At 53.3% G+C, this 52,536-nt stretch carries 42 protein-coding genes and 1 pseudogene; 30 read left to right on the top strand and 13 right to left on the bottom strand.

The features are described from left to right. Positions 1–32 precede the first annotated feature (32 nt). Positions 33–707: a TylF/MycF/NovP-related O-methyltransferase gene (locus tag HVA01_RS01740; protein WP_146872800.1), complete on the top strand. Its 675-nt coding sequence runs from the start codon at positions 33–35 to the stop codon at positions 705–707. Positions 708–1,138: 431 nt separating this feature from the next. Here HVA01_RS01740 and HVA01_RS17800 read toward each other — a convergent pair whose 3' ends face one another. The 4 genes from HVA01_RS17800 to HVA01_RS01755 form a co-directional block, all read right to left on the bottom strand. Then, positions 1,139–1,282 (bottom strand): IS3 family transposase, encoded by a 144-nt coding sequence (locus HVA01_RS17800; protein ID WP_371860117.1) that lies wholly within the window; start codon positions 1,280–1,282, stop codon positions 1,139–1,141. A gap of 127 nt (positions 1,283–1,409) precedes the next feature. Further along, positions 1,410–2,102 carry an acylneuraminate cytidylyltransferase family protein gene (locus HVA01_RS01745; protein ID WP_146872801.1) on the bottom strand — a complete coding sequence of 231 codons (693 nt, stop codon included), beginning with the start codon at positions 2,100–2,102 and terminating at the stop codon, positions 1,410–1,412. Continuing rightward, positions 2,095–3,228: a UDP-N-acetylglucosamine 2-epimerase gene (neuC, locus tag HVA01_RS01750; RefSeq protein WP_146872802.1), complete on the bottom strand. Its 1,134-nt coding sequence runs from the start codon at positions 3,226–3,228 to the stop codon at positions 2,095–2,097. The genes HVA01_RS01745 and neuC overlap by 8 nt, the downstream gene beginning before the upstream one ends. Then, on the bottom strand, positions 3,229–4,272 hold the full coding sequence (locus tag HVA01_RS01755) for an N-acetylneuraminate synthase family protein (protein WP_146872803.1): 1,044 nt from the start codon (positions 4,270–4,272) through the stop codon (positions 3,229–3,231). 1,319 nt (positions 4,273–5,591) lie between these two features. Between HVA01_RS01755 and HVA01_RS01760 the strand changes: the two are divergent. Continuing rightward, positions 5,592–6,991: pseudogene (locus HVA01_RS01760) on the top strand (IS1380 family transposase). A 524-nt stretch (positions 6,992–7,515) separates the two neighbouring features. Here HVA01_RS01760 and HVA01_RS01765 read toward each other — a convergent pair. Continuing rightward, complete coding sequence (locus HVA01_RS01765; protein ID WP_174787747.1) at positions 7,516–7,776, bottom strand: hypothetical protein; 261 nt, start codon at positions 7,774–7,776, stop codon at positions 7,516–7,518. Further along, positions 7,773–8,642 (bottom strand): Rpn family recombination-promoting nuclease/putative transposase, encoded by an 870-nt coding sequence (locus tag HVA01_RS01770; protein WP_146872804.1) that lies wholly within the window; start codon positions 8,640–8,642, stop codon positions 7,773–7,775. The genes HVA01_RS01765 and HVA01_RS01770 overlap by 4 nt, the downstream gene beginning before the upstream one ends. Before the next feature lie 250 nt (positions 8,643–8,892). Here HVA01_RS01770 and HVA01_RS01775 point away from each other — a divergent pair, with 250 nt between their 5' ends. From HVA01_RS01775 to HVA01_RS01785, 3 genes are all read left to right on the top strand, one after another. Continuing rightward, positions 8,893–9,663 carry an amino acid ABC transporter substrate-binding protein gene (locus tag HVA01_RS01775; RefSeq protein ID WP_146872805.1) on the top strand — a complete coding sequence of 257 codons (771 nt, stop codon included), beginning with the start codon at positions 8,893–8,895 and terminating at the stop codon, positions 9,661–9,663. A gap of 95 nt (positions 9,664–9,758) precedes the next feature. Next, positions 9,759–10,427 carry an amino acid ABC transporter permease gene (locus HVA01_RS01780; protein WP_146872806.1) on the top strand — a complete coding sequence of 223 codons (669 nt, stop codon included), beginning with the start codon at positions 9,759–9,761 and terminating at the stop codon, positions 10,425–10,427. After that, positions 10,424–11,179: an amino acid ABC transporter ATP-binding protein gene (locus tag HVA01_RS01785; RefSeq protein ID WP_146872807.1), complete on the top strand. Its 756-nt coding sequence runs from the start codon at positions 10,424–10,426 to the stop codon at positions 11,177–11,179. Before HVA01_RS01780 ends, HVA01_RS01785 begins: the two co-directional genes overlap by 4 nt. 158 nt (positions 11,180–11,337) lie before the next feature. On the opposite strand, the gene HVA01_RS01790 is transcribed toward HVA01_RS01785, so the two are convergent. After that, positions 11,338–13,305: a sensor domain-containing diguanylate cyclase gene (locus HVA01_RS01790; protein ID WP_146872808.1), complete on the bottom strand. Its 1,968-nt coding sequence runs from the start codon at positions 13,303–13,305 to the stop codon at positions 11,338–11,340. Between the two features lie 407 nt (positions 13,306–13,712). On the opposite strand from HVA01_RS01790, the gene rpsT reads away from it, so the two are divergent. The 16 genes from rpsT to HVA01_RS01870 all read left to right on the top strand — a co-directional run bounded on the left by rpsT (position 13,713) and on the right by HVA01_RS01870 (position 31,637). Continuing rightward, entirely contained in the window at positions 13,713–13,979 is a 267-nt protein-coding gene (gene rpsT, locus HVA01_RS01795; RefSeq protein WP_146872809.1) for a 30S ribosomal protein S20, read from the top strand. A 161-nt stretch (positions 13,980–14,140) separates the two neighbouring features. After that, a complete protein-coding gene (gene murJ, locus HVA01_RS01800; protein WP_170243453.1) occupies positions 14,141–15,724 on the top strand; it encodes a murein biosynthesis integral membrane protein MurJ in 1,584 nt (527 codons plus the stop codon). 67 nt (positions 15,725–15,791) lie between these two features. Continuing rightward, on the top strand, positions 15,792–16,859 hold the full coding sequence (gene ribF, locus HVA01_RS01805; RefSeq protein ID WP_146872810.1) for a bifunctional riboflavin kinase/FAD synthetase: 1,068 nt from the start codon (positions 15,792–15,794) through the stop codon (positions 16,857–16,859). Further along, entirely contained in the window at positions 16,843–19,704 is a 2,862-nt protein-coding gene (gene ileS, locus HVA01_RS01810) for an isoleucine--tRNA ligase (protein WP_146872811.1), read from the top strand. Before ribF ends, ileS begins: the two co-directional genes overlap by 17 nt. After that, positions 19,697–20,221, top strand: coding sequence for a signal peptidase II (gene lspA, locus HVA01_RS01815; protein ID WP_246129382.1), 525 nt, complete (start codon positions 19,697–19,699; stop codon positions 20,219–20,221). Before ileS ends, lspA begins: the two co-directional genes overlap by 8 nt. A gap of 19 nt (positions 20,222–20,240) precedes the next feature. Then, the gene (gene fkpB, locus HVA01_RS01820) at positions 20,241–20,687 is read left to right on the top strand and encodes an FKBP-type peptidyl-prolyl cis-trans isomerase (RefSeq protein ID WP_146872812.1); all 447 of its coding nucleotides are present in this window, start codon (positions 20,241–20,243) and stop codon (positions 20,685–20,687) included. 68 nt (positions 20,688–20,755) lie between these two features. Then, positions 20,756–21,781: a 4-hydroxy-3-methylbut-2-enyl diphosphate reductase gene (gene ispH / locus HVA01_RS01825; protein ID WP_246129385.1), complete on the top strand. Its 1,026-nt coding sequence runs from the start codon at positions 20,756–20,758 to the stop codon at positions 21,779–21,781. A gap of 81 nt (positions 21,782–21,862) precedes the next feature. Beyond that, complete coding sequence (locus HVA01_RS01830; RefSeq protein ID WP_281288457.1) at positions 21,863–22,279, top strand: type IV pilin protein; 417 nt, start codon at positions 21,863–21,865, stop codon at positions 22,277–22,279. After that, the gene (locus HVA01_RS01835) at positions 22,248–22,769 is read left to right on the top strand and encodes a GspH/FimT family pseudopilin (protein ID WP_146872814.1); all 522 of its coding nucleotides are present in this window, start codon (positions 22,248–22,250) and stop codon (positions 22,767–22,769) included. Before HVA01_RS01830 ends, HVA01_RS01835 begins: the two co-directional genes overlap by 32 nt. Beyond that, positions 22,769–23,209: a type IV pilus modification protein PilV gene (gene pilV / locus HVA01_RS01840; RefSeq protein ID WP_146872815.1), complete on the top strand. Its 441-nt coding sequence runs from the start codon at positions 22,769–22,771 to the stop codon at positions 23,207–23,209. Before HVA01_RS01835 ends, pilV begins: the two co-directional genes overlap by 1 nt. Continuing rightward, positions 23,206–23,679 carry a PilW family protein gene (locus HVA01_RS01845; protein WP_146872816.1) on the top strand — a complete coding sequence of 158 codons (474 nt, stop codon included), beginning with the start codon at positions 23,206–23,208 and terminating at the stop codon, positions 23,677–23,679. The genes pilV and HVA01_RS01845 overlap by 4 nt, the downstream gene beginning before the upstream one ends. A gap of 11 nt (positions 23,680–23,690) precedes the next feature. Continuing rightward, a complete protein-coding gene (locus HVA01_RS01850; protein WP_146872817.1) occupies positions 23,691–26,114 on the top strand; it encodes a hypothetical protein in 2,424 nt (807 codons plus the stop codon). 67 nt (positions 26,115–26,181) lie between these two features. Beyond that, positions 26,182–27,204 (top strand): tryptophan--tRNA ligase, encoded by a 1,023-nt coding sequence (locus HVA01_RS01855; protein ID WP_146872818.1) that lies wholly within the window; start codon positions 26,182–26,184, stop codon positions 27,202–27,204. Positions 27,205–27,412: 208 nt separating this feature from the next. Further along, complete coding sequence (locus HVA01_RS01860; RefSeq protein ID WP_146872819.1) at positions 27,413–28,426, top strand: AI-2E family transporter; 1,014 nt, start codon at positions 27,413–27,415, stop codon at positions 28,424–28,426. Positions 28,427–28,568: 142 nt separating this feature from the next. Then, a complete protein-coding gene (locus tag HVA01_RS01865; protein WP_146872820.1) occupies positions 28,569–29,780 on the top strand; it encodes a YeeE/YedE family protein in 1,212 nt (403 codons plus the stop codon). A gap of 177 nt (positions 29,781–29,957) precedes the next feature. Continuing rightward, positions 29,958–31,637, top strand: coding sequence for an NAD-dependent malic enzyme (locus HVA01_RS01870; protein WP_146872821.1), 1,680 nt, complete (start codon positions 29,958–29,960; stop codon positions 31,635–31,637). A gap of 65 nt (positions 31,638–31,702) precedes the next feature. Here the strand turns inward: HVA01_RS01870 and acnA are convergent, their stop codons facing one another. Then, a complete protein-coding gene (acnA, locus tag HVA01_RS01875) occupies positions 31,703–34,435 on the bottom strand; it encodes an aconitate hydratase AcnA (protein WP_146872822.1) in 2,733 nt (910 codons plus the stop codon). Between the two features lie 254 nt (positions 34,436–34,689). Here acnA and trxB point away from each other — a divergent pair, with 254 nt between their 5' ends. Then, complete coding sequence (trxB, locus tag HVA01_RS01880) at positions 34,690–35,643, top strand: thioredoxin-disulfide reductase (RefSeq protein WP_146872823.1); 954 nt, start codon at positions 34,690–34,692, stop codon at positions 35,641–35,643. A 21-nt stretch (positions 35,644–35,664) separates the two neighbouring features. On the opposite strand, the gene HVA01_RS01885 is transcribed toward trxB, so the two are convergent. Beyond that, positions 35,665–36,198, bottom strand: coding sequence for a GspH/FimT family pseudopilin (locus HVA01_RS01885; RefSeq protein ID WP_146872824.1), 534 nt, complete (start codon positions 36,196–36,198; stop codon positions 35,665–35,667). Between the two features lie 135 nt (positions 36,199–36,333). Between HVA01_RS01885 and thiO the strand changes: the two genes are divergently transcribed. Next, positions 36,334–37,437 carry a glycine oxidase ThiO gene (gene thiO, locus HVA01_RS01890; RefSeq protein WP_146872825.1) on the top strand — a complete coding sequence of 368 codons (1,104 nt, stop codon included), beginning with the start codon at positions 36,334–36,336 and terminating at the stop codon, positions 37,435–37,437. On the opposite strand, the gene HVA01_RS01895 is transcribed toward thiO, so the two are convergent. After that, complete coding sequence (locus HVA01_RS01895; RefSeq protein ID WP_146872826.1) at positions 37,434–37,706, bottom strand: PP0621 family protein; 273 nt, start codon at positions 37,704–37,706, stop codon at positions 37,434–37,436. The genes thiO and HVA01_RS01895 overlap by 4 nt on opposite strands. A 138-nt stretch (positions 37,707–37,844) precedes the next feature. Between HVA01_RS01895 and HVA01_RS01900 the strand changes: the two genes are divergently transcribed. Beyond that, entirely contained in the window at positions 37,845–39,479 is a 1,635-nt protein-coding gene (locus HVA01_RS01900; RefSeq protein WP_146872827.1) for an NAD+ synthase, read from the top strand. Positions 39,480–39,494: 15 nt separating this feature from the next. On the opposite strand, the gene HVA01_RS01905 is transcribed toward HVA01_RS01900, so the two are convergent. From HVA01_RS01905 to HVA01_RS01915, 3 genes are all read right to left on the bottom strand, one after another. Beyond that, positions 39,495–41,231, bottom strand: a complete 1,737-nt coding sequence (locus HVA01_RS01905; RefSeq protein WP_146872828.1) for a putative bifunctional diguanylate cyclase/phosphodiesterase — start codon at positions 41,229–41,231, stop codon at positions 39,495–39,497. Between the two features lie 88 nt (positions 41,232–41,319). Beyond that, positions 41,320–43,026 carry a methyl-accepting chemotaxis protein gene (locus HVA01_RS01910; protein ID WP_146872829.1) on the bottom strand — a complete coding sequence of 569 codons (1,707 nt, stop codon included), beginning with the start codon at positions 43,024–43,026 and terminating at the stop codon, positions 41,320–41,322. A 236-nt stretch (positions 43,027–43,262) separates the two neighbouring features. Continuing rightward, positions 43,263–44,078, bottom strand: coding sequence for an outer membrane protein assembly factor BamD (locus HVA01_RS01915; RefSeq protein WP_146872830.1), 816 nt, complete (start codon positions 44,076–44,078; stop codon positions 43,263–43,265). Between the two features lie 186 nt (positions 44,079–44,264). Here HVA01_RS01915 and rluD point away from each other — a divergent pair, with 186 nt between their 5' ends. The 6 genes from rluD to pssA all read left to right on the top strand — a co-directional run bounded on the left by rluD (position 44,265) and on the right by pssA (position 52,527). Then, positions 44,265–45,224 carry a 23S rRNA pseudouridine(1911/1915/1917) synthase RluD gene (gene rluD, locus HVA01_RS01920; RefSeq protein ID WP_146872831.1) on the top strand — a complete coding sequence of 320 codons (960 nt, stop codon included), beginning with the start codon at positions 44,265–44,267 and terminating at the stop codon, positions 45,222–45,224. After that, on the top strand, positions 45,221–45,988 hold the full coding sequence (gene pgeF, locus HVA01_RS01925; RefSeq protein WP_146872832.1) for a peptidoglycan editing factor PgeF: 768 nt from the start codon (positions 45,221–45,223) through the stop codon (positions 45,986–45,988). Before rluD ends, pgeF begins: the two co-directional genes overlap by 4 nt. 145 nt (positions 45,989–46,133) lie before the next feature. Beyond that, a complete protein-coding gene (clpB, locus tag HVA01_RS01930) occupies positions 46,134–48,713 on the top strand; it encodes an ATP-dependent chaperone ClpB (RefSeq protein WP_146872833.1) in 2,580 nt (859 codons plus the stop codon). A gap of 518 nt (positions 48,714–49,231) precedes the next feature. Continuing rightward, positions 49,232–50,956 (top strand): acetolactate synthase 3 large subunit, encoded by a 1,725-nt coding sequence (locus HVA01_RS01935; protein WP_146872834.1) that lies wholly within the window; start codon positions 49,232–49,234, stop codon positions 50,954–50,956. Continuing rightward, a complete protein-coding gene (ilvN, locus tag HVA01_RS01940) occupies positions 50,956–51,447 on the top strand; it encodes an acetolactate synthase small subunit (RefSeq protein ID WP_146872835.1) in 492 nt (163 codons plus the stop codon). The genes HVA01_RS01935 and ilvN overlap by 1 nt, the downstream gene beginning before the upstream one ends. A gap of 201 nt (positions 51,448–51,648) precedes the next feature. Then, entirely contained in the window at positions 51,649–52,527 is an 879-nt protein-coding gene (pssA, locus tag HVA01_RS01945; protein ID WP_146872836.1) for a CDP-diacylglycerol--serine O-phosphatidyltransferase, read from the top strand. Positions 52,528–52,536 lie beyond the last annotated feature (9 nt).

Here is a 52,536-nt window from a genome sequence, read left to right on the forward strand (position 1 = left end):
CATAGGTTCACTTGCTGAAGGAAGTGATGAAAATGAAAGATGTAATTCGAAAGTTAAATCGTTCTGATGTATGGGACTATGAAAATGGCTTTTACTGGTTCTCACCAAAGTCTCGATTAAACAAGATGCTTGCTCATTATGAGCTATACAAGACAATAGCCTACACTCCTGGGCATATATTCGAATTGGGGGTGTACAAAGGCGCATCTTTAGTCCGTTTCGCAACTTTTAGAGATGCGCTCGAAAATGATTTTTCAAGAAAAATTGTAGGATTCGATGCGTTTGGTGCTTTCCCAACTAGTAATCTCGAAGTTGAAGAAGATTTGCATTTCATTGAAAAATTTGAAGGTGCAGGAGGGCACGGACTTAGCGATGATGAAGTTGCTGATGTCTTGTCTTCGAAAGGTTTTGAAAACTTTAATTTAGTTAAAGGGAATATTTTTGATACCTTGCCAAAATATCTCTCTGATAATCCTGAAACAAGAATTGCACTGTTGCATCTTGATATGGATGTAAAAGAGCCAACCGATTTTGCCTTAGAACTACTGTACGACAGAATGGTTCCAGGTGGTATTATTGTGTTTGATGACTACAATTCAGTCGCGGGTGAAACAATTTCCGTTGATGATTTTGTTTCAAAGCATAGGCTGAAACTCGAAAAACTACCTTTCTATAATGTGCCTGCTTTCGTTAGAAAGCCAGTTTAGAAGTCGATGAATGAGCGAGTGGTACGGCAGTCAAGAGAAACCAAACAATGGCTTTCGTAAGTCGCTTCCACAACACTTAGACAGAGCTAATCCACGTCGTCAACTAACGAAAGAAGAAACTACGAAACTATCAAAGCTAGAAACTATTGCCTAGAAGTTTAAGTTTGGATAAAACGGGCAAAACCTTCAGCTACAAATTTTTCTTAGTGAAGATGAGTGCTCACAAATCGACGTAGAGTAGCAAGAGCAGCTCGAGTTAACCTGAATCCGTGATAGCGGCGCCGATACTTTTCCTATCACCATCAGCGAGCATTTTTTGGTCACCGATACCGTCTCAATCGACCAACACATGCCTACTAGGGCCGACTCTTGTTGTGTCGGTCGGTGTAGACGGCCTGTTTTGATCTTACCCAGCAGCAGTGGACACTAGTTTAAGCGATTATTCGCGCTTCAAATACCTCTGGGCTGATCATCCCAATAGCACTGTGCCGCTGCTGCTTGCTGTAGTTCAGTTCGATGTATTCAAACATTTGGGGTCTCATCGCATTCCGCGTTTTAAATGGCTCCTCGTGAATAGCTTTTAACTTGTGACCGCCTTTTCAACTTCATAAGCGCTAAAACTAAAATACAATAATTTACTCAAACCGATATGGCTAGCATTATCGCCTACATTACCTGCGAAGTAAGCTAGATGAAGAGTCTTTATTTAATTATGCCTTTTTCAACAAATGACTCTGCAATTTTCCAGTCCAAGTTTTCATCTAAATCTAGAGAGTATTTTGGATCCATGATAAAAGCTTCCTCAATGCCGGTATTAAAACTTCTCTCTTTTTTTAAAAAATCAATACATGTAAAGTATAAAGCACCATTACATTCATAAACAGGCGGCATATCTTGTCTTCTAGTTTGCTTCCTTTTACTTAGCAGTGGGATCAGTTTATTGTCTTCTAAGCTATAGAAAAAAGCAGGATGCTTTTTAACGCGGGAGACAGAAACAGAGGAAAGAGAGTTATTATCAATACTTTTTTTAATAATAGAGTCAATATGCAGGTTTGTCCGGAACGGTGAGGTTGGCTGTAAAAGCAGCAAGTAATCGTAATCACCCTCAATCAAGTTTAATGCATGAATTATGACGTCCATGCTGCTACTAGTATCTGAAGCAAGAGCAACTGGCCGTTTAAAAGGGGTCTCGCAACCAGCTTTCTGAGCTGTGGTAATGATTTCATCACTATCAGAAGATAGAATTAATCTGTCTATATACCGGCTCTTTAATCCGCTCTCTATCGTCCAGTTAATTAATGGCTTACCAGCTAAAGGCTTTATATTCTTACCTGGAATTCCTTTTGAGCCCCCGCGTGCAGTTATGAGGGCAAGAATTTTTTTTCCATTATACATTTTTATTTAAATCCTTAAATTGCTTTTGATTAGCTATTTTCCAAGCCTCACTCTCTAAAGCTTCCATAAATTTTTCTGCACTATTGCCATCCCCATAATATGTACAGAGTTCGTAACGAGTATGCTCGTGAAAATCACTAATTTTATTTAAAATTTGTGAGGTATCAAAATCAATATCAAATATCGATTCATGATAAAATCTATTCCGCTGCCTAGTGCCAATATTGATTGTAGGGACACCATAAATTGGCGCTTCATGTACGCCAGCGCTAGAGTTTCCTATTAAGAAGCGAGCATCTTTAAGAAAACGTAAGAAATACTCAAATCGTAAAGATGGGAAAAGACGAATATTTTTATGTCCTTCTAGCTTTTTATATGCCTTAAAAATAAATTCAGAACCATGATCGTTATTAGGATAAACCGCTATATAGTTTTGATTGCTTTCGAGCAAAGTCTTAACAAAAATATTAGCATGCTCTTCCTGTTTTTCATATTCAGTAGTAACAGGGTGAAGTATCGCCACACCATAGCTTTCAAAGGGTATTTGGTACCGCTCTCTTGCTAACTCAAGGCTAGGTAAATTAGTTGAAAGCATTACGTCAACGTCGGGAGAACCTATTCTAAATATAGTTGAAGGATCCTCTCCCAGCTGTTGCAGTCTTTTTTCAGCCACTTCACTAGCCACAAAGTGAATATGAGAAAGCTTAGAAATAGCGTGACGCATCAGTTCGTCTATGGTCCCAGAAATTTCACCGCCTTCAATGTGGGCGACCAGCGTGTTACGCAAAGCGCCTGTTGTAGCTCCAGCCAGAGCTTCAACTCGGTCGCCATGTACCACGATCATATCGACTGGGTGTTCATGCAAATATCGACTTAGGCCAACAATTGTGTTTGCGAGGACTATTTCCATGTCCTCGCCTTCGATCTGATTCATATAGGTAAATACATTTTCAAAACCAGAACGGTAGATTTCCTTTACCGTATATCCGTATTTGGCCAGCAAATGAATGCCGGTAGCAAAAATTGTGTATTCGAAGTCATTATGTTTATCTACGGAACTAATAAGCGTTTTAAGCTTACCAAAATCAGCCCTAGTGCCAGTTAGGAAGAGTATTTTTTTTTTCATTTACTTAAAATCCATCCAGTTCAAGTGCTCATCCATTTCAATATCACGTGTTGCGCATTTTCCTAAAACATCGTTGAAATATTCAGCTTTTAATTCGCCCACACCCGGTCGCTTTACCCATAAATTATCCATTGTAAAGACTTCACCTACATTGACAGGCTTAATAGTCACCAGCGTTGAGAAAGCAAAATCTCTTGTAACTTGCTCTTCAATTAGAAGATCATTTTTGCTGCCGCCGCGCTCTCTTTTAAGCACTTTTGAGCTTTCAATTAATTCAGATAATTGTTTAGGGTCCATTGAGCAAACAATATCGGGGCCAGGCCGATCCATTGAGTCGGTGAAATGTCGCTCCAATATAGAAGCCCCCAAAGCAACTGCACCTAAGCATGCCAAATTATCAGTAGTATGATCAGACAGACCAAACACCGCATCAGGAAACTTATCGGCCAATTCGGTCATGGCTCCAAGCCTGACTAGTTCTGGAGGTGTCGGATACAAATTTGTAGTATGTAATAATGCAAAAGGTATTTCGTTCCCTCTAAAAATATTAACTGCTTTTTCAACACTCTCAATATCATTCATGCCAGTGCTAATTATGACTGGCTTTCCGAAGGAGGATATATATTCTAGCAAAGGATAGTTGTTACACTCACCAGATCCAATTTTAAAAGCTGGAACATTGAATTTAATTAATCTGTCGACAGCGGCTCGTGAAAAGGGGGTGCTAATGAAAATCGCACCTTTATCTTGAACATACTGCATTAACTCATGCTCATCTTTCTCATCTAATGAGCAGCGTTCCATGATATCATATATAGAAATATCGGCATTACCAGGAATAGAACTTTTAGCCATCTTACTCATCTCATCTTCAACGATATGAGTTTGATGCTTAATTACCTCTGCGCCAGCCGTAATGGCAGCATCGACCATGTCTTTGGCAACCGAAAGTGATCCTTCATGATTAATACCTATTTCAGCAATTACAAGCGGATCGTAATCATATCCCACTACTCTTCCAGCAATTTGGAAACATGGATGCATTTTAAACTCCTTGAATTTAAAGAATAAATTTAAAGACTATTAATGTAATCTTTAAATTGCATGTCAAAATATCTTATATGGCTTCACTTCTTTGAAAGTCTCAATCGTTGTGCAAGGGTTTTTCAAAAAAATAAAATAAAATTAAATAAAGGATCTTGGCGAATCATGGTTGACTCAAAAGCTTGATTTACAGTTGCATGATAGCCATCATTTTTCTTAGTGCTGAGCCAAAGAGTTGCATAAAAACATCAATTTTATCAATGCTATGTAAATAAAATCAACTATTATTTTCTGTGCTGCATTAGGAGTTCCTTTAAATAAGGATTATTGCGACAACATGAAAAAGAAATCGTCAAAGTGAATTTTTAAGATGCAGATTTTACAAAATCTATCTACTTTTCCCCCAGCAATAACCCAGTCTAAGCTATTTATTGAGCATGCAACATCAAGATCGAACTCTTTTTTCACTGCCCATCAGTATATAAGGAGGCAAAAGTCTTTTCACCGAAATGCTCTACGTCAAGTATTTCTCTATAGTTAAACTTGATCACGACATTATAACTATCAGTTTTATTTCCTTTTTTTAAGTCATTGTTAGCAGGGAAAGCGTTAGCGATAGACTTTACAGATATGGTTTTATAACTAAGGCCAATATAATTTTTATTTCTCGAAATTCCTCGATATTATTTACATCTAGCAATAATTTATCAGCTGAAGGGGGAGTATCCTATTGGTTGATCACCACCAAGATCACAATCAACAGAGGAATGATACGCCATGTCCAAGTCTAATCTGCACGCTCTATAGCAACCAGAGGTAGCCACCAACGACCTATTGCACTAGCTAATCCTTCAGAGTGCCCGTAATCTAAATGCCAAGGAGGTCGAGTCAGAGCTTCAGCTTGCCTTATTCATGACGCAGGCCTGAAAACAAAGATGACAAATGGTGCTGTCTAAGCAAATTAGCATGTTACGCCAAGAGCCTGGGCCTAGAGATCCATTCGCTATTAGTGAAAGATTACCTTCCTGGTCACCAACCTGCAACGGCTCTGTTCATGTGTAATTAAACGGCGATGCCACCACTAGTAATGCTGGTGGATTACTACTCCGCGAAGAGCTTGATATCAGCGACGTTATCAGCGCGCTTGAATATCAGCTAGTTGACCCGCGTGATCCTTTGCGCGCACGTCACTCGCTGGCCAGCCAACTCTGTACCCTGCCTTATTCATGACGTGGGCCTGAAAACAAAAATAGCGAATGGTATTCTCTTTTAAAATCAGAACGTTCCGACAAGAACCTGATGCAAGAGGACCATCCGCTATGGGTGAAAGACTACCTTCCTGGTCACCGACCTGCAACGGCTCTGTTCATGTGCAATTAAGCGGCGATGCCACCACCAGCGACGCCGGGGGGTGATACTTCGTGAAGCGCTCGATAATAGTGGAGTGATTGGCGCGCTTGAAGACCACTTGATTGACCCGCGTGATCCGTTGCGCGTACGCCACTCACTGGCCAGCCAACTCCGTACCGTCGTGCTGCAGCGGGCCATGGGATGGGGCGACTTAAACGATACTGACGTACTGGGTCACGACCCACTCTGGCGGCTGGCCTGTAGCGATGCACGAAGCTTAGTGCCGCTGGAGGAAGCACGCCCTTCGCAAGCCACGCTATCTCGCTTAATCACCTGCTTGAGTCAGCCAGACAACCTCGACACGGTGCACGAAGGCTTATTGCGGTTGGCGATCTGGCGCTTTAACAGCTTGCCAGATGTCACCCCTTATACGGCGAATACGCCGATGACCCTCGATATCGATGGGCTGCCCATCGAGGTCTTTGGGCACCAGGGTGGCAGTGTCTACAACGGCTATGCCGGTGCCCGGATTTACTCAACGCTTATCGCCTCTATCGCCGAAACCGGTGACATGGTGGGCGGCTTACTTCGAGAAGGGAATGCCGGCCCGGCGGAAAACGCAGATACCTGGATCCCTCACCTCGTTCAGCGTTTGATGGAAGGCACCCATCGCGACGTGGATCAGTTTCGCGTACGCCTGGATGCGGGCTTTACCGATGGCGAAACGCTACGCGCGCTCGACTCAAAGGATATCGCCTATCTGGGGCGGCTAAAAAGCAATAAAACGTTACTGACACTGGCGGCACCCTATCTCAAACGGCCGCCCGGGCGACCACCGGAGACGCCGCGGGAGTGGTGCCATGACCTGGACTACCAGGCCGGTAGCTGGGAGCCACCTCGCCGTGTGGTATTGATCGTCCAGGAAAAAACCGATGACCTGCTGCCTCATGCCTTCTTCCTGGTAACAAACCTCAGTCGCTATGATTACCCGCCGGAGAAAGTCCTGGCCCTTTATCGCAAACGCGGCAAAGCAGAGGCCCACATGGGCGAACTCAAGTCGGCTCTTGATCTCCATTTATCCTCAACAGACCGGGGGCACTTAACGGTGCAGGACGTCATGGCCCGGAATCAGGTTAACCTGCTGTTGAGCCTCACTGCTTACCAGGTATTGTACAGTGTCCGTTGCGTGATGGAGCGACATGCCGGGCATGGCTGGAGCCTGATGAAACTGCGAGAACAGGTGTTGAAAGTCGCGGCGATGTTCACAGTAAAAGCCCGCCAGATCCGGGTGCGGCTTGGTGTGGCGGCCAATAAGTGGTGGCCCCGCTTACTTCCCGGTATCCGACGACTGCAGCCACTTCCCGACTGATACCCCATGAGTGGGTTCAACGGTGTAAGCATTACCATCGACGACAGGGTGGGGGCGGATCGTGGGTAAGTGGCGGTTGTTGATGCCAAAACGTGATAAAAAACGGGCATTAAAAGATGATTTTGCATTGTTATGACGTCAAGAAGACGTCAGATAGCCACAAAGCCCTCCTCACGTAGTCATCAGGCGCTAAATAGTGGCGCTACTGCCGATGTGATGAATAAGGGGGGGTTAATGTTAGCTCAGGCCAATCAGAACCCGCAAAGTGTTCTTTCGCTGCTGGATTAATTAACTTGCCGCTGAGTTTATTAATTCGGAGGGCGCGAGGGTCTGTTGCCGTTTCGCTAACGGCCGCGCTGGTGACCGTATTGAGGTTAGCTGGCTTAACAATACAATGCCTGACAATTACCAAGCGCTGCTGGATATTCTGGATAACGCCATCAAACAGCAATGCGAGCATACACAGGAGATGTTGAGTAGCTGGCAGTGTTGCACTGTTTTGAAACAGTGCGTGCCTGAGGCGATCAATGCTTTATTTCTTTACGCAATGCTTTAATGTCATTTTCCGTTAGCTCTGATGCAGCAGCGATCTGAGTATCCGTTAACAGGTTCATTTCGATCAGCTTCCGGGCAACGTCTTCGCGGCCTTCTTCAAGGCCTTCTCGCTTAGCTTCGTTAGCAAATGAAACCTCATCATGCAGTGCTCGCTCCCGCACAAGGGCGAGGAGTCGAGTTTTCTCATCAGCGCTGAGCGGTTTGATGCGGCTCATGTTTTTAGTAGTCAATGCTTTATTTCCTCACGCAATGCCCTGATGTCTTCTTCCGTCAGCTCTGATGCAGCGGCGATCTGAGCATCCGGTAATAGATTCATCTCGATCAGCTTCCGGGCAACATCTTTGCGGCCTTTTCCTATTCCCTGCTCCATCCCTTGCTTAATCCCTTCTCGCTTAGCTTCGTTGATAAACGAAACTTCATCGCGTAGTGCCCGTTCTCGTACAAAGGCGAGGCGTCGGGTTTCTTCGTCTGCGCTGAGCTGCTTGATCCGGCTCATGGCCTTTTTGACAGGTTCGTGGGCAATGTTGGCCATGGTTAATTCCTCCTGCCAATGTTTAAAAAAGGTGATCCAGTCAAGCAGTGGGCCGGGTGGCAAACCCAAGCGGTCTGCTTTGTTTAGTTCGATCAGGTTCATCTGCAGAATGTTCCCGAGCGAGACGTTGGGTTGTTGCTCATCGCGCATTTCAAAACGCCAAATCGCTTGCTGGCGCTCGTCCTCGGTGGCCGTGAACAAGTCGAAATCCAGCAGGTGCAGCCCTACTGAAGCCCGTAATTCTTGGTAATCCTCGCCCATGTTGAGCTGTGAGCCAAGCATGCGGGTAAGATAAAACAAACCGCGTTTGTGCCAAGCGCCATAGCGGCGCACCTGTATCTCTACATTATAGCAGTGGCCTTCGCTATCACGCGCTAACACATCAAGAATAATGTATTTGCCGGTTAGTTCGTTAGCTTCAATGTTGGGGTTGAGGATGTCTACTGAGGCTATGTCAGGCAGGTCTGGGCGCAGGTCGTTGATCAGATTAACCAGAAGATCAGGCGCTTCTGCGAAAAGCCGTTTAAAAACGTAATCGTTGGTAGGGTCGAGTAGATCGGCCATGTTTTTCCCTAATTTAGACAATTAAAGTTTATTAAGAAAGTTTAGCAGATTGGCTAGAAGTCGTCTTTCACCGGCTCATAAAGGGCAAATGATAGAATCAAAGCTGTGTCCGCTATCAAGCAGCCATAAGATTTAGCATGCTTATTCGATAAAAGAATAAAAATTAATTTGCATATTCTTTATTTGCTATTGAAGCAGGAGTAAAATGATAGCCATTGTCGTTTGAAGCTACCCAAAAGGAATCAATAGCATGCCACTGCCACGTCCGCTTAATATTTCCCTCGCCGCGCTTGCGCTAAGCGTCGCCAGCGGGTTGTTCGCCACCTCTGCCCAAGCCGATACGCTGCGGGTGGGTATGTCCGGCGGTTATTTTCCCTTTACGTTTGTGGAGCAGGACGAGCTAAAGGGTTTTGAAGTCGATGTCATGAACGCTGTGGGTGAACTGACCGGGGAGGATATCGAGTTTGTTACCGCGAGCTTTTCAGGTTTAGCGGGCATGCTGGAGTCTGGTCGTATCGATACCATTGCTAACCAGATTACGATCACCCCAGAGCGTGAAGCCAAGTATGCCTTCACGGAGCCCTATGTGTACGACGGGGCGCAGGTCGTGGTGCGGGCAGGTAATGAGTCTATTCAGGGCGTTGAGGATTTATCCGGCAAAAGCGTTGCGGTCAACCTGGGTTCGAACTACGAGCAGCTTCTGCAAGCGTTACCCAATGCCGATGAAATCGATATTCGCACCTATGAGTCCAATATCGAGCAGGATGTGGCCTTGGGCCGCGTCGAAGCCTTCGTGATGGACCGCGTGAGTGCTACGCAGGTCATTAAAGAGAAAGGCCTACCATTAGAGCTGGCTGGTCAGCCGTTCTCAACCATTGAGAACGCGCTGCCGTTTCGTGATGACGAGGCGGGCCGCGAACAGCGCGACCGCGTTGACGCAGCCCTGGCAGAGCTTCGCGAAAGCGGTGAACTGCGCGAGATATCTGAAAAGTGGTTTGATACCGATATCACTCAGCCGTAACTTCTAGCGCAATTCGTTTCACGCGGCCGTGGCATTGCCACGGCCGTTTTACTTATGAGCGATTTGGCTAATTTTAATGACGACGTTGGATTGCCATGCTTAACCTTGACTATATGTGGGGGCTGTTGCCGGTTCTGCTGCGCTATTTGCCGCTCACCCTTCAAATGGCGACGATCGCCATGTGCTTTGCGCTGATACTGGCGTGCCTGCTGGCGGTGGTTCGCGTCTCAAAAGTGCCGTTCTTCAACGGTGTGGCGCTGTTGTTTATCTCGTTTTTCCGCGGTACGCCGCTGCTGGTTCAGCTGTTTCTTTTCTACTATGGTCTGCCGCAGCTGATTAGCGCGTTGATCTCGATTACCGGCGTCACCGCCGCGGTGCTGGGGTTAACACTCCACTTTTCTGCCTATATGGCCGAGTCCATACGTGCGGCGATTGTGGGGATTGACCGCAGCCAGACCGAAGCTGCGCTCTCCATCGGCATGACCCAGTCACAGCTGATGCGACGCATTATCTTGCCCCAGGCAACTCGGGTGGCGACACCGACGCTGATGAACTATTTCATCGATATGATTAAGGCGACCTCGTTGGCCTTTACATTGGGCGTTACCGAGCTGATGGGCGCTACGCAAAAAGAAGCTGCCGGCAGCTTTCTCTATTTAGAAGCGTTCTTGCTGGTGGCATTGATTTATTGGGCGGTGGTGGAAGTGCTCTCCTGGGGCCAGCGTCGATTGGAAATTTACCTGAATAAGGCCTATCAACGATGATTTCGCTGCAAGGCATCACCAAACGTTTTGGCGACCATACGGTATTTCACGATATCGATTTGAGTCTTTCCCAAGGCGAGATCATTGTGATTATTGGGCCTTCTGGAACGGGTAAGTCAACGCTACTGCGCTGTATTAACTTCCTTGAAAAGCCAGATGCAGGCCGTTTGCAGGTGGGCGACCTGAGTGTTGATACCCAGCGCGCCAGTCGGGCAGATATCTTGGCGCTGCGTCGGCGCACCGCGTTCGTGTTTCAGAACTATGGTTTGTTCGCCAACAAAACCGCGCTGGAGAATATCAGCGAGGGCATGATCGTGGTGGATAAGCTGCCCAAAGCTAAGGCCCATGCGCGGGCCAGAGAAATTCTGCAGCGCATTGGCCTAGCGGAAAAAGCGGATGCTTACCCGGCTTCACTTTCCGGCGGCCAGCAGCAGCGGGTAGGCATTGGCCGGGCGATGGCCGCGAATGCGGATGTCATTCTGTTTGATGAACCGACTTCATCCCTTGACCCTCAATGGGTAGAAGAGGTGTTGAGCCTGATGAAGCAGCTAGCGGTAGAGCGCCAAACGATGATCGTGGTCACCCACGAGATGCAGTTCGCGCGGGAAGTGGCGGACCGTGTGGTATTCATGGACGAAGGTGGCATCGTCGAACAAGCCCCACCGGAGGAGCTATTCACCGCACCCAAAGATGAGCGAACGCGTCACTTCTTGCGCAAAATTCTAGCGCCCATGGGGCAGCCAGTGCCGTAGTGGTGGTGCTTGGTTTTAGATAGGACAAGCCACACTTGTACCCGGCCATGTTATGAATGAGAAGTAGGCGGGTTTCCTCACGCAAAATTTTAATATCAACCTCGGCTAGCCCTGCTGCTGCGCCAAATCGTCGGGTTCGAGGTCTAAACGCTGGCTGGCTAAGCCTGTGAGTTAACCACTACTTGATTGCGGCCATTTTCTTTGGCTTGGTAAAGCCCCAAATCAGCACGTTTTAGCGCGGGCTCAAGAGAGCTTTCGTTGGGTAAGATAACGGCAACGCCTAACGAGGCCGTCAATCGTAGCACTTGTTCTGTATTGCCGTTTTGCACTTGAATTCGGGTATTTTCAATTGTGTCGCGTATCCGCTCGGCTACCTGTAGGGCTTGTTCGAGCGACGTATTGGGTAGCAAAATAGCAAACTCTTCCCCGCCCACCCGGCATAACAAGTCTTCATGGCGGAGCAGGCCGCCCACTCGCTGTGTGAAACGTTGCAGCACCTCATCGCCAACATCGTGACCATAATCGTCGTTGAAGCGTTTGAAGTGATCAATATCGATCGCAATCAAGGCGATTGGGTGATTTTGCCGCCGTGCGCGGGAGATCTCGATAGTGGCTTGCGCCTGTAAGTAGCGCCGGTTGAAAACCCCGGTTAACGGGTCGGTCATCGCCTGAGTGCGTAGCTGTTCTTCTAGCTGTTTGCGTTCAGTGAGGTCAAAAACGGTGGCCCGGGAATGCACAAAGCGCCCGTCGCGTTGGTAGGCAGAGGCTTGAATCATCACGTCGCGACGTTCGCCGGTTCGGGTGAGCAGGCTGCACTCAGCGCTGCCTGGCTGACCGTTCTGCACGCGCTCGAAGGCGTTTTCAAACTGTTCGCGAGTGTCGGGTGTGATGAAGTCTCGATAGTCCACTTGGCCAATGACTTCCTCGGCGGTATAACCTAGCCAAGCGAGTTCGGTACGGTTCATTTTGATCACGCGGCCTTGGCTATCCAAGGAGTGATAGCCACAGGGCGCGTTTTCATAGAGATCGCTTGCCTCAACGGCGCGCCGCTGAGCGGCCCGTCGTAATTGACGCTGGCGCTGACTGCTAAAGACCCAAAAGATCCCAAAGGCCACCGAGACGCTGTAAATAAGTACCAGAAACAAAATCACGGTGGTTTCTTCTTGAAGCAGCGTGTGCCAAGAAGGTTTGGGTAGCGTCACCCCGAGTGTCCAGGGGTAGTCGGCGGGGTCGCTGGCAATATTACCAGCAAGACTGCGATAGCGCTGGGTACGTATATCTTCCGTTTTAAACCGGAGTATGTGGTCGTCTATGGTAGTGCGGCCTTCATTTTGCTGCTGCATCGCCTGCCAATATTGGGGCGCAGAGGCACTGAAGTCGCCGCCAAAGGGTAGCAAACTCAGCTGTGAGGGCGAATCGTTGAGCAGCCAGCGGCCTTGGGCATTCACCAACAGTACATCGGCGTCTTGGTCGAGCGTCATGGCTTGATGCAAGGCGTTGGTAAGATAGTCCCAGTTGAGGCTTAGCATGACAACGCCAAGGCGTTTGCCTGTGGCATTAAAAATCGGGGTGGAGACGTTAACCACCGGAATTACATTTTGGCCGAGCAGCTCATACTGCAAGTTACGACCCGGCGGGGAAATATAAAGTTCGCGAGGCAGCAGCCGAACCGCTTCTTTGAAGTAATCGGTATTGGCGTGTTGGTTGCCGGTCACACGCGGCCCTGTGTTTACGCTGTGGGGAGCCCGCAGTATTTCGTGCCCGTTGTTATCCATCAGCACCAGTTTGCTATAGCGGGGATGGTGGCTGATAAGCGTGTTTAAGAAGGTCGACAGCTGAGATAAATCGCTAAGCGAATACGCCTGTTTATTCGGCGCCACGCTGTTTTGTGCCGATAGGAAACGCTGTAGCGTGGGCATTTCAGAGGTGGCCAATGCGTAATTAAGGCTATCATTGATATCGCGGACGAGCGCTTCTTGACCAACTTTCAGCAACGCATCCGCCTCTGCATGCAGGCTGTCGAAGCGCGTTTCCATGTGGATATGGAGTATAGGCACCAGCATCGATGACACCAATGCCAACGGTATGCTGACGGCTAACAGTAGCTTTGCGTGAAGGCGTCGCATCGGTAATAGAAGGATTCCTGTTAGGGTTTATTGTTCAAGACGGTTTTGCTACTGCGCATCATGTTGTCCGCTGTATCAACGCTAGAGCGATAGTACGCTTCAAACGGTTCCGCGTGAATGGCTGCTTGGCGGCGCTGTAATCTTTACCTTACTGGTTGTTGCCAACAGGGATTGACATCCGCTGGCAAGCACGCTTGGCGCGTGATAGACTACGCCATCCTCTCAGACAAGACCCGTTAGCGGGCAGCTTATTTTAAACTGCCTGTTATATGTTTTGGTGGGTTGAAACGCTCTCCAAATAAATTGGTTGTTGCGGAAACGTCGTGCTGTGACAGCGCAGCCGACGAATACATATTTAATTTCGTTGCCGTTTTTTCGGCGACCTTTATTCTCCAAGGAGATACTCTGTGGCGAACAGCAAGCAAGCTCGCAAGCGCGCCCGTCAGGCCGAGAACCGTCGCGTCCTGAAATCCGGCCAGCGCAGCATGGTCCGCACCTACATCAAGCGTGTAGTGAAAGCGATCGGCACCGGCGACCACGCCAAGGCAATGGAAGAGTTTAAGGCTATGCAGCCGGTCGTTGACCGTATTGCAGACAAAGACGTGCTGTCTAAGAAGAAAGCAGCTCGCCTGAAGAGCCGTTTGAACAAGCGTATTAAGGCACTGGCGGCGTAAGCCGGCAGGCGCCCTAAAAAACCGGCTGCGGCCGGTTTTTTTGTGTCTGGATGATTTTCTGGATAGTAGTTTTGGATAGTAGTTTTGGATAGTAGTTCTAGATGTTTTTTTGGGTGGGGTTTTCTGGATGAGTTTTTCTGGATGCGTTTTCTGGATAGTTTATGACGGCGAGTAAAACACCCAATACTGCCTCCGGTACCCGTATTGCTCCCAGCGGCCTGATGCGCTCCGGCCTTGTGGTCAGTGCCATGACCATGCTGTCGCGGGTGATGGGGCTGGCGCGAGATGTGGTGGTGGCCACCTTTTTGGGGGCAGGCAGCGGCGCCGATGCATTTTTTGTCGCGTTTAAAATCCCCAATTTTCTGCGCCGTCTGTTTGCCGAAGGTGCCTTCAATCAGGCCTTTGTGCCGGTGCTTTCGGAGTATTCCACCCAGCGCAGCCGGGAGGAAATTCGCGAGCTGTTGAATGCTACCGCTGGCAGCTTAACCGCGGTACTGGCGTTGATCACCGCCTTGGCCATGCTCTGCGCGCCGTGGCTGGTGTGGGTGTTTGCGCCTGGTTTTGGACGTGACCCTGAAAAGCTGGCGCTGACTGCTGATATGTTGCGCTTAACTTTTCCCTATTTATTGCTGATTTCGCTCACCGCGTTTTCTGGCAGCGTGCTGAATACCTGGAGCCGTTTTGCGGTCCCCGCTTTTACGCCGGTGCTGCTTAACCTTTCGCTGATTGGCGCGGCGCTGTTGTTAATGCCGCTGATGGAAGAGCCTGCCATGGCGCTGGCCTGGGGCGTGCTAATCGCCGGGGCGGCCCAGCTGGTTTTTCAGGTGCCGTTTTTATTGCGTTTGGGGCTGATGCCCACGCCCTGGCCCAACTTTGCCCACGAGGGCGTGCGGCGCATTCTGAAACTCATGGGGCCGGCGCTGTTCGGGGTCTCGGTATCGCAGATTAATCTGTTACTGGATACCGTTTTGGCGTCATTGTTGGCGGCAGGCAGCGTGTCGTGGCTTTACTACTCGGACCGTTTGGTGGAGCTGCCGCTGGGGGTTTTTGGGGTGGCGATTGGCACGGTGATTTTGCCCGCGCTGTCTAAGCGCCATGCGGAGCAGTCCAAAGAGCACTTTGCGGCGATGCTCGATTGGGCCATTCGCCTTGTATTGCTGTTAGGCTTACCCGCGGCACTCGCGCTGGCGGTGCTTGCCGAGCCGCTGTTGATCACGCTGTTTCATTACGGCGCGATGACCGACAACGATATCCAAATGGCGGCGATGAGCCTGCGAGCTTATGCTTTTGGCTTGGTGGCCTTTATGCTGATTAAAGTATTGGCACCGGGGTTTTTCGCCCGTCAAGACACCAAAACCCCGGTCAAGGTGGGCATTATCGCCATGATCGCCAATATGGTGTTTAACCTGCTGTTGATTTGGCCGCTGGCTCATGCGGGTTTAGCGCTAGCGACGGCACTTTCGGCGTTCTTAAATGCGGGCCTGCTGGGTTACCTACTGCATAAGCGGGGCGTGCTGGTGATCCAGCCCGGCTGGCAGCGCTTTTCTGTGCAGTTGGTGGGGGGGAGTGCCTTAATGTGCGCAGCACTTTATATGGTTGCCCCCGAGTGGCAGGCCTGGCTCACCTTTGGCCTTTGGCAGCGGGTAAGCTGGGTTGCCGGGCTAGTGGTGTTAGGCGGTGCGCTTTACTTTGCGTGGCTGGCAGCCCTGGGTTTGCGCTTCCGTCATTTTAAAATGCAATCGTAGCCCTGACCCTAGCGGGCGGGTTCGTTATAATCAGGGGCTTTATCGTCCTTCCAACGGCTGAGGTGCCATGCGCGTCATTCGAGGTCTGCACAACTTGAAAGCGGCTCATCGTGGCTGCGTTGCCACTATCGGCAACTTCGATGGGGTGCACCGCGGCCATCAAGCCATTCTGCAGCAGTGCCGTGAACACGCGGCGCGCTGGAGTGTACCGCTAACAGTGGTGGTGTTTGAGCCCCAACCGCGGGAGTTTTTCGCCGGTGACCAGGCGCCGCCGCGGTTAACCCGGCTGCGCGAAAAGGTGCGGCTACTGCGCGATTTCGGCGCGGAACAAGTGTTATGCCTGCCGTTCAACGATTCACTGCGCAGCCTTACCGGGCGTGAATTTATCGACCAGGTGTTGATTGAAGGGCTGGGCGTTAAGCACTTGGTCGTGGGCGACGACTTCCGCTTTGGCTGCGATCGCCGCGGCGATTTCGCGCTGCTGGCGGAGGTCGGGGGCGCACAGGAGTTTGGCGTTGAACATACCCGCACCTTCACCGTGGATAATGAGCGGGTGTCCAGTTCGCGGGTACGTACTTTGCTTGCCAGCGGTAACTTTTCCGCCGCCGCGCGTTTGCTGGGGCGCCCTTATTCGTTGCACGGCCGCGTGGTGCGCGACCAGCAGCTGGGGCGCACCATTGGCGTACCGACGGCTAACTTGCCATTGATGCCCCAGCCACTAACGCTGCGCGGCGTGTTCGCGGTGGTGGCGGAACTTGAAAATGGCGAGCGCCACCCGGCGGTGGCCAATGTCGGCTTTCGCCCTACGGTGGGGGCAAAACGGCCAACGCTAGAAGTACACCTGCTGGACTTCAAGGGCGACCTGTATGGCCAGCGGATGACGGTATACCCCTGCACACGCCTGCGGGGCGAGGTTAAGTTTGACGACCTTGACGCGCTGAAAACGCAAATTGAACATGACCAAGCCCGCGCTCGCCAGTATTTTGCGGCGATGGTGGGTAAGCATGACTATTCGCTTCCGCTAGCCTCTGCCCCGCTTGGGCGTGAGGACATGTCTTCAAATGCGGCGTCTTCAAATACGATTCCTTCTGATTCTCCCTCGGCGGGAAACCCCGCTGATGCTAACGACGGCTGACCGGACTATGGATTACAAGCACACGCTGAATTTGCCTGAAACTGATTTTCCCATGCGCGGCATGCTGCCGAAGCAAGAGCCGGGGCGCGTTTCAAAATGGCAGGATATGAACATTTACCAGCGCCTGCGTGAAGCACGCGCGGGCGCGCCGTTGTTTGTGCTGCACGATGGCCCTCCCTACGCCAACGGCAGTATTCATATTGGTCACGCCGTTAATAAAATCCTCAAAGATATTATCGTCAAGTCGAAAAACTTAGCCGGTTTCGATGCCCCCTATGTGCCGGGCTGGGACTGCCACGGTTTGCCCATTGAGCACAAAGTAGAAACCACCCACGGCAAGCACCTGGCGCCAGCACATGCCCGCGAGCTGTGCCGTGAATACGCCGGCGCGCAAATCGAAACCCAGCTGGCTGACTTTGTGCGCTTGGGCATCATCGGCGATTGGGATCACCCTTACCGCAGCATGGACTTCGCCAACGAAGCGGGTGAGATTCGTGCCCTGGCGGAGATGGTCGAAGCGGGCTATGTATTTAAAGGCTTGAAGCCGGTCAACTGGTGCTTTGATTGTGGCTCGGCGCTGGCGGAGGCCGAAGTCGAGTACGCCGATAAAAAGTCCGACGCCATCGACGTCGCTTTCCCGGTGGAAGACGCCGATAAACTGGCCGCGGCCTTTGGCCTAAGCGAGCTTGCCAAGCCTGCTGCCGTGGTCATCTGGACCACCACGCCTTGGACCATTCCGGCCAACCAGGCACTAAATGTTCACCCCGAGTTCACCTATGCGCTGGTAGATACCGGTGAGCGCCTGTTACTGCTGGCTGAAGAGCTGGTGGAAAGCTGCCTTGAGCGCTATGAGCTAACCGGTGAGGTGATCGCCACCGCAAAAGGCGAAACGCTGGATTTAATCAACTTCCGCCACCCGTTCTACGATCGCTTGTCGCCGGTCTATCTAGCCGATTACGTCGAGTCTGAAGTGGGCAGTACCGGTATTGTGCACTCGGCACCCTCTTACGGTATGGACGACTTTATCACCTGCCGTGAGCATGGCATGGAGTTCGACGACATGCTCAACCCTGTGCAGGGCAATGGCGTTTACGCCGATGACCTGCCGTTTTTCGGCGGCCAGATGATCTGGAAAGCCAACCCGCATATTGTTGAGAAACTTGGCGAAGTGGGCGCGCTGATGGCGCACAAAGTCATTACCCACAGCTATATGCACTGCTGGCGGCACAAAACCCCGGTAATCTACCGTGCCACCGCGCAGTGGTTTGTGGGCATGGATATTAAAGGTAACGACGGTAAAACCTTGCGCGAGCGTGCTCTGGAAGGCATCCAAGCAACGGCGTTTACCCCCGCTTGGGGCCAGGCGCGCCTGCATAGCATGATCGCCAATCGCCCGGACTGGTGTATCTCACGCCAGCGCAACTGGGGCGTGCCGATCCCGTTCTTCTTACACAAACAAACCGGCGAGCTGCACCCAGGCACCGTTGGGCTGATGGAAGAGGCCGCCAAACGCGTTGAGCAAGAAGGCATCGACGCCTGGTTCAAGCTCGAACCAGCAGAGCTACTGGGTGCAGAAGCGGCGGATTACGATAAGGTCACCGATACGCTGGATGTCTGGTTTGATTCCGGCACCACGCACCGCCACGTACTGCGCGGCTCGCACCCCCATGGCCACGAAACCGGCCCGCGGGCTGATCTGTACTTAGAAGGCTCTGACCAGCACCGCGGCTGGTTCCACTCGTCGCTGCTGACCGGCTCGGCGATTGACGGCCATCCGCCGTATCGCCAACTGCTGACCCACGGCTTTACCGTTGATTCCCAGGGCCGCAAGCAGTCCAAGTCGCTGGGCAACGTGGTCGCGCCGCAAGAAGTGATGGATAAACTGGGCGGCGACATTCTGCGTTTGTGGGTTGCCTCCACCGATTATTCCGGTGAAATGGCGGTCTCTGACGAGATTTTGAAGCGCACCTCCGATGTGTATCGGCGGATTCGTAACACCGCCCGCTTCCTGCTCTCGAACCTTAACGGCTTCGACCCGGAACGTAATAAAGTCGCCTTTGGCGATATGCTGGCGCTGGATCAGTGGGTGGTGGACCGCGCCTTTCAGTTGCAGGCGCGGATCGAAACCGCCTATGAAGAGTACCGTTTTCTGGATGTATACCAGCAGGTGCACGGCTTCTGCGCCCGGGAATTGGGTGGCTTCTATCTAGACGTTATCAAAGACCGCCAGTACACCACACAGACCGATTCGCTGGCGCGGCGCAGTGCGCAAACCGCGCTGTATCACGTGGTGGAAGCGCTGAGCCGCTGGATCGCGCCGATTCTCTCCTTCACTGCCGAGGAAATCCACGAGAATATCCCCGGTAAGCGCGGCGACAGTGTGCTGCTGGAGACCTACTACACTGAGCTGGGTAGCCTCGAAGACGACGCCGAGCTGGGCAGGGCTTTTTGGGAGCAGGTGCTGGAGGTCAAGCACTCGGTCAACAAGTGCCTGGAAGACGCCCGGAACGCCAAAGTCATCAAAGGCAGCCTGGCAGCCGAGGTGACGCTGTACGTAAGTGATGAGCTGAAAGCGACGCTGGCCAAGCTGGGCGATGAGCTGCGCTTTGTGATGCTGACCAGCGAAGTCACGCTTAAGCCTCTTTCTGATGCACAAGCAGGCGCTGCCGAAGGCACTGAGCTAGACAGCTTGAAAGTGGCGGTTAAAGCCAGCGACAACACCAAGTGCGAGCGCTGCTGGCACCATCGCCCTGACGTCGGAACGCATGCTGATCATGTGGATCTATGTGGCCGCTGTATCAGCAACCTCCCCGAAGGCAGCGGTGAGGTTCGCTACTATGCCTGATACAGGCGCGCGGGCGACGATGCAGCGGCCGCTGCGCTGGCTGTGGCTAGCAGTGGCGGTGATCGTGTTGGATTTGGTCACCAAGTACATAGCCAGTAGCCAGTTGAGCTATGCGCAGCCGGTCGAGGTGCTGCCGTTCTTTAACCTGACCCTGCTGCACAATACCGGCGCGGCGTTCAGCTTTTTAGCCACGCATCCCGGCTGGCAGCGCTGGTTCTTCGCCATTATTGCCATTGGCGCCAGCGTGGGCCTAACGGTCTGGCTCTCGCGCATCAAACATGACGAAAAGCTACTGGCGATAGCGCTACCGCTGATTATCGGTGGTGCCCTGGGGAATCTCTACGATCGCCTGGTACACGGCTATGTGATCGACTTTCTCTCCTTCCACGCCGCCGGGTGGTACTACCCGGCGTTTAACGTGGCGGATATCGCGATTACCCTAGGGGCGGTGGCGTTAATTTGGGAATCTATTATGGGTGAGCGGCGGCGTAAAAAGACGCACAGCGCTTCGCATTAACTGACTATTGAGAGCTGTAATGAGCGACTATTTAATCGATGACGGCATGGAAGTGACGTTGCACTTCACCTTAAAGCTTGAAGACGGCACCTTGGTGGACTCCACCAAAGACAAAGCCCCGGCCACGTTTGAATATGGTGACGGTAACCTGCCGCCCGGCTTTGAACACCCGATTAAAGGCATGGCCGCAGGTCAGGAGGGTACCTTTCAGATAACCCCTGAACACGCTTTTGGCCAGCACAACCCGCAGAATATTCAAACGCTGAAGCGTAAGGATTTTGGCGATCAAGAGGCGGAAATTGGTATGGTGATGTCGTTTGCCGATAAAGCGGGAACGGAACTGCCCGGCGTGGTCAAAACCATCGACGGTGATCGTATCGAGGTAGACTTCAATCATCCGTTATCAGGTCGTACACTGACGTTTGAAGTCGAAGTGTTAGAGGTTAAACCGGTGACTACCCATTAAGCTCAGCCCACCACCTGGCGGCAGTCGAATTCACTAAAGCAGATGCGATATCGCATCAAGGCGCTCCTATGAATTTACCCAGTACGCAGTCAACAAGTACTCAGCCAACAAGCACCCAGCCATCAGGGCCGTCACAGCCCATACAGATCAAGTTGGCTAATCCGCGCGGCTTTTGCGCCGGTGTTGATCGCGCGATCGACATCGTCAACCGCGCACTGGATGTGTTCGGTCCGCCCATTTATGTGCGCCACGAGGTCGTCCATAACCGCTTTGTGGTCGAAACGCTGCGCGCCCGTGGGGCCGTATTCGTCGAAGAGCTCGACGAAGTGCCGGATGACGTCATTGTGATTTTCTCTGCCCACGGCGTTTCCCAGGCGGTGCAAGCCGACGCTGAGCGGCGTGGCTTGAAAGTGTTTGATGCCACCTGCCCGCTGGTAACCAAAGTGCACCTGGAAGTGTTGCGCTACGCCAAGCGTGGTCAGGAATGCATCTTGATCGGCCATGAAGGCCACCCGGAAGTCGAAGGCACCATGGGGCGTTACGATACCTCCCACGGTGGGCGTATCTACTTGGTTGAAGACGAGCAAGACGTCGCTAAGCTAGAGGTGAATGATCCTTCCAAGCTGGCCTTTGTGACCCAAACCACGCTGTCGATGGATGACACCGCCAAGGTGATCGGTGCGCTGCGCGATAAGTTCGCCGAGATTCAGGGGCCGCGCAATGACGATATCTGCTACGCCACGCAAAATCGCCAGGATGCCGTGCGCGAGTTAGCCGCCCAAAGCGATCTAATGCTGGTAGTGGGTAGCCCCAACAGCTCAAATTCCAACCGCTTACAGGAACTCTCGGAGCGCATGGGCACACCCGCCTACTTGATCGATAACGCCGATCAGATCGACTCCCAGTGGCTTGAAAATGTCGCGCGTATAGGCATTACCGCGGGTGCCAGTGCCCCGGAAGTGCTGGTAAAAGGCGTCATTGCCAAGCTGCAAAGCATGGGGGCTGCGTTACCCGAAGAGCTACAAGGTCGTGAAGAAACCATCACCTTCTCTATGCCAAAAGAGCTGCGTGAAAAGGTGATTGCCAGCAGCTAAGCAATCAGCAGCGGATGCAATGCGTATGAGTTTGCGACATACTGAAACGGTATGAGCCAACTAATACAGGAGCAGCGCTGCGTGTCCTATGTTTCTCATCCCTTCTCTGGCCGTTCTTTGCTGAATGGCCAGCGCGGCTTCACCCTGATTGAGCTGATGATCGTGGTCGTCATCATCGGCATCATTGCCGCCATTGCCTACCCCAGTTATACCCGCTACGTGCAAAAATCAGTGCGAACCGATGCTCACGCGGGCCTTATGCAGGCTGCTTCGCAGCTAGAGCGCTGCTATACAAGCACTTATTCTTACGCTGGCTGTAACATTCCTGATGAGTCGCCCCACAAGAATTATGCCATTACGGTTGATACCGCTACTGGGGGTGGTTACACATTAACGGCGAGCACTGAACAGAACGACGGCTGCAGTGAGAACCTCACATTAACAGCGCGGGGCGAAAGAAAGCCGAATGGCTCAGAGGGTGGCCCGGATTGCTGGTGATTCTATGCTAAACCGCGGCTTCACGCTGATTGAGCTAATGATTACGTTGGCCATCGCGGCGATTCTCGCCACTATCGCGGTGCCGTCATTCTCCAATTTTATCGCTCGCCAGCAACTGGCAAGCGATGCGAATACAGTGTTGTCAGGACTAAATTACACCCGTAGCCAAGCGATTACACAGCGTATTGAAGTCAATTTTAAGATTGAGAAGAACGATGATAGCTGGCGCTTTAGCGTCAAGCCTGAAGACGATAACGACACCTTGGCGCAGACGAGAAATGCCGTAGGCAACAGCTCTATACAGTTGGATGCTAATATAACGGTAAAATTTGAGGGGCTTGGTAAAGCTGTAAATTGCGGTAGTAGCGATTGTGAAATCAGGCTAGACCATTCGAGGTTAGAAGATTGCCGTATCATTCTTGTTAATGGGCTAGGGCGTGTACGAAGCCTCACAAAGGATGAACGAGAACAAGAAGAGGCTTGCAGCTAATGGGGCAGTCCAGATTGCGACAGCGAGGATTTTCATTATTAGAGGCCCTAATCGCGCTTTTGGTTCTCTCCATTGGTCTCATTGGTGTAGCGGCTATGCAGTTAAAAGCATTGCAGAGTGCCACCGCTGGCTACCAACGCTCGGTGGCAAGCGTCGCCGCTGTGGATGCTCAGGAGCGGCTCTGGGCTGAGTTGGCAAAAGACGAAGTTGATAGCTGCGTAAATATCAACCTAGAAGAGTTTCAGGAACGATGGAAAGATGACTGGTTTGCCGATAGTGACTCGAAGCCTTTGCGTAATGAGAATGGTGGCGAAAGCAGCATCGAAAGAGGCCGCGGCGAAGACGAATGCCAATTTACTGTAGTGGTGGTGCTGAACAATGATGAGAATGACCAATTCGACTACACCTTCCGTCTCCCAAGGCTTGAGGCACCGCAATGAAACAGCGCCAATACGGGTTTACCCTAGTGGAGCTAATGGTCGCAATGGTCATCGGCACGGTGATTATCCTGGGCGCTGGTCAACTTTTTTTAACGACCTTTCAAACGTTTCAAACCGTTGACAAGATCAGTCGTAAACAAGAGTCATTAATTTTTGTGGTAAGTACTCTGACAGAAGCAGGTCGTAAAGGAGATATTGGAAACTACGCTATCGTTCCAGATGCGCGAAGCTCTGACAGCAGAACACGTTATTATTGTGTTTTGCAGGACGAGGTTGAAAATCAGCCTCTAGTTGATCTTGCCCAAGTTGATGACGAGAAAGCCTGCCCGGCGCTTTTTGAATCCAAAGGCGATACAGTAGTATCTCGCTTAATTACGTTGCCTATTGGTGATTGCCGAGAAGACGTGAGTGAGACGTGCGATCGAATCACCTTCACCATCAGCGAGCGGAATAAAGTAATCACACAATAAAGGCCAGCCTCATGAAGCAGCAACAAGGTGCAGCGTTAGTGATTGTTATGGCGCTTCTCTCGGGCGCGTTGATGTTAGGTATGTCAGGTATGCAGAGTGCGTTGATTGATGAGCGTTTGGCAGGTAATTATCGAGCCTCGACGCAGGCTCAGATGACATCAGACAGCATATTAGCCGCCTTAGCCAGTGATTCAAACCAGGCTTCCCGTGAAAGCTATCTTGCTGAGCGCCTTGAAATGGGTGGCGGAAAACTGCAGGGGGTTGAGCTAGCAGGAGTTTTAAGAGACCGTACGTTAAATGATTTTATTAATGATTTGCTTCCTGGCAATTTTGCAGAGCTAGAAGAGAGTGAGCAGGATGCTATAAAAAGAGATCTATTAACCAATCTAGAATTAACTTTTGAAGTTAATACACAAGATAAAACAGTCACCATCACATCACGTGATCGAGGTTTACGTAATAGTGCACTACGTGATTCATCGGTTGTTTACCGCTATAATATTGAGAAGACAGACGGCGAAGGCCTGTTAAGTGAGGGTGTCATCACCTGCTATGGCGCTAATTTGCAAGGTGGAGGAGGCGTTGCAATTGATAGTTTTGATTCTCGGAAAGGTGCCTATGGTGTTGGGAAGAATAGCGGTGGAAAGGCTTCACTGATAGCTCTCCATGAAAATAGCGATTTACTTTTTAATATGGGGAGTGCGCCAGGAGTAACAGGTGATATTTATTCTGCAGGTCGAATAGAAGTAAATAATACAATGCCTATTGATGGTAATGTCTATGCGGTTGGGGATGTATCACTTGAGGGGAACAGTGCATTAATAACAGGCAGTTTATATTCTGAGAATAATGTGTTCTTTCGGGTAGGAACACGGGTGGATGGCGATGTTTTTGCAAATAATAGTATTCAAGTGTTGGGTAATTGGGGGGGAGTAAATGCATTGCAGCCAGATGGCAGCATTAGAGCAGATACATCCTACGCAATTGGTGGCGGTGCGACATCTCCAAATATTTATACAGAGATAGGAAATAGAGTTGAAGGGGAGATAAGCAACCGAAACCCAGATGTTGATTTTGAAAGTTTTTTAAGTGAGGGGTTGAAGATTGTCAGAGAGAATGAAGCTTGTCCAGAGTACGGTTTGGGTCAGTTTTACGAAGATTACCAGTTTAGCAGTAATCCGAAAAATGTTGACGCGGTGAGTAATAATGGTCCAACAAGTTCAGATGTGCTAGGTGAATCTAAGAATGTTAACGGATTTGAAGTTTTCCACGTTAATCGCTTGAAGATAGGTGGTAATGGTCTAGTCTTAGAAGAGCCGACTATAATCATTGCGGATTCAAATGTGGCTTTAGAGCTTTGGGGTGACGCTAATGCCATTACATTACGTGATGGCGCAGCTTTACGTATAGTTTCAAAAGGAAAGGTCTCTTTGAAAGGGTCTAACGTTTTTGATATGAATGGTTTCGACCCGGTTGTTGATGTAGGTGGGAGGTCTATCCCGGCATTCTCATTTATCTCGCTATATGAAGGTACTGGTAATGCTATCGATATGGCATCCGATGGTGATATGTATGGCGAGCTGTTAGCGCCATCTGGAGGTGTAAATATTACCGGCTCAGCACGTTTAATGGGACGTGTTTTTTCAAATATACTCAATCTGAGTGGTGGTGGTTCAATACACTATGATCGAGCTTATGCTGATGTGGCAATCGGGACGATAGCTTCTAACGCACAGTGGTGTAGTTTTGCTGATATATCACCTTTAACTATCGTCAGCCCGGTGGGGCGTTTGAGTTTACCTTCTTCTCGTGCAGAGTTTAATGGTTCAGAAAAAGTGCCTGATATTACAGTTGCCACTGGCGATGCGGAAAAGTTTTCCAGCGCTAGCACTGCTAATGGGGATATAGTTGAGGGTATCCCAGGTGGTTTATTTGATCGCGGAGAAAGTGCTGAAAACTTCGATAATTTTATCGAGTTACTAAGAAATAAAGCTGATGATACCTTCAATGGCGTCAGTGGGAATAATGCTGTTTTTGGAAGTATAGGCGATGAAAAAATTACCTTCGTAAATGGCGATGTCGATGCTAATAATGTTTCTGGTGCAGGAGTTTTGGTAGTAAATGGCAACTATAATGGAGGTGGGAATCCGGCTTTCAACGGGCTAATGATTGTGCTGGGTAACTTTACTCAAAAAGGGGGTGGTGGAAGCGATTTTAATGGTGGGTTACTGATCGCTCCGTACAGCCGTAATGAAATGGAGTTTAGTCCAGCCAATATTGAATTTAGCGGTGGAGGAAGCAACGATTTTAACTATAATGAGCAGGTGCTAAGAACTGCGTTCAACTTACTGAATGAAGATGAGAAAGAAAGTTGGGGAAGTTGTGGCGTTCCTAGTGATGGATTGATTACATGGTCGTTAATTGATTGGCAATGATGTGATCCGTTCGCCACGTGCCCGAGTGCACGTTATCATAGCGGTATTTGCCGAAGAGCCTAAAACCATGAGCCAGACCGCCAAAACCCGTGTCCTTACCGGTATCACTACCACTGGCACCCCCCATCTTGGTAACTACGTGGGGGCGATTAAACCCGCTATTGAGGCGAGCCAAGACCCCAGTGTGCAGTCGTTCTATTTTATGGCGGACTACCACGCCCTGATCAAGTGCCCCGACCCCAAGCGGGTGCAGGAATCGCGCCTGGAAATTGCTGCCACGTGGCTGGCGCTGGGGCTGGATACCGACAATGCCATTTTCTATCGTCAGTCGGATATCGCGGAAATCCCCGAGCTTACCTGGATGCTCTCCTGCGTGTGTGCCAAGGGCCTGATGAACCGCGCCCATGCCTACAAAGCCGCCGTTGCAGAAAACGAAGAGGCTGAGAACCAAGACGCTGATAAAGGCATCACCATGGGGCTGTTTGGCTACCCTGTGCTGATGGCTGCAGACATTTTAATGTTCAATGCCAACAAGGTGCCGGTAGGGCGCGACCAAATTCAGCATATCGAAATGGCCCGCGATATTGCCGGGCGCTTTAACCACCTTTACAAAGGCCAGCACTTTGTTCTCCCTGAGGCGGTGGTAGACGACAAGATACAGCTGCTGAACGGCTTGGACGGTCGGAAGATGTCCAAAAGCTACGACAATACGATTCCGCTGTTTGCCCCCGAGAAAAAGCTACAGAAGCTGGTACGTAAGATTAAGACTAACTCCCTGGAGCCTGGTGAGCCGAAGGACCCCGACACCTGCACGCTGTTCCAAATTTATTCAGCCTTTGCCGCCGCAGAAGAGACCGCGAGTTTACGCGAGCAGTATGCCAACGGCATTGGCTGGGGCGATGCTAAAAATCAGGTATTTGCATACTTGAATGCTCACTTGAGCGCCCCCCGTGAACGCTACAATGCACTGATGCAAGACCCCGCTCATATTGAAGCGGTGCTGCAAAAAGGTGCTGAACGGGCGCGGGAAGAGGCGGCAGTGAGAATGGATCGTTTGCGCTCAGCGGTTGGCTTGGGGCGGTTCGTTTAAACCCCGAGTCTTGGCAATGCCAGTAGCAACACGTCTGTAATGAAACAGCTGTAATAACGAAGCCTCTTCCGCCGGAAGGGGCTTCGCTGGTTTTGGGCGTGCGGCAGAAGCAGGCTAATGTTCTATAGTGCGTGTCACACAGGTCAAGCACGTTCACCTTTTTGACAACCGCTTGGCGATAGCAAAGCACCGACAAAGGAAATACGTAATGCGATCGACGTACCGACATCAGGTATTTACCGAGTGTGCTTTGATTGTATTAACGTTGATGGTTGTTGCGTTAGTGCTTTGGCAGCTTGTTGGCCTGCTGGTGTTAATTTTTGGGGCAGTGGTAGGCGCCTGTGTGTTGCAAACGTGCATGACACCGCTTTTAAGGCGAGGCGTGCCACGTTGGTTAGCGCTTTTAACGGTGTTAATTGTGTTAACCCTGACGCTAGCCTTAGTTAGCTGGGCATTTGGCGCGCAGGTGTCTGCTGAGCTGGAATCGCTAACTACCTTGATACCCGATGCGTGGCAACAGCTGCAGGAACGCTTGGAAGGAACACAGCTAGCGCCATTGTTTAATAATGCCGCCGAGCGGGCAGCTAGCCTGTTAGGCAACGGTATTTCTCAGGTCGGGATGGTCGTGGTCTCGATGGGAGGCAGTATCGTCAGCTTCTTCGCGCTTATTGTCGGTATGGTTTATTTTGCTGCACAGCCTGGCCTTTATCGCCGTGGTTTATTGCTACTGGCGCCGATTAAAAACCGGCCACGTTTGGCTGAGGCGCTGGATGAAAGCGGCAAGGCGCTGCGGTTTTGGCTGGGTGGGCAGTTGGTCGCTATGGTGGTAACCGGGCTATTAGTGGGGGTGAGCATGTGGCTGTTAGGCGTGCCAGCCCCGCTGGGCTTGGGGCTGATTGCTGGCCTACTGGACTTTGTGCCCTTGGTGGGTCCGCTCATCGCCGCTATCCCGGCGCTGTTACTTGCCTTCACGGTAAGTCCTCAAACCACGCTGTTGGTACTGATCGTGTATACGATTATTCAGCAAATAGAGGGCAATATTTTGCAACCGCTGGTACAGCAGCGCGCCGTTCACCTGCCTCCGGCGCTGCTGCTATTTTCGCTGTTTGCGGCAAGCACGCTGTTTGGCGTGGCCGGGTTAATATTGGCCGCGCCGCTAACGGTGGTGGTGTTTGTATTGGTTAACCGCCTTTACGTCACCCGCGAAGAAGAAACGCAGTAGCTAGATCAAAACGTAATAAACACCGCAATATAAATAATTGTACGATCTTTAGTGCCAGGGTTAAGCTTGTGTGCATTATTCACGCTGGTTAAGACGCCTACGCCGGTAGGTATCTTATTGCTCAAGCTTAAAAGGTGGCTCTATGTCGACAAACTCTGTTGCTAAACCCGCAAGCTATCGCGTGCCACTGATCGCGACGGCGGCGATTGTGCTGGGCGCGTTGCTGGTGGGCGTGGTGTTTGACGCCAATACGGGCCTGCTGATGATTGTCGGTGGGCTGTTTGGTATGGCGCTTTATCACGCTGCGTTTGGCTTTACCTCGGCGTGGCGCGTGTTTATTACCGAGCGGCGCGGGCGCGGCTTACGCGCCCAGATGGTCATGCTGGCGATTGCCGTGGTGCTATTTTTCCCTGCCTTGGGGGCGGGCACACTGTTTGGTAGTGAAGTGTCGGGCTTTGTGGCGCCCATTGGTATCTCTGTGCTGGTAGGGGCGTTTCTGTTCGGATTAGGTATGCAGTTGGGCGGTGGCTGCGCCTCTGGCACGCTGTTCACGGCGGGAGGTGGCAATGCACGAATGCTAATTACCCTGCTGTTCTTCATCGTTGGCTCGGTCATTGGCTCGGCGCATTTTGCCTGGTGGCAAAGTTTTCCTGCCTTTCAGCCAATCTCGCTGGTCAATGTCGCTGGGGTTGGCGGTGGGATCGCGATTAGCTTAGTGCTGTTTGCAGCCATTGCTGCGTTTACATGGGTGATGGAGAAGCGTCGCCATGGTCAGTTAGAGCAGGCGCCAGCGGTCAATAAACACGGCTACCAGCGTTGGTTAACAGGCCCCTGGCCGCTAGTCGCGGGTGCCGTGGCGTTGGCGCTACTCAATTTTGCTACCTTGGCGTTGGCAGGCCGCCCTTGGGGGATTACCTCTGCGTTTGCACTATGGGGCGCAAAAGTGTTTGAACTCGTCGGCGGCGATGTGAGCCAGTGGGGCTATTGGCAGGCGCCGGGTAATGCAGCGGCTCTACAAGCCAGCGTTTGGAACGACATCACCACGGTCATGAACGTTGGGATTATGCTGGGCGCACTGGCCGCTGCCAGCTTGGCCGGTCGTTTTGCGCCTAACTTTAAAATCCCTTTGCGGTCTGTCCTGGCGGCGGTCCTCGGCGGCCTCATGCTGGGCTATGGGGCGCGCTTGGCGTTTGGTTGCAATATCGGTGCGTATTTCAGCGGTATTGCCTCGGGCAGCCTGCACGGCTGGGTATGGCTGGTCGCCGCGTTTGCGGGCAACATGCTCGGCGTTAAATTGCGGCCGTTTTTCTTTGCGGGCACAAAAGGCCCTAAGCCAAGCGCAAAAACTGCCTGATTTAGCGTTAAAATACCCTTGAAGCCTCGGTTTTTAATACCCTTAAACCGAGGCGTTTTTATATCTTCGTGGTCGCTCTCTTCCACTTTTGTCGCAGTTGCATGTTACATTACCCCAGCCGCTGCATACGCCCTAGGTTGCTGCATTGCAACAGAAATTGATAAAAAGAGAGTGCTTATGACTACCCAGAGTAGACGCCCCTTATACCTTCCTTACGCCGGTCCTTCTTTGCTCGAAATGCCGCTATTGAACAAAGGCAGCGCGTTTACTCAGCAGGAGCGCCTGGCGTTTAACCTGATTGGTTTACTGCCGCAAAAGGTAGAAACGATCGAGGATCAGCTAGAGCGTGTCTATCGCCAGTATCAGCTGTGTCACAGTGACCTTGAGAAGCACATTCATCTGCGCGCCATTCAAGATGACAACGAAACGCTCTACTTCCGTATGGTTTCCCAGCATCTTGAAGAGATGCTGCCGATTATTTATACCCCCACGGTCGGTCAGGCGTGTCAGGAATTCTCCAATATCTACCGTAATCACCGCGGCTTGTTTGTCAGCTACCCGGACCGCGAGCACATGGATGATATCCTGCGCAGCGCCACCAAAGATAACGTTAAAGTGATTGTCGTGACCGACGGCGAGCGCATTCTAGGCTTGGGCGACCAGGGCATTGGGGGAATGGGCATCCCGATCGGTAAGCTGGCGCTGTACACCGCCTGTGGCGGCATTAGCCCCGCCTACACACTGCCGATCATGATCGATGTCGGCACCAACAACAAAGCGCTGCTGGATGACCCCATGTACATGGGCTGGCGCCACGAGCGGGTTGGGCAGGAAGATTATGACGCCTTTATGGACGAGTTTATCGCTGCCGTGAAGCGTCGCTGGCCTAACGTCCTGCTGCAGTTTGAGGACTTTGCCCAGGCCAATGCGGTGCCGCTGCTAGAACGTTACCGCAATGAGCTTTGCTGTTTTAATGATGACGTGCAAGGTACCGCCTCGGTGGTGGTGGGGACGCTGATGGCCGCTTGCCAAGCCCGTGAAGAAACTATCGCTGACCAGCGCGTGGTGTTTGTGGGGGGTGGGTCGGCAGGCTGCGGGATTGCCGAGCAAGTGGTGGTGTCGATGGAAGCCGAAGGGCTCACCGAAAGCGAAGCACGATCGCGCATTTATATTGTCGATCGCGATGGTTTGATGACCAACGATCAAGCTTGGCAACGCGATTTCCAGCGCCGTTTAGCCCACGATTCCTCGTTAGTGGCGCAGTGGAACGGCCAGGGCTTGGAAGAGACGATTGCTCAGGTCAAGCCGACGGTGTTGATTGGCGTCTGCGGCCAGCGCGGTATTTTTACCGAGCAAGTGGTGCGCACGATGCATGCGGGCTGCGAGCACCCGGTGATCATGCCGCTGTCTAACCCCACGTCTCAAGCGGAAGCCGTGCCCGAAGATGTCATTCGCTGGACCGATGGACAGGCGCTTGTGGCCACCGGCAGCCCCTTCCCGCCGGTGGTTTACAACGGCCGCACTTATCCGATTGCCCAGTGCAATAACGCTTATATTTTCCCAGGCATTGGGTTGGGCGTCATTGCCGCTAGTGCCAACCGCGTCACCGACGAAATGCTGATGAGCGCCTCGCGCGCGCTGGCCCGTGAAGCGCCGTTGGTCAAAGAGGGCAAGGGCGCACTGCTGCCGCCGCTGTCGCGTATTCGCGATATCAGCAAGTCGATTGCTTTTGAAGTGGCCGCTCAGGCACAGCAAAACGGCGTGGCGTTAAAAACCAGCGGTACCACGTTGCGGGAGCTGATTGAAAAGGCTTCCTGGTCGCCGGACTATCGCACCTACCGTCGTCGGGCGTTTTAACAAAAGAAAACCAAAAAAAGCCCCCACCGAGGTGGGGGCATGCAAGCATTGGTAGGTTTGATCCTTCAGGCTGCGCCGATCATCTTGCGCAGCACGTAGTGAAGGATACCACCGTGACGATAGTAAGCCAGCTCGTCTGCCGTATCAATTCGGCACTTGGCTTCAATGCTACGCTCCCCATCGTCGTTTTTGATCACGACGTTGACCGTGCCGCCCGGCGAAAGGTCGCTCAAGCCCGCAATAGAAATCTCTTCATCGCCGGTTAAGCCCAGCGTCTGGCGGCTTTCGCCTTCGGCAAACTGCAGCGGCACAACGCCCATGCCAATCAGGTTTGAACGGTGAATACGCTCGAAGGATTCGGCGATGACGGCCCGGACCCCCAGTAGGCGGGTGCCTTTGGCCGCCCAGTCCCGCGACGAGCCGGTGCCATACTCTTTGCCGGCAATCACGACCAGCGGTTTACCTTCCTCTTTGTACTTCATGGCGGCATCGTAAATGGCCATTTGCTCGCCGCTGGGCACGTGGCGGGTCTCGCCGCCGACCACGCCATCGAGCATCTCATTTTTGATCCGCACGTTGGCAAAGGTGCCGCGCATCATGACTTCGTGGTTACCCCGGCGTGAACCGTAAGAGTTGAAGTCGACCGGTTTTACCCCGTTTTCTTGCAGATAGCGCCCAGCGGGGCTGTCGGGCTTAATCGCGCCGGCAGGCGAGATGTGGTCGGTGGTGACCGAGTCGCCCAGCATCGCGAGTACCCGGGCACTGTGCACATCCTCAATGGCATCCGGTTCGCGGCCCATGCCTTCAAAGAACGGCGGGTGCTGGATATAGGTGGATTCAGGCCACTGGTAAACCTTGCTTTCGGGAACGTTGATCGATTTCCAGACGTCGTCGCCCTCAAACACCTCGCCGTACTCTTTACGGAACATCTCGGTGTTGACCTGCTCGACGGCGCTGGCAATCTCGGCTTGGCTGGGCCAGATATCTTTTAGGTAGACCGGTTCGCCGTGGCTGTCTTTGCCAAGCGGTTCCTGGGTAAGGTCAAGCCGAACGTTACCGGCCAGGGCGTAAGCGACCACCAAGGGCGGCGAGGCGAGCCAGTTGGTTTTGACCAACGGATGAATGCGGCCTTCGAAGTTACGGTTGCCGGAGAGCACCGAGGCCACTGCCAGGTCGCCATCGTTGATGGCTTGCTCAATCTCCTCGGGTAGTGGGCCTGAATTACCAATACAGGTAGTGCAGCCATAGCCAACCAGATTAAAGCCCAGAGCGTCTAAGTCGTCGTTTAAATCGGCCGCGGCGAGGTAGTCGGTCACGACTTTGGAGCCAGGCGCTAACGATGTCTTAACCCACGGCTTGGTAGCTAGGCCTTTTTCCCGGGCCTTACGCGCTAGCAGGCCGGCAGCCATCATTACGCTGGGGTTCGAGGTATTCGTGCACGAGGTAATCGCCGCGATCACCACCGCACCAGGGTCAAGGGTGAAGTCGTGGTCATCAACCTTAATGGTTTGGCTATCCTCATGCTTGAAGCTGCGATCAACCCCCACGGCGGTTTGACCACCTTCAGAGGCCAATTTGCCATTTTCAGCGGCGCTCGCATTGGTATCTTCGTGCATGAATTTTTCAAACGTTGCCGCCATATCTCGTAACGCCACGCGGTCTTGGGGGCGCTTGGGACCGGCAAGGCTGGCTTCTACTTCGTTCATATCCAGCTCTAGCGCGTCGCTGAACACCGGCTCATCGTTAGGCTCGCGCCATAGCCCTTGGGCTTTGCTGTAGGCTTCCACCAGCGCGATCTGCTCGTCTTCGCGACCGGTCAGGCGCATATAGGTGAGCGTTTGATCGTCGACCGGGAAGAAGCCACAGGTGGCGCCATATTCGGGGGCCATATTGGCAATGGTGGCGCGGTCGGCTACCGGTAGGTCTTTCAAGCCGTCGCCGTAGAACTCAACAAATTTACCCACCACGCCTTTTTTACGCAGCATTTCGGTGACGGTCAGCACCAAATCAGTGGCGGTAATACCTTCGCGTAGCTTGCCAGTGAGTTTGAAACCAATCACTTCGGGGATCAGCATGGAAACCGGCTGGCCCAGCATGGCTGCTTCGGCTTCAATGCCGCCCACGCCCCAGCCGAGCACGCCCAGGCCGTTGATCATGGTGGTGTGGGAGTCGGTGCCTACGAGGGTGTCGGGGTAGGCAAGGGTCTTGCCGTCTGTGTCCTTGGTCCATACCGTTCTGCCTAAGTATTCCAGGTTCACCTGGTGGCAAATACCGGTACCGGGAGGCACAACACGGAAGTTATCAAATGCCTGCTGACCCCAGCGCAAAAACTCATAGCGTTCGCGGTTGCGCTGCATTTCAATGTCGACGTTTTCCTGGAACGCCGCAGGGTTACCGAATTTATCCACCATTACCGAGTGGTCGATGACGAGATCGACCGGTGAAAGCGGATTGATCTTCGCGGGGTCTTCGCCGAGCTTTTCCACCGCGGCGCGCATCGACGCTAAATCCACCACGCCGGGCACGCCGGTAAAGTCCTGCATGAGTACCCGCGCCGGGCGGTAGCCTATCTCACGGCTGGATTTGCCTTCGGCCTGCCAGTCGACCAGGGCCTGCATATCTTCCTGATCTACGCTCTCGTCGTCGGCAAAGCGCAGCTGGTTTTCGAGTAGAATCTTGAGCGTCTTGGGAAGCCGGTCAATATTACCTAGCGTCTCGGCGGCTTGGGGCAGGCTGTAGTAGTGATACGTGCTACTGCCAACCGCTAGGGTGCTTAGCGTATCGGGTATCTTGCTCATGCTATTCTCCTCTAATTGCTGGGTAGTTAGCTCAGCGTGACGGTCACGGTCTTCCTTTCTAGTATGGCCTACCATGCTTAACATATTAATAATATATGCGTCTTGGTACAGGCGCTTTCAAGGTTTCTTCGCCTAATAGCGTAGACGAAACCTTGCAATCGCTTGTACTTGACACCATTTCAGGCAGACTCTCTGCCCAATCATTTACACAGCTATCGACAAAGCTATCCGTCAGATTTTTATAAGGTGGTGTCATGGAAACTCGTCATGAGCGTTTAATTATTCTTGGGTCCGGCCCGGCGGGCTATACCGCCGCCGTGTACGCCGCGCGGGCAAACTTGAAACCGCTGCTAATCACCGGTATTCAAGCAGGTGGCCAGCTGACCACCACCACCGACGTGGATAACTGGCCGGGCGACGCTCAAGGTGTACAAGGCCCTGAACTGATGGAGCGCATGAAGCAGCACGCTGAACGTTTTAATACCGAAGTGCTGTTTGATCACATCAATGAAGTTAGCGTAGGCGAAAAACCGTTCACCTTGAAAGGTGATAGCGGGATTTATACCTGCGACGCGCTGATTGTGGCCACCGGCGCGAGCGCCCGTTACCTTGGGCTGCCCACTGAACAGCAGTTTATGGGCCAGGGGGTTTCGGCCTGCGCTACCTGCGATGGTTTCTTTTACCGCAATCAGGAAGTCCTTGTGGTGGGCGGCGGCAATACCGCTGTGGAAGAGGCGCTGTATCTCTCGAATATCGCCTCGAAAGTCACCCTGGTGCACCGCCGCGACACGCTGCGCGCGGAAAAAATCTTGCAAGACAAGCTGTTCGAGAAAGTTGAGGCAGGCAAAATCGCCCTTGAATGGTTCCAGGAAGTCGAAGAAGTGCTGGGGGATAACTCGGGCGTCACGGGGGTGCGGGTCAAATCCACCAAGGATGGCACGACGAAAGAAATCCTCGCACCTGGGCTGTTTATTGCCATCGGCCATAGCCCCAATACGGGGATCTTTGAAGGCCAATTGGTTATGAACGGCGGCTACATCAAAGTCAATGCAGGCTTGGAAGGTAACGCCACAGCGACCAGCGTGCCGGGTGTCTTTGCCTGCGGCGACGTGATGGATCATATCTACCGCCAGGCAATCACCTCGGCGGGCAGCGGCTGCATGGCGGCACTGGATGCCGAACGCTATCTGGACGGTATCGCCGGGTAAAAGTCGGCTAGTTTGAAACGCCTAACAATCGATAGGCGTTTTATCAATCCGCAAGCGCCCCAATTGGCTGAGTACCAGCTTCTTACCCTGGGAACCTTCGCCGCCATTGCCAGAGCAAATACTGAAACTGCCGTTGTAGCCGCTGGTATAGCCCAGCGTGCTATAGCGGATACGCGACCAGCCGCGGCTGTAAGCCACCTCGGTGTTCTGCTGGGCGGGTACCACGCGCAAAATATCATCTGCCTGAATACTCTCGGTTTTATCGCCTTTGACGATTAATAACGCATGGCTCCATTGGTCATCGCAGGCGGTGTGATCCTGCGTCGCCGGGCAAATCGTCATCTGACGCCGTTGGCTAATAGCGGTATTGCGCGCTAAGGCAAAGGCGCTTTGCAAGCGATTGACCGCGCTGGTCTGCGCGGTTCGCTCGCCCAGGGCTTGAAAGTTGGGCAGCCCCCATGCCGCCATTATTCCCACTAAGAGCAGCGTGATCAGCAATTCAAGCAGCGTAAATCCCCCGGCTGACCGACGCTGAACGTTGTTGTGATACCCCATCGCCTTCTCCTCGCTTGACCTTGTTATTGCCCGCGCTATGCTCATTGTCCATTGCTAACAGCGAACACGTTGGCGTTATTAGTTCATTCTAGGCGGCGCTACGCTTTTTTTATGTAAGCCAAAACGGACAATTTTGTGAGAGATTTCTTAATTATTGGCGGCGGCGTGATCGGAATGATGACAGCGCTGCAGTTAGCCGATGCCGGTCAGCAGGTCACGCTGGTCGAGCGAGGGGAGTGCGGTAAAGAGGCCTCCTGGGCCGGTGGCGGCATCGTTTCGCCGCTCTATCCCTGGCGATACGCGCCTGCGATATCGCAACTTTCCCGCTGGTCGGAAGGCGTTTATCCCTCTTTGGCGCTGCGCTTGCTGGAAGAAACCGGCATCGACCCCGAGTATCGTCAAAAAGGGCTGCTTTACCTGAATGTGGACGATGCCGACCAAGCGCTACGCTGGGCGCGCCAGCTGGGTAAGCCGCTTGAGCGGGTGGGCGCTGATTTTGTTCGCCACAAAGAGCCTGGCGTGACAATGGCGGGCGACAGCGCGCTATGGATGCCCACACTGGGCAGCGTGCGCAACCCACGTTTAGCCAAGGCGTTAAAGGCGCGGCTGGCCGCGATGCCCCAGGTCACGCTGAAAGAACAGTGTGAGGTCGCTGGCTTTATCCAAACGCATGGCCAAGTAGCGGGGGTTGCGACGTCGCAAGGACCGTTAACAGCGGAGCGGATTATCGTTTGCGGCGGCGCTTGGGCCGCGCAACTTCTGGCGACGCTGACGGTAGAGTTGCCGGTCAGGCCGGTTAAAGGGCAAATGATCGCTTATCAGGCACCGCCGGGCTTGGTGCAGCGCGTGGTATTAAAAGACGGGCGCTATATCATTCCACGCGCGGACGGCCTGCTGCTGGTGGGGTCGACACTGGAAGAGAAGGGGTTTGATAAAACCACCAACGCGGCAGCGTTAGCGTCGTTGCAACGCAGCGCTGAAGCTATCGTGCCCGCCTTGGCGGAGTGCCCGGTGGCGCACCAGTGGGCCGGTTTGCGCCCCGGCTCCCCTGCCGGGGTGCCGTTTATTGGTGCGTTGCCTGAATGGCCTAATGTGTTCATTAATGCCGGGCACTATCGTAACGGCTTGGTGTTGGCACCTGCCTCGACCCATTTGCTGGTGGATCAACTGCTGGGGCGTGAGCCGCTAATCGACCCCGCGCCTTATCAGCCCACGCCAGAGCGGCTTATCCAGGCTTAAGGTGTACCGTCTTTATCTTGCTGCTCTTGCAAGAAGCGGTCGCGATGCGCGCTGGAGCAGAACCATTGTGCCTGATCGCGCAGCGCTTCCTCTTCCGGTACGTGCACGTCGCACCAGCGGCAGCGCACCATCTTACCACCCTCGTGGTGATTGACCTTGTTACGCTGCTCCTCATGTTCGAGTTTGCGTTGTCGGTAGAGGCCATAAAGCTTCAAGCCGACATAAAAGACAACGGCGAAGATAATCAGCCGAATGATCAAGAGGTTCATCCTTATTTTGTCTCCCGGAGTGGGGAATATAGCCATGGGAAGTGCCATACAGACTTTGCCAGTTGGCGGCCCTTGCGGGACAATGCCTGTATGACGATGTAAACCTATTCTAAAGATTCTCAAGAGATTTTGACGCCCATGCAAGACTTAACGCTGGTAATGGCCCAACTCGATCCCTTGGTCGGGGATATTCCCGGTAATGCCGCCCGTGCGATTGAGGCCGTGCGCGAAGCGCGGATTGAGCATGGAGCGGATATTGTCGTCTTTCCTGAGCTTTTTTTGTCGGGCTACCCGCCGGAAGATTTACTGCTGCGCCCCTCAATGGAAACCCGCCTGCGTGAAGCCCGGGCCCTAATGGCCTCGAAAATTGCCCGGGATGTGTTGGTGATTATCGGCTACCCCGGCGTTCGCGAAGGGCGCTGTTACAACCTTGCCGGGCTACTCTACAACGGCCAGTGGGAGGACGAGTACGCCAAACAGGCGCTGCCTAACTACCAAGTGTTCGACGAACAGCGCTACTTTACGCCCGGCACTGAGACGCTCGTCTATGCACATAAAGGGGCCAAGCTGGGCATCGTGATCTGCGAAGATTTGTGGGATGGTGCGCCGGTTAAGGCCGCCGCAGACGCGGGCGCTGAGATACTTGTCACCTTACATGCGTCACCCTATCACCAGGATAAGCCCGCGGAGCGGTTGCGTTTGCTGGAGGAGCACGCCCAGAACACACAGCTACCCATTGTGTATGTGAATACCATCGGTGGGCAAGATGAGCTGGTGTTTGATGGCGGCTCGTGCTGTGTTGACGCCAGTGGGCGGTTACAAGTGCTGGCGCCGTACTGGCAGGTGGGATTGATGCCGGTCCAGTTTTTGCAAACCAGCGCTACCGTTTGGGAACCCCAGGCCGGCGAAATTGATCCCGACGTAGAACCGGAAGAAAGTCTTTACTGTGCGTTGGTGACCGGTCTACGCGACTATGTCAATAAAAGCGGTTTTGACGGCGTGGTGCTGGGGCTTTCCGGGGGTATCGATTCGGCGCTTTCGCTGGCGGTTGCCGTCGATGCCCTGGGGCCTCAGCGCGTGCAAGCGGTGATGATGCCATACCACTACACCGCGGATATTTCCAAGCAGGACGCCGCCGAGCAGGCTGAAATGCTCGGCATACACTACGAAATCATGCCGATTGAACCCATGGTAGAGGCCTTTATGGACACGCTGGCAGAGAGCTTTGCAGGGGCCGCCAGGGATACTACCGAAGAGAACCTGCAGTCGCGCTGTCGTGGCGTGCTGTTGATGGCGATCTCCAATAAAAAAGGCCTGATGGTACTGACCACGGGTAATAAGAGCGAAATGGCGGTGGGCTACGCCACGCTGTATGGCGATATGGTAGGCGGTTTTAATGCCATTAAAGACGTCTATAAAACCTGGGTGTACCGTCTGGCTCGCTGGCGTAACACCCAGTCGTTGGCCATCCCTGAGCGGGTGATTGAGCGCCCGCCCAGCGCCGAGCTGGCGCCAGACCAGCAGGACAGCGACTCCCTGCCCGGTTACGACGTGTTGGACGCCATCCTAGTGCGCTATATCGAAGGCGATATGAGCGCCGAAGCGATCATTGCGGCTGGTTTTGAGAGCGAGGACGTGTATAAAGTAGTAAAGCTGGTTGACCGCTGCGAGTACAAGCGCCGTCAGGCACCCATTGGTGTGCGCGTAACACCGCGCGGCTTTGGCCGCGACCGCCGCTATCCGATCGTTAACGGTTGGCAGCCGGGCGAGTAACCCGGTTAAAGGGCGCTAAGCCATTTCGGGTGGAGGAGCCAGGCATTGCTTCTCCATCTCGGCTGCTGTGACAGGCTTGCAGAAGTAGTAGCCTTGATAGGCATGGCACTGGTGTTCGTTTAAGAAGCGCCAGTGCTCTCGCGTTTCTACCCCTTCGGCGATGACGTTAAGACCCAGCGCACGCCCCATGGCGATAATGGTCTGCACAATTGCTCTATCGTCGCTATCTTGATGAAGGTCGCGTACAAAGGATTGATCAATCTTAATTTGATCCAGCGGCAGGCGTTTTAAATACTGTAGCGACGAATAGCCGGTGCCAAAGTCATCCATGGCAAAGCTGATACCCAGCGTTTTGAGCTGGCGCATGCGCGCGATGGTTTCTTCTACTTTACCCAGCACCGTGCTTTCCGTGAGCTCAAGCTTCAGCCGATAGGGAGATGCGCCGCTGACCACGAGCGCGTTAGCCACGGTGTAAACAAAATTGGGCTGCTGGAACTGTTTGGCGCTGACGTTAACAGCCAACACCAGCTGTTTGGTATGGGCGAGGGTTTGCCAGGCAACTAGCTGCTTGCAAGCGGCATGCAGTACCCAGGTACCAATCGGCACAATTAAGCCGGTCTCTTCGGCCAGTGGAATGAACACCCCCGGAGAGATACGCCCGCGGGTTGGGTGTTCCCAGCGAATGAGCGCTTCGGCGCCAATGGGTCGGCCCAGACTGTCGACTTGCATTTGGTAGGCAAGCACAAATTCCTCACGCTCTATCGCTAGGCGCAAATCGCGCTCCAGCTCGGCCCTTGCTTCAAGCTCTGCCTGCACGGCGGGGTCATAAAAACGAATGGTGTTTGGCCCGGTCTTTTTGGCGAGATGGACCGCTGCATTGGCATATTGGAAAAGAGCGTCAACGCTTTTCTGCTGTGAATTGAACAGCACCAATCCTTGGCTGAGGTTCAGAAAAAAGTAATCGTCGTTGAGGCAATAAGGCTGAGTCAATGAATCGGCCACCTGTTCGGCAAATAGCTCGGCCTTTTCCGCCGCCTTAAGGCGGTCGCTGGCTAGCCCGTCGATAATGATGCAAAACTCATCGCCGTTGATGCGGCCTATCGTACAGCCTTCGTGATTGATATCGCTTAAGCGCTTAGCAATGTGTTTAAGAATGGTATCGCCGGCGCTGTGGCCGATGCCGTCATTGATGCGCTTGAAGTCATCCACATCAATGTAAATAAGCGCGCCAAAGGTGTCCGTTTGTCGGCTGGTTTCCAGGGAATACTGCAAATGCTCTTTCATTAAGCGCCAGTTGGGCAATTCGGTTAGCGAATCGTAATACGCCAGCTGATGGACCCTATGCTCAGCATCACGGCGCTGCTGTTCGGCCTCCCGAAATGCCAGTAGGGCTGTCGCAATACGCTTTAACGAGCCGCTTTTCTGTTGGCTGAGCTTGTCTATCGCTTGGAAGTCAGGCAACTGCTTATGGCTGCTGGCAAGCGATAAAATAGCGTCTCCTACCACCATCAAACGCTGATTGGTCCGCCAGACGACCAACAAAGCGGCGCCTATCAGCATTGTCAAGATTGCGATACCCACCCATAGCGTTGCTGTTTGAGCAATGGCGTCTAAGCTTCGGGCCTCCAGGTAGCTATGCAGCGACTGATTGACCCGTATCTCCATGGCAATGGTGAGTACTAATAGCGCGGGGATGACGACCATTAAAATCGGTAGTAAAAACAGCTTCAACAGGCTTTGGGTGGGCTTCATGGTAACCTCAGGGGCAGGCTATAAAGCACGGCTTCTGCCATAGAAACCGTGCTTGTCTAAATAGTTAACGGCCAAAACCGTTGTTCATTTAGAAACTTTCCCACTCAGGCTCGGCCTGCTGACGTTTGGCCGCGGGCAGGGAGGACGTTGGCGTGTGAGTGTGTGACGGCGTAGTGCCCAATGCGGCATGCGGCGGTTGTTGGCTTGGCTGAGCGTTAGGTAGCTTGAATACGCCCATCGTCTCCAACAGCTGCCGGGCGTTTTGACGCAGGTTGTTAGCCGCGGTGGCGCTCTCATGCACCAGAGTAGCGTTTTGCTGGGTGACCTGATCCATCTCGGTGACGGCTTGGCCGACCTCTTGCACACCGGCACTCTGCTCTGCGCTAGCGTTGCTGATCTCCTGCATAATGCTGTTGACGCGTTCAATGGCGGCGACGATCTCTTCGGTTGATTTGCTGGCTTCCTCAGCGCGCGCGTTGCCGTGATTGACCCGTTCCAGGTTGCTGGAAATCAACACGTTAATTTCCCGGGCGGCGTCCGCGCTGCGCTGGGCTAACCGGCGTACCTCTTCGGCAACCACGGCAAAGCCACGGCCGTGCTCGCCGGCTCGGGCCGCCTCAACCGAAGCGTTAAGGGCAAGAATGTTAGTTTGAAAGGCGATCGAATCAATGGTTGAGATAATGCCAGCGATTTCTTTGGAGCTGGTATTCAGGTCATTCATGGTGCCAACCACCTGGCGCACGGCTTCACCACCGCGGGTAGCGATACTGGAAGCGCTCGCGGCTTCTTCGCTGGCTTGCACGGAGTTGTCAGCATTGAGCTTAACGGTGCTGTTGAGCTGTTCCATGGCAGAGGCGGTCTCGGCCAGTGCGCTGGCTTGCTGCTCGGTACGCGATGAAAGGTCGTTATTGCCTTCGGCGATTTGCTCGCTGTTGCTGGCAACGGCCTCTGCAGAACCACGTACCTGTGCCACTGTGTTTTGTAGCTGATGGGCCATGGCCACCTGGGAGGCCATAATGCTGCGGGTATCACCTTTCTTGAGGCGGCCTTGGCTGGTTAGCTCACCGCGGCCAATGGCTTCAGCAAACGCCTTGACTTCATGGGGTTCGGCACCCAGTTCGCGGAGTAGCTGGCGGGATAAAAACACGGCGATAAAGCCGCCTATCAGTAGCGCAAACAATGTTAGCCCCAACATCTGCATTTGAAAGCCGGAGGCGGTATCACGGGCTGACTCTGTTGTGGCATCGTTTAGCGATTGCTGTAGCCCAATAAACTGGTTAATGCGGTTCAACCATTCGGCGTAAGCAGGGCCTGCCTGTTCCAGAAGCAATGTTTCTGCATCGTCAATTTGACCCGCCTGGCGGTCACTAATGACTTGCTGGGTGAGCGCCAGGGTCGTTGCTTGTTGGGCGTCGATGCTATCAAGAATGCTACGTTCCTCTTGACCAGAAGAGTACTCGCTTGTCACCTGGTGCTCGCCTTCAGACGCCACCGTGTAGTTGCTGCTAAGGCGCTCCATTTCGCTGAGTAGCGCCTCTACTCGGCTATCGTCTTGGGTCAGTACGATATCGCGCAGAGCAATCGCACGATCATGCACACTGCCGCGCATATCCACCGCAAAATCCAGCTTGGTACCGTTGACGTCGTTAATCGTGGTGAGATCACGGTCAATTTGATTGACTTGGTAAATGCCCACGGTGGTCAGCAGTATGAGCAGCGCGAGGATGGCTGAAAACCCCAGTGTTAAACGCGTGCTGATTTTAGTGCCAGTAAAACGGGCGTTGATAAATGACATGTTTCTCTCCTTAGGCGCCGTGCAGACGCTTTATAATGTTAAGTAAGGATATTAGTCATTTGTACAGCTATTGTACATTTATTTTTTTGTCCGTTTTTTGTTTTCTATAAATAATTCTATTATTATTAATGGGTTATGGGGAAAATAAAAAAACCACGCCGTAGCGTGGTTTTCAAAGCCGAGTCGGCTGTACAACTTAATTAACTGCTCAGCTTACGCGTTTCGTAAGACCGAGATTAGCCGTCGTTGCCTAAATGTTTAGGCACAAAGCGGCTTCCCCGCAGCTGCTCATGGTCCGGTGCGTTCTCACGCAGCACCGCGAGGACTTCGCTGGCACGGTCATCCATGTCTAAGCCTTGATAACCTTCCACCATGGTGGCCAACGCATCGCGGGTGGCGCTGGATTCAGGGTAGTTTTCGATCACCCAGCGGCCGCGCTCAACGGCGGCCAAATAGGCACCGCGGCGTAGGTAGTAATCCGCCACATGCAACTCGTGGCGGGCTAGCAGATCACGCAGATAGACGATGCGCTGCTGGGCATCGGCAGCGTATTCGCTCTGCGGGTAACGCTGAATCAGTTCGCGGAAGTCGTTGTAGGCGTCCCGTGAAGCACCCAGGTCGCGCTTGGAAATATCGATCAGGCGCAGGCGCTCTAAGCTGAAACGACCCGCTTGCCACGCGGAAAGACCGCGTAGGTAGTAGGCATAATCTACCTGAGGGTGGTCCGGGTGTAGGCGAATAAAACGGCTCGCCGCCGCACGGGCTTCCTCCCAATTGCTGTTTTCGTAGTAGGCATAGATCAGTTCAAGCTGTGCCTGCTCGGCATGGGGACCAAACGGATAGCGCGTATCGAGAGCCTCTAAACGCTCTATCGCAATCGGGTAACGGTTGCTGTCTAGGGCCGTGCGGGCCAGTTCGTAGAGCTCGCGCTCCTGCACGCCAGCAAATTCATCTTCCTCTTCTTGGCTGGTATCGTTACTTGCACAGCCCGCTAGCAGGGCAAGGCTTAGGGCTAGAGCGCCAAAGCGGTTGGCAGCAGAAAAAACGCGCATCATCATCCTCGTTGCAAACAAGCCTCATTCACCAAAAAGCGGCGATGGCCATAAGTAGAAATGGTAGAATAGGTCGCAGTCCGCCCACTATAAAACACCTCGGCACAAAACGCAGGCTTAGCGACGTTTCGTTAGGTGTCGTCACAGGTAGCCGCTAAGGTTTTTTGCGTCTTAAAGAGGATTTTCATGTCTCGAATAGTTGAAGACACGCAGCGTGTGCCCGCCACGCTGGCCGGTGCGCGTTTAGACCAAGCAGCGGCGGAGTTGTTCGGCGATTATTCCCGCGAGCGAATAAAAGCCTGGATTAACGCCGGTGAGCTAACCGTGGATGGCGCTCAGGCGAAGCCGAAGGCCAAGCTGCATGGCGATGAGATATTAGCGCTACAGGCGACGATTGAAGACGATACCCGCTTTGAAGCCCAGGATATCGCGTTGGATATCGTCTACGAAGACGACACGCTGCTGGTGATTAATAAAGCCGCGGGCATGGTGGTGCACCCCGCGGCGGGTAATCCCGATGGCACCCTGCTCAATGCGTTGCTGCATCATCACCCGGCCATTGCCGAAGTGCCGCGGGCGGGTATCGTCCACCGTTTGGATAAAGACACCACCGGTTTAATGATGGTGGCGAAAACGCTGCCAGCGCAAACCGCGTTGGTAGAGCAGATGCAGGCGCGCAGCGTGTCACGCCAGTACGATGCGGTGGTGATTGGTAAACCGGTGTCGGGGAGTACCATCGATGCGCCGATTGGGCGCCACCCCAAAGACCGTAAGCGCCAAGCGGTGATCACGTCAGGCAAGCCAGCGGTTACCCATTTTCGCGTGGTTGAACGTTTTCGTGCCCACACCCACGTGCGCTGTAAGTTGGAAACCGGGCGTACCCACCAAATTCGTGTGCACATGGCCCACGCGCGCTACCCGCTGGTTGGTGACCCCATGTATGGCGGCCGCGCCAAACTGCCGCCGGGTGCCGCCGAAGCGTTAAAGGAGATTCTGCGCGAATTTCCCCGCCAAGCACTTCACGCGCGTAAATTAAGTTTCAAGCACCCGGTGAGTGGCGAAACGCTAACCTTTCGTGCAGACCTGCCCGATGATTTGTTAATGTTGCTGGATTACCTGCGCGAAGATAACGAGACCATGCGATGAGCGATGCCATTAATTTACGGCCCACGCTTATAGTGCCGGACTGGCCGGCGCCGACCAATGTGCGTGCCTTTGTCACCACCCGTGAGGCCGGGCCCAGCCAGGGGGATTTTGCCGCCTTTAATCCGGCCGCCCATGTGGGCGATAACGCTGACCATGTGGCGCTGTGTCGGCGTTTGCTACACAAAGAGATTGGCGATGAGCGGCCACTGCTGTGGCTCAATCAAATCCATGGCGCGCGCGTCCAGCAGGGTCTTCCGCCAGCGCCTGATAGTGAGCCCTCCGCCGCGGATGCGGCGATTGCCACCTCCAACGACTATGCCTGCGTAGTGCTGACGGCGGACTGCCTGCCGGTGATGTTTTGTAATCGCGCAGGCACCCAGGTCGCCGTTGCCCATGCCGGTTGGCGCGGGCTGGCGGGCGGCGTGCTGGAAGCCACCGTTGCGGCGATGAATACCGATCCCGATGACATTCTGGTATGGCTAGGGCCGGCTATCTCGAATGCCCAGTTTGAGGTTGGGCCTGAGGTCTACAGCGCCTTCGTGGCGGTCCATCCCGATACCGATGAAGCCTTTGATCACAGCCCCTACCGGCTCGGCCACTACATGGCAGATCTGTACCGGCTGGCGCGGTTTCGCCTAGAAGCGCTGGGCGTTAATCACATTAGCGGCGGCCACTTCTGCACCGCCTGCGAGTCGCGCTTTTACTCATATCGCCGCGATGGCGGTAAAACCGGGCGCATGGCAAGCGTGATCTGGGTCAACTAAACCGGTGGTTTCGGTTCGTGCCTCTTGAAAAGCCTGGAACTGGCGCCATTTAACTTGTCAAGCTAATACTGCTTTAGCACGTCTAACGACACGTTATTGGGTCACGCGTAGCGTCTAAACGCACGCCACCCCCAGGAGGAATTTCATGCGTTTTGATAAATTTACCGCCAAGCTCCAAAGCGCGATTGCCGAGGCGCAGTCGCTGGCCGTTGGCCGCGGCCACAATCAGCTAGACCCTGCGCATTTGCTGCTTGCCCTGCTCGACACCAAAGATACCGGCATTAAAGCCCTGCTTGAAAAAGCCGAGGGCAATCCCTCGCGCCTGCGTGATGGGTTAGTCCAGCAGCTGGATAATCTACCCACCGTAGGCCAGTTCGATGGTGAGGTTCAGCCGTCGCGAGATTTCGTTAAGTTGTTCAACCTAACCGACCGCGAAGCGCAAAAGCGCGGCGACCAGTTTATTGCCAGCGAGCTGGTGCTTTTGGCAGCGCTGGAAATGAATACAGCGATTACCAAGCTGCTGAAAGACGCGGGGGTTAACCGCAAATCCCTTGAAGCCGCTATCGACAGCCTGCGCGGCGGTGCCACCGTCGATGATGCGAATGCCGAAGATCAGCGCGAAGCGCTGAATAAATACACCATGGATCTTACCCAGCGCGCGCTGGATGGCAAACTCGACCCGGTGATTGGCCGCGATGATGAAATTCGCCGCACCATTCAAGTCTTGCAACGGCGCACCAAAAATAATCCGGTACTTATCGGCGAGCCCGGCGTGGGTAAAACCGCCATTGTCGAAGGGTTGGCGCAGCGTATTGTCGACGGCGAAGTACCGGAAGGCTTAAAAGACAAGCGCGTGCTGTCGCTGGATATGGGCTCGCTCTTGGCGGGTGCCAAGTTCCGCGGCGAGTTTGAAGAGCGCTTAAAAGCCGTGCTTAAGGAGCTCTCCCAGGAAGAGGGGCGGGTCATCCTGTTTATCGATGAGCTGCACACCATGGTCGGTGCGGGTAAAGCCGAAGGTTCCATGGACGCGGGCAATATGCTCAAGCCAGCGTTGGCGCGGGGCGAGCTGCACTGCGTAGGCGCCACCACGCTGGATGAATACCGCAAATACATTGAGAAAGACGCGGCGTTAGAGCGCCGCTTCCAAAAAGTGCTCGTCAATGAGCCCACGGAAGAAGATACCGTGGCGATTTTGCGCGGTTTGAAAGAACGCTACGAAGTGCACCACGGCGTGGACATCACCGACTCGGCGATTATTGCCGCAGCCAAGCTTTCCACTCGCTATATCACCGATCGCCAGCTGCCCGATAAGGCGATTGACTTGATCGATGAGGCGGCCTCGCGCATTCGCATGGAATTAGACTCCAAGCCCGAGGCGATGGATAAGCTTGATCGTCGCCTGATTCAGCTCAAGATGGAGCGTGAGGCACTCAAAAAAGAGACCGATGAGGCGACCAAAAAGCGCCTGGAAGGGCTCAATAATCAGATACACGAGTTAGAGCGTGAATACGCTGACCTGGATGAAATCTGGAAAGCCGAAAAAGCCAGTATTCAAGGCGCGGCCCAGTTTAAGGCAGAGCTTGAGCAGGCCCGGATCGATCTTGAACAGGCCCGTCGCCAGGGTGACCTTGGCCGTATGTCGGAGATTCAGTACGGCAAGATTCCGGAACTCGAGAAGAGAATCGCTGAAAGCAGCGAGGGCGAAGCCGATACCTCAAGCCATCAATTGCTGCGCTCCAACGTTACCGAAGAAGAGATCGCTGAAGTGGTTTCCCGCTGGACGGGTATCCCCGTCGCTAAAATGCTCGAAGGCGAGCGCGAAAAACTGCTGCGCATGGAAGACGCGCTGCACGAGCGGGTGATCGGTCAAGACGAAGCCGTTGAGGCAGTGGCTAACGCGGTGCGCCGTTCGCGGGCTGGGCTTTCTGATCCTTATCGCCCCAACGGTTCGTTTCTGTTCCTCGGCCCTACCGGGGTGGGTAAAACCGAGCTGTGTAAGTCGCTGGCTAACTACCTGTTCGATTCCGAAGAAGCCATGGTGCGGATCGATATGTCGGAGTTTATGGAGAAGCACTCCGTGGCCCGCCTGATCGGTGCACCGCCCGGCTACGTAGGCTACGAAGAGGGCGGCTACTTAACCGAAGCCGTGCGCCGCAAGCCTTACTCGGTGCTGCTGCTGGATGAAGTGGAAAAAGCCCATGCGGATGTGTTCAATATTCTGCTCCAGGTGTTGGAGGATGGTCGCCTGACCGATGGGCAGGGGCGCACGGTGGATTTCCGTAATACCGTGATCGTGATGACCTCCAATATGGGCTCGGATATCATCCAGCGCATGGGCGGTGATGATAGCGAATACGACGTGATGAAGAGCATGGTCATGGAGGTCGTGGGTAACCACTTCCGCCCTGAGCTGATTAACCGTATCGATGAAGTCGTCGTCTTCCACGCACTGGGTCAGGAGCAGATTCAGGCGATTGCCGGTATTCAGCTTGAGCGCTTGAAAGCACGCCTTGCTGAACACGACTTGAAGCTTGAGGTCAGTGACGATGCCATGGCGCAGTTAGCGGTCGTCGGCTTTGACCCGGTATACGGGGCGCGGCCGCTCAAGCGGGCGATTCAAAGCCGCATAGAAAACCCGTTGGCCCAGGACCTGTTGGCGGGTAAATTTGCCCCAGGTTCTACCGTGCATATCAACGCGGCAGACGGCAAGCTGGTATTTGACTAAGTCGGGTATCTGAGAAGGCGCTGGACGAAGTGCCCTGGACGAAGTATGAAGCGTTGTTTCTGCGCAATTGAATAGGGCAAAAGCCCCGCTAGCGTTGCTTGCGGGGCTTTTTAATTGCCTTCTTACGACGTTTGTTGCGTTTAGCCTGATCGGAGGTTGACAGGTTGAGGGCGCTAATGGAATCTTGTCGGTTCCTGATTTGCGGGCGCGGACTCAACGGGCAACCCCCAATCCCCGCGCGAAGGGTGGGCGAAGGCCTCTACCCGCCGAAGGACTTCCGGGCTTGGGCTAACCGCCCGACCTGGCCAACGCCCCGACGCGGCAAACCGCCGTGTAAGGGAACGGCTGATATACGTCTTATTAATCACCGTTCTCGCAGAGAGTGCAGGCCCTAACCGGGCCGTATGCCAGGGTTTGGCATCAGGTGCCGGCATGGGCCGGCAGCGGCATACCGCCGCACTCGACACCGTGCCCAGGTGGGTACGGATCGCACTCGAGACCTCCAGGGGAGAAATACAGTGGAACTGCTTTCCGGCGCAGATATGATCGCCCGCTTCTTGCAAGATGAGGGCATCGAATACATTTATGGTTACCCTGGCGGCGCAGCGCTGCATATTTACGATGCGCTGTTTCGTCAGGATAAGGTGAAGCACATTCTGGTGCGTCACGAGCAAGCGGCTACTCACGCGGCTGACGGCTATGCCCGCGCCTCGGGCAAGCCCGGCTGCGTGTTGGTCACCTCAGGCCCCGGCGCCACTAACGCCGTCACCGGCATTGCCACCGCCTACATGGATTCGATTCCCATGGTAGTGCTGTGTGGCCAGGTGGCCAGCCACCTGATCGGTGAAGACGCCTTCCAGGAAACCGATATCGTCGGCGTGACACGGCCGATCGTGAAACATAGCTTCTCAATCCGCCACCCGGCTGACATTCCGGAAGTGCTCAAAAAGGCGTTCTACCTAGCCGCCACGGGCCGTCCGGGCCCTGTCGTGGTCGATATTCCCAAGGATATGACCGCCCCCACCGAGCGCTATGAATATATCTACCCGAAAAAGGTCAAGATGCGCTCGTACAACCCGGTTACGCGGGGCCACACGGGGCAGATCAAAAAAGCCGTTGAGCTGATGCTAAAGGCCAAACGACCGGTGTTTTATACCGGCGGTGGCGTCGTCACAGGCAAAGCCAGCGAAGGCCTGACCGATCTGGTCAAGCAGTTAGGGTATCCGATTACCACCACGCTGATGGGCATTGGGTCGTACCCTCAGAGCGACCGCCAGTGTTTGGGCTGGCTGGGCATGCACGGCTCCTATGAATCCAATATGGCCATGCACCACGCCGACCTGATTATTGCCATTGGCGCGCGTTTTGACGACCGCGTGACGAATAATACTTCGAAATTCTGCCCAACCGCCAAAATCATTCATGTTGATGTCGACCCCAGCTCAATCTCTAAAACGGTGCGTGCCGATGTGCCGATTGTCGGGCCGGCGTCTAGCGTCATTAATGAGATGATCAGCCTAGTGCAAGGCAACGCGGTTGCGAATCCAGAAGCGCTCACTGAGTGGTGGGAGACGATTGACGGCTGGCGCGCTGACCGTGAAGGCAAGCTTTACGAGCGGTCTGGCCCTGGCGAAATACTCAAGCCCCAGGAGGTGGTTGAAGCGCTGTGTCGCGTTACCCGCGGCGAAGCCTACGTGACCACCGACGTTGGCCAGCACCAGATGTTCGCTGCCCAGTATTACAAGTTTGATAAGCCCAACCGGCTGATTACCTCCGGCGGTTTGGGCACCATGGGGTTCGGCTTTCCCGCGGCAATGGGGATCAAACAGAACTTCCCGGAGGATGACGTGGTGTGCGTCACCGGTGAAGGCAGTTTCCAGATGATGATGCAGGAGCTCTCCACCTGTAAGCAGTATGGCGTGGGCGTTAAGATCGTTAATCTTAACAATGCTTCGCTGGGCATGGTGCGTCAGTGGCAGGACTTGAACTATAAGTCACGCCACGCGCACTCCTATATGGAGTCGCTGCCCGACTTCCACATGCTGATTGAGGCGTATGGGTTTACCGCGATTACCGTTAATACCTTGGACGAGCTGGAACCTGCGCTAGAGCGTGCCTTTGCTAATAAGCACGAGCTGGTATTCCTTGATGTGAAGGTCGACCCCTTTGAGCACGTCTATCCGATGCAGGTGCCGCTAGGTGCCATGCGCGACATGCTGCTGTCTAAAACGGAGCGTACCTGATGCGTCATATCATCTCGATTCTGATGGAAAACGAACCGGGTGCGCTGTCACGTGTAGTCGGGCTGTTCTCCCAGCGTAACTTCAATATTGAAACGCTTAACGTCGCGCCCACGGAAGACCCGTCGCTTTCGCGCTTGACGGTCACCACCGTGGGCGATGACCGAGTGATTGAACAGATCACCAAACACCTCAATAAGCTGGTTGATGTGGTCAAACTGGTCGACCTCACCGAAGGCAACCACATCGAGCGTGAGCTAATGCTGGTGAAGGTGAAAGCACTAGGCGCGGCCCGCGATGAGGTGAAGCGTACGGTGGATATCTTCCGCGCGCAGGTCGTCGACGTAACCCCCAGCCTGTATACTGTGCAGATCACCGGCGATGCGGGCAAGCTGGATGCCTTCCTGCAGGCCATGGCGCCGGTGGGCATTCTTGAAGTCGCGCGCACCGGGGTATCGGGTATTGCCCGCGGTGATAAGGTCTTATCGCTTTAGGTAGTAAAAGCGCTAAGCATTGACTGCCAAACAAGAGCGCTGCTCCCTGCCGGGGGTGGCGTTTTTTAATGGCGGTTTATTGTCGCTCGCTAACGGCGGCCCACAGAGCATCAATGCAGCAATTGGCTGGCTGAGTGGCACTCACCGTGTAGAATGAAAGCACTACTGTTCCCATGACTTCACTTTTAATGGATGCAACCTATGACACAGGACTCTCGCGATCAAGAGTACGCCAGCTCAGATCATGTTCACTCGGATTCTGATCAGTCAGATGTTACTGATCATCAAGAGATGGGTGGTAATGAGGATTTGGCTACTGCCTTCTTGCGTGAAACTGAAGTGGTTGAGGAAACGGTAGAGGACGGCAAAAAGATTCGCCGTAGAGGTATCTATTTACTGCCTAACTTATTTACCACCTCAGCGCTGTTTGCAGGGTTCTTTTCAGTTGTCGCGGGTATTAATGGCGAATTTACGTCGGCCGCCGTTGCTATCTTTATTGCCATGGTGCTCGACGGCCTTGATGGTCGTGTCGCGCGCATGACTAATACGCAAAGCGCGTTCGGTGCAGAGTATGACAGCCTTGCCGATATGATCTCGTTTGGTATGGCGCCTGCGTTGGTTGCCTTTACCTGGATTCTGCAAGATATCGGTAAAACTGGCTGGGTGGTCGCGTTTCTTTACGTCGCCTGCGCGGCACTTCGCCTTGCGCGCTTCAATGTGCAAATAGGCAGCGTCGATAAGAAGTGGTTTATCGGCTTGCCAAGCCCTTCTGCAGCGGCGCTGATAGCTGCTAGCGTATGGACCTTTCATAGCTTTGACGCGGATGCGTTTGGCTTCAAGCTGCTGATGCTGGTTGTTGTGGCAGCGGCGGGCGTGCTGATGGTGAGCAATATTCGCTATTACAGCTTCAAGGATCTCGACTTTAAAAAACCGGTGCCTTTTGTTGTATTGCTAGCCGTTGTTTTGGGTTTTGTAATGATCTCGGTTGAGCCTTCGGTAATGCTGTTATTACTGTTTGGGGCTTATGTAGCGTCAGGCCCTGTCTTGGCCGTGATGCGCAAGGCAAAGCCCAAAAGCTAATTTTTTAAC

The organism is Halovibrio variabilis, from assembly GCF_007991175.1.
GTDB lineage: Bacteria > Pseudomonadota > Gammaproteobacteria > Pseudomonadales > Halomonadaceae > Vreelandella > Vreelandella variabilis.

Excerpts from the sequence above, each read along its gene's own strand:
- lspA (WP_246129382.1), top strand. The coding sequence starts at position 19,697 with ATGCCTGATACAGGCGCGCGGGCGACGATGCAGCGGCCGCTGCGCTGG.
- HVA01_RS01790 (WP_146872808.1), bottom strand. The coding sequence starts at position 13,305 with ATGCGACGCCTTCACGCAAAGCTACTGTTAGCCGTCAGCATACCGTTG.
- pilV (WP_146872815.1), top strand. The coding sequence starts at position 22,769 with ATGGGGCAGTCCAGATTGCGACAGCGAGGATTTTCATTATTAGAGGCC.
- HVA01_RS01915 (WP_146872830.1), bottom strand. The coding sequence starts at position 44,078 with ATGCGCGTTTTTTCTGCTGCCAACCGCTTTGGCGCTCTAGCCCTAAGC.
- HVA01_RS01910 (WP_146872829.1), bottom strand. The coding sequence starts at position 43,026 with ATGTCATTTATCAACGCCCGTTTTACTGGCACTAAAATCAGCACGCGT.
- ileS (WP_146872811.1), top strand. The coding sequence starts at position 16,843 with ATGCTAACGACGGCTGACCGGACTATGGATTACAAGCACACGCTGAAT.
- HVA01_RS01850 (WP_146872817.1), top strand. The coding sequence starts at position 23,691 with ATGAAGCAGCAACAAGGTGCAGCGTTAGTGATTGTTATGGCGCTTCTC.
- HVA01_RS01865 (WP_146872820.1), top strand. The coding sequence starts at position 28,569 with ATGTCGACAAACTCTGTTGCTAAACCCGCAAGCTATCGCGTGCCACTG.
- fkpB (WP_146872812.1), top strand. The coding sequence starts at position 20,241 with ATGAGCGACTATTTAATCGATGACGGCATGGAAGTGACGTTGCACTTC.
- HVA01_RS01895 (WP_146872826.1), bottom strand. The coding sequence starts at position 37,706 with ATGAACCTCTTGATCATTCGGCTGATTATCTTCGCCGTTGTCTTTTAT.
- clpB (WP_146872833.1), top strand. The coding sequence starts at position 46,134 with ATGCGTTTTGATAAATTTACCGCCAAGCTCCAAAGCGCGATTGCCGAG.
- neuC (WP_146872802.1), bottom strand. The coding sequence starts at position 3,228 with ATGAAAAAAAAAATACTCTTCCTAACTGGCACTAGGGCTGATTTTGGT.
- HVA01_RS01905 (WP_146872828.1), bottom strand. The coding sequence starts at position 41,231 with ATGAAGCCCACCCAAAGCCTGTTGAAGCTGTTTTTACTACCGATTTTA.
- HVA01_RS01780 (WP_146872806.1), top strand. The coding sequence starts at position 9,759 with ATGCTTAACCTTGACTATATGTGGGGGCTGTTGCCGGTTCTGCTGCGC.
- pssA (WP_146872836.1), top strand. The coding sequence starts at position 51,649 with ATGACACAGGACTCTCGCGATCAAGAGTACGCCAGCTCAGATCATGTT.
- HVA01_RS01745 (WP_146872801.1), bottom strand. The coding sequence starts at position 2,102 with ATGTATAATGGAAAAAAAATTCTTGCCCTCATAACTGCACGCGGGGGC.
- rluD (WP_146872831.1), top strand. The coding sequence starts at position 44,265 with ATGTCTCGAATAGTTGAAGACACGCAGCGTGTGCCCGCCACGCTGGCC.
- trxB (WP_146872823.1), top strand. The coding sequence starts at position 34,690 with ATGGAAACTCGTCATGAGCGTTTAATTATTCTTGGGTCCGGCCCGGCG.
- ribF (WP_146872810.1), top strand. The coding sequence starts at position 15,792 with ATGCGCGTCATTCGAGGTCTGCACAACTTGAAAGCGGCTCATCGTGGC.
- pgeF (WP_146872832.1), top strand. The coding sequence starts at position 45,221 with ATGAGCGATGCCATTAATTTACGGCCCACGCTTATAGTGCCGGACTGG.
- HVA01_RS01755 (WP_146872803.1), bottom strand. The coding sequence starts at position 4,272 with ATGCATCCATGTTTCCAAATTGCTGGAAGAGTAGTGGGATATGATTAC.
- HVA01_RS01855 (WP_146872818.1), top strand. The coding sequence starts at position 26,182 with ATGAGCCAGACCGCCAAAACCCGTGTCCTTACCGGTATCACTACCACT.
- HVA01_RS01740 (WP_146872800.1), top strand. The coding sequence starts at position 33 with ATGAAAGATGTAATTCGAAAGTTAAATCGTTCTGATGTATGGGACTAT.
- HVA01_RS01835 (WP_146872814.1), top strand. The coding sequence starts at position 22,248 with ATGGCTCAGAGGGTGGCCCGGATTGCTGGTGATTCTATGCTAAACCGC.
- HVA01_RS01870 (WP_146872821.1), top strand. The coding sequence starts at position 29,958 with ATGACTACCCAGAGTAGACGCCCCTTATACCTTCCTTACGCCGGTCCT.
- HVA01_RS01900 (WP_146872827.1), top strand. The coding sequence starts at position 37,845 with ATGCAAGACTTAACGCTGGTAATGGCCCAACTCGATCCCTTGGTCGGG.
- ilvN (WP_146872835.1), top strand. The coding sequence starts at position 50,956 with ATGCGTCATATCATCTCGATTCTGATGGAAAACGAACCGGGTGCGCTG.
- murJ (WP_170243453.1), top strand. The coding sequence starts at position 14,141 with ATGACGGCGAGTAAAACACCCAATACTGCCTCCGGTACCCGTATTGCT.
- HVA01_RS01860 (WP_146872819.1), top strand. The coding sequence starts at position 27,413 with ATGCGATCGACGTACCGACATCAGGTATTTACCGAGTGTGCTTTGATT.
- HVA01_RS01770 (WP_146872804.1), bottom strand. The coding sequence starts at position 8,642 with ATGGCCGATCTACTCGACCCTACCAACGATTACGTTTTTAAACGGCTT.
- HVA01_RS01885 (WP_146872824.1), bottom strand. The coding sequence starts at position 36,198 with ATGGGGTATCACAACAACGTTCAGCGTCGGTCAGCCGGGGGATTTACG.
- HVA01_RS01845 (WP_146872816.1), top strand. The coding sequence starts at position 23,206 with ATGAAACAGCGCCAATACGGGTTTACCCTAGTGGAGCTAATGGTCGCA.
- acnA (WP_146872822.1), bottom strand. The coding sequence starts at position 34,435 with ATGAGCAAGATACCCGATACGCTAAGCACCCTAGCGGTTGGCAGTAGC.
- ispH (WP_246129385.1), top strand. The coding sequence starts at position 20,756 with ATGAATTTACCCAGTACGCAGTCAACAAGTACTCAGCCAACAAGCACC.
- HVA01_RS01775 (WP_146872805.1), top strand. The coding sequence starts at position 8,893 with ATGCCACTGCCACGTCCGCTTAATATTTCCCTCGCCGCGCTTGCGCTA.
- HVA01_RS01785 (WP_146872807.1), top strand. The coding sequence starts at position 10,424 with ATGATTTCGCTGCAAGGCATCACCAAACGTTTTGGCGACCATACGGTA.